The sequence below is a fragment of the Nocardiopsis halophila DSM 44494 genome (assembly GCF_000341245.1).
GTDB lineage: Bacteria > Actinomycetota > Actinomycetes > Streptosporangiales > Streptosporangiaceae > Nocardiopsis_A > Nocardiopsis_A halophila.
The window spans coordinates 1-56,320 of sequence record NZ_ANAD01000018.1 but is presented as its reverse complement, the minus strand read 5'-3'; the positions used below and the strand labels follow the sequence as shown (position 1 = coordinate 56,320).

51 protein-coding genes and 2 pseudogenes (1 of these 53 cut by a window edge) are annotated in these 56,320 nt (G+C 70.0%); 21 read left to right on the top strand and 32 right to left on the bottom strand.

All coding sequences use genetic code 11. The features are described 5' to 3' along the window. From D450_RS0102355 to D450_RS0102320, 8 genes are all read right to left on the bottom strand, one after another. Positions 1-25 carry the beginning of a phenylacetate--CoA ligase family protein gene (locus tag D450_RS0102355; protein ID WP_017537079.1) on the bottom strand. 1,499 nt of this gene lie to the left of the window's left edge, so 25 of the gene's 1,524 nt are visible here — the first part of the coding sequence; the start codon lies at positions 23-25; its stop codon lies off the left edge, out of view. Beyond that, entirely contained in the window at positions 22-201 is a 180-nt protein-coding gene (locus D450_RS0102350; RefSeq protein WP_017537078.1) for a hypothetical protein, read from the bottom strand. Before D450_RS0102350 ends, D450_RS0102355 begins: the two co-directional genes overlap by 4 nt. Positions 202-295: 94 nt before the next feature. Further along, complete coding sequence (locus tag D450_RS0102345; RefSeq protein ID WP_017537077.1) at positions 296-958, bottom strand: histidine phosphatase family protein; 663 nt, start codon at positions 956-958, stop codon at positions 296-298. Beyond that, the gene (locus tag D450_RS0102340) at positions 955-1,806 is read right to left on the bottom strand and encodes a hypothetical protein (RefSeq protein WP_017537076.1); all 852 of its coding nucleotides are present in this window, start codon (positions 1,804-1,806) and stop codon (positions 955-957) included. Before D450_RS0102340 ends, D450_RS0102345 begins: the two co-directional genes overlap by 4 nt. Beyond that, on the bottom strand, positions 1,803-2,555 hold the full coding sequence (locus tag D450_RS0102335) for a hypothetical protein (RefSeq protein ID WP_017537075.1): 753 nt from the start codon (positions 2,553-2,555) through the stop codon (positions 1,803-1,805). Before D450_RS0102335 ends, D450_RS0102340 begins: the two co-directional genes overlap by 4 nt. 208 nt (positions 2,556-2,763) lie before the next feature. Continuing rightward, entirely contained in the window at positions 2,764-3,132 is a 369-nt protein-coding gene (locus tag D450_RS0102330; protein WP_394296809.1) for a GntR family transcriptional regulator, read from the bottom strand. After that, positions 3,129-4,118, bottom strand: coding sequence for a hypothetical protein (locus tag D450_RS33865; RefSeq protein ID WP_026128339.1), 990 nt, complete (start codon positions 4,116-4,118; stop codon positions 3,129-3,131). Before D450_RS33865 ends, D450_RS0102330 begins: the two co-directional genes overlap by 4 nt. 347 nt (positions 4,119-4,465) lie before the next feature. Continuing rightward, on the bottom strand, positions 4,466-4,744 hold the full coding sequence (locus D450_RS0102320) for a type II toxin-antitoxin system prevent-host-death family antitoxin (RefSeq protein ID WP_161631136.1): 279 nt from the start codon (positions 4,742-4,744) through the stop codon (positions 4,466-4,468). Between the two features lie 105 nt (positions 4,745-4,849). Here D450_RS0102320 and D450_RS0102315 point away from each other — a divergent pair, with 105 nt between their 5' ends. Beyond that, on the top strand, positions 4,850-5,563 hold the full coding sequence (locus tag D450_RS0102315) for a TetR family transcriptional regulator (RefSeq protein WP_017537072.1): 714 nt from the start codon (positions 4,850-4,852) through the stop codon (positions 5,561-5,563). Positions 5,564-5,671: 108 nt separating this feature from the next. Here the strand turns inward: D450_RS0102315 and D450_RS29250 are convergent, their stop codons facing one another. The 4 genes and pseudogenes from D450_RS29250 to D450_RS35105 all read right to left on the bottom strand — a co-directional run. Next, positions 5,672-6,319, bottom strand: a complete 648-nt coding sequence (locus D450_RS29250; protein ID WP_017537071.1) for a TetR/AcrR family transcriptional regulator — start codon at positions 6,317-6,319, stop codon at positions 5,672-5,674. A gap of 188 nt (positions 6,320-6,507) precedes the next feature. Further along, positions 6,508-9,219, bottom strand: coding sequence for a PEP/pyruvate-binding domain-containing protein (locus D450_RS0102305; protein ID WP_152520785.1), 2,712 nt, complete (start codon positions 9,217-9,219; stop codon positions 6,508-6,510). Next, complete coding sequence (locus tag D450_RS35110; RefSeq protein WP_017537069.1) at positions 9,216-10,130, bottom strand: MFS transporter; 915 nt, start codon at positions 10,128-10,130, stop codon at positions 9,216-9,218. The genes D450_RS0102305 and D450_RS35110 overlap by 4 nt, the downstream gene beginning before the upstream one ends. 136 nt (positions 10,131-10,266) lie before the next feature. Further along, a pseudogene (locus tag D450_RS35105) lies at positions 10,267-10,686 on the bottom strand (MFS transporter); the annotation flags it as partial. 378 nt (positions 10,687-11,064) lie between these two features. Here D450_RS35105 and D450_RS0102295 point away from each other — a divergent pair. Further along, on the top strand, positions 11,065-12,063 hold the full coding sequence (locus tag D450_RS0102295; RefSeq protein ID WP_039820062.1) for an LCP family protein: 999 nt from the start codon (positions 11,065-11,067) through the stop codon (positions 12,061-12,063). A 329-nt stretch (positions 12,064-12,392) separates the two neighbouring features. Beyond that, positions 12,393-13,418: an NADP-dependent oxidoreductase gene (locus D450_RS0102290; protein ID WP_017537067.1), complete on the top strand. Its 1,026-nt coding sequence runs from the start codon at positions 12,393-12,395 to the stop codon at positions 13,416-13,418. Positions 13,419-14,114: 696 nt separating this feature from the next. Here the strand turns inward: D450_RS0102290 and D450_RS31685 are convergent. The 4 genes from D450_RS31685 to D450_RS0102265 form a co-directional block, all read right to left on the bottom strand. Further along, entirely contained in the window at positions 14,115-14,384 is a 270-nt protein-coding gene (locus tag D450_RS31685; protein ID WP_152520784.1) for a hypothetical protein, read from the bottom strand. A gap of 154 nt (positions 14,385-14,538) precedes the next feature. Further along, on the bottom strand, positions 14,539-15,444 hold the full coding sequence (locus D450_RS0102275) for a putative sugar O-methyltransferase (protein WP_017537064.1): 906 nt from the start codon (positions 15,442-15,444) through the stop codon (positions 14,539-14,541). A 166-nt stretch (positions 15,445-15,610) separates the two neighbouring features. Further along, the gene (locus D450_RS0102270) at positions 15,611-16,642 is read right to left on the bottom strand and encodes a methyltransferase (RefSeq protein ID WP_039820049.1); all 1,032 of its coding nucleotides are present in this window, start codon (positions 16,640-16,642) and stop codon (positions 15,611-15,613) included. A gap of 74 nt (positions 16,643-16,716) precedes the next feature. Next, positions 16,717-17,949: a class I SAM-dependent methyltransferase gene (locus D450_RS0102265; protein WP_017537062.1), complete on the bottom strand. Its 1,233-nt coding sequence runs from the start codon at positions 17,947-17,949 to the stop codon at positions 16,717-16,719. 195 nt (positions 17,950-18,144) lie between these two features. On the opposite strand from D450_RS0102265, the gene D450_RS0102260 reads away from it, so the two are divergent. From D450_RS0102260 to D450_RS0102225, 8 genes are all read left to right on the top strand, one after another. Then, a complete protein-coding gene (locus D450_RS0102260) occupies positions 18,145-18,588 on the top strand; it encodes a cupin domain-containing protein (RefSeq protein WP_039820061.1) in 444 nt (147 codons plus the stop codon). 46 nt (positions 18,589-18,634) lie between these two features. Continuing rightward, entirely contained in the window at positions 18,635-19,102 is a 468-nt protein-coding gene (locus D450_RS0102255) for an SRPBCC family protein (RefSeq protein ID WP_017537060.1), read from the top strand. 5 nt (positions 19,103-19,107) lie between these two features. Beyond that, positions 19,108-20,790: an acetyl-CoA carboxylase carboxyl transferase subunit gene (locus D450_RS0102250; protein ID WP_039820060.1), complete on the top strand. Its 1,683-nt coding sequence runs from the start codon at positions 19,108-19,110 to the stop codon at positions 20,788-20,790. After that, positions 20,787-21,296 (top strand): acetyl-CoA carboxylase biotin carboxyl carrier protein, encoded by a 510-nt coding sequence (locus D450_RS29235; protein ID WP_017537058.1) that lies wholly within the window; start codon positions 20,787-20,789, stop codon positions 21,294-21,296. Before D450_RS0102250 ends, D450_RS29235 begins: the two co-directional genes overlap by 4 nt. Positions 21,297-21,333: 37 nt before the next feature. Next, the gene (locus D450_RS0102240) at positions 21,334-22,689 is read left to right on the top strand and encodes an acetyl-CoA carboxylase biotin carboxylase subunit (RefSeq protein WP_017537057.1); all 1,356 of its coding nucleotides are present in this window, start codon (positions 21,334-21,336) and stop codon (positions 22,687-22,689) included. 253 nt (positions 22,690-22,942) lie between these two features. Further along, a complete protein-coding gene (locus D450_RS0102235; protein WP_026128335.1) occupies positions 22,943-23,266 on the top strand; it encodes a TcmI family type II polyketide cyclase in 324 nt (107 codons plus the stop codon). Next, positions 23,266-23,721 (top strand): anthrone oxygenase family protein, encoded by a 456-nt coding sequence (locus D450_RS31680; RefSeq protein ID WP_017537055.1) that lies wholly within the window; start codon positions 23,266-23,268, stop codon positions 23,719-23,721. The genes D450_RS0102235 and D450_RS31680 overlap by 1 nt, the downstream gene beginning before the upstream one ends. Positions 23,722-23,776: 55 nt before the next feature. Further along, positions 23,777-24,397: a dTDP-4-dehydrorhamnose 3,5-epimerase family protein gene (locus D450_RS0102225; protein ID WP_017537054.1), complete on the top strand. Its 621-nt coding sequence runs from the start codon at positions 23,777-23,779 to the stop codon at positions 24,395-24,397. 164 nt (positions 24,398-24,561) lie between these two features. On the opposite strand, the gene D450_RS0102220 is transcribed toward D450_RS0102225, so the two are convergent. From D450_RS0102220 to D450_RS29215, 8 genes are all read right to left on the bottom strand, one after another. Beyond that, complete coding sequence (locus D450_RS0102220) at positions 24,562-25,959, bottom strand: NDP-hexose 2,3-dehydratase family protein (protein WP_017537053.1); 1,398 nt, start codon at positions 25,957-25,959, stop codon at positions 24,562-24,564. Continuing rightward, positions 25,956-26,963 (bottom strand): NAD-dependent epimerase/dehydratase family protein, encoded by a 1,008-nt coding sequence (locus tag D450_RS0102215; RefSeq protein WP_017537052.1) that lies wholly within the window; start codon positions 26,961-26,963, stop codon positions 25,956-25,958. Before D450_RS0102215 ends, D450_RS0102220 begins: the two co-directional genes overlap by 4 nt. After that, on the bottom strand, positions 26,954-27,550 hold the full coding sequence (locus tag D450_RS0102210) for a dTDP-4-dehydrorhamnose 3,5-epimerase family protein (RefSeq protein WP_017537051.1): 597 nt from the start codon (positions 27,548-27,550) through the stop codon (positions 26,954-26,956). Before D450_RS0102210 ends, D450_RS0102215 begins: the two co-directional genes overlap by 10 nt. A gap of 7 nt (positions 27,551-27,557) precedes the next feature. After that, entirely contained in the window at positions 27,558-28,346 is a 789-nt protein-coding gene (locus D450_RS29225; protein WP_051063542.1) for a class I SAM-dependent methyltransferase, read from the bottom strand. 8 nt (positions 28,347-28,354) lie between these two features. After that, complete coding sequence (locus D450_RS0102200; RefSeq protein WP_017537049.1) at positions 28,355-29,476, bottom strand: DegT/DnrJ/EryC1/StrS family aminotransferase; 1,122 nt, start codon at positions 29,474-29,476, stop codon at positions 28,355-28,357. 48 nt (positions 29,477-29,524) lie between these two features. Beyond that, positions 29,525-30,754: a nucleotide disphospho-sugar-binding domain-containing protein gene (locus D450_RS0102195; RefSeq protein WP_017537048.1), complete on the bottom strand. Its 1,230-nt coding sequence runs from the start codon at positions 30,752-30,754 to the stop codon at positions 29,525-29,527. 18 nt (positions 30,755-30,772) lie between these two features. Further along, positions 30,773-32,056: an NAD(P)/FAD-dependent oxidoreductase gene (locus D450_RS29220; RefSeq protein WP_051063541.1), complete on the bottom strand. Its 1,284-nt coding sequence runs from the start codon at positions 32,054-32,056 to the stop codon at positions 30,773-30,775. A 102-nt stretch (positions 32,057-32,158) separates the two neighbouring features. After that, the gene (locus tag D450_RS29215) at positions 32,159-32,722 is read right to left on the bottom strand and encodes an ester cyclase (protein WP_017537047.1); all 564 of its coding nucleotides are present in this window, start codon (positions 32,720-32,722) and stop codon (positions 32,159-32,161) included. A gap of 189 nt (positions 32,723-32,911) precedes the next feature. Between D450_RS29215 and rfbB the strand changes: the two genes are divergently transcribed. Next, on the top strand, positions 32,912-33,883 hold the full coding sequence (gene rfbB / locus D450_RS0102180) for a dTDP-glucose 4,6-dehydratase (protein ID WP_039820047.1): 972 nt from the start codon (positions 32,912-32,914) through the stop codon (positions 33,881-33,883). A gap of 132 nt (positions 33,884-34,015) precedes the next feature. Here rfbB and D450_RS0102175 read toward each other — a convergent pair whose 3' ends face one another. Next, the gene (locus D450_RS0102175; RefSeq protein WP_161631135.1) at positions 34,016-34,828 is read right to left on the bottom strand and encodes an NAD(P)H-binding protein; all 813 of its coding nucleotides are present in this window, start codon (positions 34,826-34,828) and stop codon (positions 34,016-34,018) included. A gap of 122 nt (positions 34,829-34,950) precedes the next feature. After that, positions 34,951-38,187: a BTAD domain-containing putative transcriptional regulator gene (locus tag D450_RS0102170; protein WP_017537044.1), complete on the bottom strand. Its 3,237-nt coding sequence runs from the start codon at positions 38,185-38,187 to the stop codon at positions 34,951-34,953. Positions 38,188-38,521: 334 nt separating this feature from the next. On the opposite strand from D450_RS0102170, the gene rfbA reads away from it, so the two are divergent. From rfbA to D450_RS34395, 7 genes are all read left to right on the top strand, one after another. After that, the gene (gene rfbA, locus D450_RS0102165; RefSeq protein WP_017537043.1) at positions 38,522-39,424 is read left to right on the top strand and encodes a glucose-1-phosphate thymidylyltransferase RfbA; all 903 of its coding nucleotides are present in this window, start codon (positions 38,522-38,524) and stop codon (positions 39,422-39,424) included. A gap of 412 nt (positions 39,425-39,836) precedes the next feature. After that, a complete protein-coding gene (locus D450_RS32130) occupies positions 39,837-40,646 on the top strand; it encodes an AfsR/SARP family transcriptional regulator (protein ID WP_039820046.1) in 810 nt (269 codons plus the stop codon). 256 nt (positions 40,647-40,902) lie between these two features. Next, positions 40,903-42,180 carry a beta-ketoacyl-[acyl-carrier-protein] synthase family protein gene (locus D450_RS0102155; RefSeq protein WP_017537041.1) on the top strand — a complete coding sequence of 426 codons (1,278 nt, stop codon included), beginning with the start codon at positions 40,903-40,905 and terminating at the stop codon, positions 42,178-42,180. Beyond that, complete coding sequence (locus tag D450_RS0102150; protein ID WP_017537040.1) at positions 42,180-43,409, top strand: ketosynthase chain-length factor; 1,230 nt, start codon at positions 42,180-42,182, stop codon at positions 43,407-43,409. Before D450_RS0102155 ends, D450_RS0102150 begins: the two co-directional genes overlap by 1 nt. A gap of 20 nt (positions 43,410-43,429) precedes the next feature. Then, the gene (locus D450_RS0102145) at positions 43,430-43,696 is read left to right on the top strand and encodes an acyl carrier protein (RefSeq protein ID WP_017537039.1); all 267 of its coding nucleotides are present in this window, start codon (positions 43,430-43,432) and stop codon (positions 43,694-43,696) included. Positions 43,697-43,831: 135 nt separating this feature from the next. Then, complete coding sequence (locus D450_RS0102140) at positions 43,832-45,388, top strand: MFS transporter (protein ID WP_051063540.1); 1,557 nt, start codon at positions 43,832-43,834, stop codon at positions 45,386-45,388. A gap of 450 nt (positions 45,389-45,838) precedes the next feature. Next, a complete protein-coding gene (locus D450_RS34395; protein WP_017537036.1) occupies positions 45,839-46,291 on the top strand; it encodes an arylamine N-acetyltransferase in 453 nt (150 codons plus the stop codon). Between the two features lie 70 nt (positions 46,292-46,361). On the opposite strand, the gene dhaL is transcribed toward D450_RS34395, so the two are convergent. Both dhaL and dhaK read right to left on the bottom strand, forming a co-directional pair. Then, positions 46,362-46,985, bottom strand: a complete 624-nt coding sequence (gene dhaL, locus D450_RS0102125) for a dihydroxyacetone kinase subunit DhaL (RefSeq protein ID WP_017537035.1) — start codon at positions 46,983-46,985, stop codon at positions 46,362-46,364. Positions 46,986-47,019: 34 nt separating this feature from the next. Then, positions 47,020-48,018, bottom strand: a complete 999-nt coding sequence (gene dhaK, locus D450_RS0102120) for a dihydroxyacetone kinase subunit DhaK (RefSeq protein WP_017537034.1) — start codon at positions 48,016-48,018, stop codon at positions 47,020-47,022. Positions 48,019-48,099: 81 nt separating this feature from the next. On the opposite strand from dhaK, the gene dhaM reads away from it, so the two are divergent. Next, the gene (gene dhaM / locus D450_RS0102115) at positions 48,100-48,498 is read left to right on the top strand and encodes a dihydroxyacetone kinase phosphoryl donor subunit DhaM (protein WP_017537033.1); all 399 of its coding nucleotides are present in this window, start codon (positions 48,100-48,102) and stop codon (positions 48,496-48,498) included. Between the two features lie 133 nt (positions 48,499-48,631). Here dhaM and D450_RS0102110 read toward each other — a convergent pair whose 3' ends face one another. After that, positions 48,632-50,239: a BCCT family transporter gene (locus D450_RS0102110; protein WP_026128332.1), complete on the bottom strand. Its 1,608-nt coding sequence runs from the start codon at positions 50,237-50,239 to the stop codon at positions 48,632-48,634. A 685-nt stretch (positions 50,240-50,924) separates the two neighbouring features. Between D450_RS0102110 and hrpA the strand changes: the two genes are divergently transcribed. Further along, positions 50,925-54,893, top strand: coding sequence for an ATP-dependent RNA helicase HrpA (gene hrpA, locus D450_RS0102105; protein WP_017537031.1), 3,969 nt, complete (start codon positions 50,925-50,927; stop codon positions 54,891-54,893). Between the two features lie 72 nt (positions 54,894-54,965). Here the strand turns inward: hrpA and D450_RS0102100 are convergent, their stop codons facing one another. The 3 genes and pseudogenes from D450_RS0102100 to D450_RS35360 form a co-directional block, all read right to left on the bottom strand. Further along, positions 54,966-55,160, bottom strand: coding sequence for a DUF397 domain-containing protein (locus D450_RS0102100; RefSeq protein ID WP_017537030.1), 195 nt, complete (start codon positions 55,158-55,160; stop codon positions 54,966-54,968). Continuing rightward, positions 55,157-55,699: pseudogene (locus D450_RS35365) on the bottom strand (DUF5753 domain-containing protein); the annotation flags it as partial. The gene D450_RS0102100 and the pseudogene D450_RS35365, both read right to left, overlap by 4 nt. Before the next feature lie 39 nt (positions 55,700-55,738). Next, positions 55,739-56,008, bottom strand: a complete 270-nt coding sequence (locus tag D450_RS35360) for a helix-turn-helix domain-containing protein (protein WP_017537028.1) — start codon at positions 56,006-56,008, stop codon at positions 55,739-55,741. Positions 56,009-56,320: the final 312 nt, after the last annotated feature.

Genomic DNA, 56,320 nt, shown 5'->3' with positions numbered 1-56,320 from the left:
CCCCGCCCCGGCTCCGCTCCGTCACCGGCGCTGCAGCCCTTCCGCCAGGGCCTTGGCGGACGACTCCGCCGACACCTCGGCGACGACCTCAGCGGTCACCTGGGCGGCCAGGGCCCGGGTCTGGTCGCTGTCCAACTGGGCCTTGCTCTCGCCGATCGCCCGCTCAGCGACCGAGACCAGGTCGTTCATCTCGCTCAGCATGTCCGGCTCACCAGTCCTTTCCCTGTCTCGACGACTCCCGTGGGCGGGAGTCCCGTCGGTTCTTCATCCGCCCCTGCGCGGGGGCGTCGCGGGGTCACCTGGTGCGCAGTCCCGGCGGCAGGTGGTCCCACAGGTTGAGGTGGACGAGGTGCCAGCGGTCGCGCCGCCACTCAAGGCCGCACAGTCCGGTGTTGTAGATCCGGAAGCACACCGCGTCGGTCCCCGCCGCCAGACGCAGGAGCGTCTTGATCAGTCCGCCGTGGCTGACGGCCAGCACCGCGCCCCCGTCCTCGTCCCGCGCGCGCTCGGCCGATCGCGCCAGCCCGGTCAGGGCCGACCGGGCCTGCTCCTTGAACCCCTCATAGGCCTCCCTGCGCTCCTCCTCGCTCGCCGGGCCGCCGGGCGTCCGCACGCGGGCCAGCCCCGCGGGAACCGGCTCCGGCGCCGGGGGCAGGTGCGCGGCCACATGGAAGGCGGCCTCGCGCAGGTCCTCGCGCGTCTCCAGGCCGGCCCCCAGTAGCGCGGCCGGATAGGCGGCGGTCTGGCGCGCCCGCAGCAGCGGGCTGGTGTACACGGCGGCGATGCGCAGCCGACGCGTGCCGTCGACCCGGGGGCCCGCGGCGAGCCAGCGCCCCAGCAGCAGGGACTGGCGGTGGCCCAGGACCGTCAGGGCGCTGTCGTCGTCGCACCCGGGGGTGAGCTGCCAGAGCGACTGCCCGTGCCGGGCGATCAGGATCCGCGCACCGCCGCCGCTCATGTCCACGCCATGCCGAGCGCCCGGGCCGCCCTCCTGTACTTGGAGTCGGCGACGTAGTCGACGCCGAAGCGCTCTTGGAGCAGGTCGGACAGCACGCGGATCAGCCGGGGCACCCTGGGGTCGCGCGCCATGTCGGCGTCCAGGCGCGGATAGACCGGGAACTCCACCTCGGAGAAGGAGGCCTCGGTGGCCTCCGGGTCCGGGGCGCGCAGGTCCACCACGCGGGCGCGGTCCATCGTGCAGCGCAGGGCGTCGCGGCCGTCCACCCACACGAAGAAGGGGTGCCGGAACTGGCGCAGGCGGATCGCCGGGAACAGGTCGTCGCCGGTCAGTCCGGTGGCCTTGCGCAGGTGCACGCCCGGCTGGTCGATGTCCTCGCGCGCCAGAAGCCGCTGGACCACGGCCGCGGCCTCGGGCGAGTCCGGCTGCAGCTGGACCGTCCGCTTGTCCTGGCCTTCGAACGAGTAGCGGTGGTCGCGTCGGACACCGTGCTCGTCGGCCCCGAACTTGAAGGCGCAGAAGGCGTGCGTCTTGATGTTGCACGTGGTGCGCAGCACCATGTCGCCGCGGAGCAGCCGGTGGTCGGCGGTGTCGTAGTAGACGCCGGTGTTCATCCGGGGCTCGGTGCGCGCGTAGCTCTTCTCGGCGATCTCGGCCCCCTCGACCAGGGAGCCGATGGCGGCCTTGGTGTCGTCCAGCCAGGCGTAGTAGTCGGTGTCGGAGACCGACTCGGGGAAGTCGAGCTTGACGCCGAGCTGGTTGAACACGGCGAAGCCCCCCTCGCGGGAGTACACCGGTTCGCCGTCGGGGACGCGCAGCTCCGGGGCGCCGTCCCCGCGCGCGCTCACCGCTCCTCCTTCCGGGTCCGCATGATCGCCTCGCACAGGGCCTCCAGCTTCTCGTCCAGCACCTGCGGCGCGAACATCGCGTTGCCCGTCGGGTCGTAGGTCGCGGTGTTGCTGAAGACGCTCGCGAAGTTCTTCTGCCGGGGTCCGCGCAGCACCAGGGTGCAGGTCATCGCCTCGCGCGGCAGGACCACGCGGTGGATGCGGTGGTAGCTGAGGCGGTAGGCGCCGCCGGCCTCCTCCTCCGACGGCTCGGTCTCGCGCAGCGGGGTGCGCCCCAGTGCCCGGTAGAAGTTGCCGACCGTGGTGTCGCCGCGCTTCTCGGGGATGTACTGGTACTCGCCGTACTCGGTGCCCGAGGCGTCGCGCACGAAGTTCTGGGAGACGAGCCGGCCGGTCAGCACGGACGACCAGAAGCTGAACCGGTGGTCGTGGATCTGCTCGTCCAGGGCCTCGGTGGTGCTGTACGGCGGGCGCCACAGGTGCAGGGTCAGCCGGTAGGAGCGGCGGTCGCCGGTGTCGGCGAGGACGATCTTGTCGAAGTGGTTGGTGTGGTGGTAGGAGCGCCCGGCGATGCGGGCCAGGAGCGGAGGCGAGTCCTGGACCTCGCGCAGCAGGCGGAGCACGTTCCTGGGAGCGGCCAGGTGCCGGATCAGGTCGAGGTTGGACAGGCGCACCGGCCCGGAGTCCTGTACGGGGAGTGTGCCGATGGCCTGGAGCGCGCGCTCGTATACGGGGGTGTCCCGCGTCATCGGTTGTGTCGTCGGAGAAGCCATGCCCCCTCCAAGAGGATGGTGGCGTGGTCGTCCCCGGCCGGGGGGAAGGGGAGAGGCGGACGTCGGCCCGCCGCGGCTGCGGGCGCCCTCTCCCCGTTCCCTGTCGGCCTGGGAGCGAAGGGGACTTGACCCTAGGTCCGTCCGGGGCGCCGTTCTAGGGGCCACGGGATGTTCGGGAACAAGGTCACCCGAGGTGGGGACGCTGGTCGTCCCATCGGGCCAGGAGCAGGCCGATGAGGTCGTCGCGGCTCAGTCCGGCCGTGCGGGCGCGCCTCACGAGGTCGTCGGCGGCCGAGCTCAGCGGATCGGCGGGGGCGGGCGGGGTGACGAAGGTCCCCCGGGTGCCCCGCCCGTCCAGGACCCCTTCCCGTTCCAGCTCGCGGTAGGCGCGCGCCACCGTGTTGGCGGCCAGGCCCAGATCGGCGGCCAGGCGCCGGACCGGGGGGAGGCGGTGCCCGGGGGGCAGGGCGCCGGCGGCGATGAGCCCGCGGATCTGCTCGCGCACCTGCTCGTAGGGCGGGACGTGGGAGCGGGGATCGACGGTGATCATCATCGCGCGCCGCCGCCCGTGCCGCCCGTGCCGCCGGTGCCGCCGGTGCCGCCGCCCGTGCTTCCGCTCGTCCCCCCGTCCGCAGGGGACGGGGCGGGGCCGGCAGGGAAGCCCTGCGGCCACAGCCGGTCGCGGTACCGCCGCCCCGGGCCGGCCAGGTCGATCGCGACGGCGGCCGCGATGTAGGCGAGGGCGGCGGCGAAGGTCCCGCCCATCAGCAGCACGGCGGCGGGGTTCTGGATGACCATGGCCCCGCTGACCGTTTCGGTCGCCAACACGCCGACGATGGCCGCGGCGAGGGCGCACAGGGCGGTGGAGGCGGCCAGCAGGGCGCGCAGCCGGTAGGCGCGCACGGCGTCGTCGGCGGCGAGCTCGTAGGGGGCGGCGGCGGGGCGGGGCGCGGCGATGAACCGCCCGGCCAGCAGGGCGGTCCCGGCGGCGATGACGGGGCCCGCCGCGGCGAGGAGGACGAGCACGGGCCAGTCGGCTTCCGCTGTGTCGACGCGCCCGGTTCCGGCGAAGGCCAGGAGCACCCCGAGCGCCGCGACGGGGAGGAGCCCTGCGGCCGCTGCGCCCCAGCGCGCGGCCGGAGGGACGTAGTCGTCCACTGAGGGCAGGAACGGCCGGGCGACGCGGGGAGAGCCGTCCTGGCGGGAGGCCGTCGCGCGGACCACGGGGATGACGGCCCCCGCCGACCGCCCGAGCAGGTAGGCGGCGACGATGGTGGCCGCCCAGGCGTTCTCGTGGCGCAGCTCGGGCACCGCGAGTCCGGTGCCGAGGGCGGCCAGGATGAGCACGGCGCAGGTGGCCGCCGCGGCGGACTCGTCGCCGTACAGGCGCCGGGCGAGCCACGGTCCGGCGTAGGAGGGGGGCAGCCCGGCCCGCGCGACGAAGCGCCGCACCGGCTTGACGGCCGGGGGTTTCAGGCTGGACGAGACGGACTGCGACACGCTGAGGAAGACGACGGCGAGGGCGATCCAGGTGGCCATGGGAACTCCTTGTATTGCTCTTGTATCAACGTAGCAGTACAAGATGAGGCGTCTCTACCTGTGGTGCCTCGTCGGCGCCGCTCAGTGCTGCCGGTCGGTCTCCCTCCGGGCGCCCGCATCCACGACAAGGCCACCCGGACGCCCTTCGTCGATCGTCCGAACCGGGCAGCTGCTCCCGCACCGGAATCGGTGGAGACCATCCTGTCCATTGAGGCGTTTCACCCGATGGTTCGGCGCTCAGGGGGTGTCGCCGAGTGTTCCCGGGCCCCGAAAATGGATGCTTGCGTCGGTCCGGGCGATTTCCCACTGAGAACGAGCCGCAGGATCTGTGGAAGATAACGCGTACTTCAATAGGAACCGCCTGGCCTGTGCTCGTCCATGATGTCGGCCATGACCTGGGATATGGTGGATCCAGGGCCGTGGTCGTCGGCCAAGACCCGCATGGCGCGTTCGCCGAGCCGCTGGTCCTCCCGATCTTCGAGCTTCTCCCGCATGAACATGGGGACGAATGCGCCGACGGGTTCGCCGTCCCGGGTCACAACGGTGACCTGCTCATCGTTGACTGCGGCGCTGACGATCTCGGCGAGCCCGGCGCGGAATTCGCGGATGCTGATCCGATTGTCCATGCGGCGCATATAGGCGTGGCGGGTACACGCAGGCGGCCCGAAGCGCGAACCACCGGGTCCGGCAGGACCGCCGAGGCACCGGCGCCGTCCGGGCACAATGGGGGCATGTCCCGCACCGACCGGCCCGCCTCCGCGCGCGGGCGCTCCGCGCCGAGCTGGACCGAGACCGCGCTGCGCCGCCGCCCCGCCCAGCGCCGCAGCAGGGAGCGGGTCGAACGGCTGCTGTGCGCCTGCGCCGAGGTGCTGGAGGAGACCGGGCCGGCCGGGGTGACCACCACCGAGGTGGCGCGCCGCGCCGACATCCCCATCGGCACCGTCTACCAGTTCTTCACCGACAAGGACGGCCTCGTCCGCGCGCTGGCCGCGCGGAACATGGAGCTGTTCACCGAACGCCTCGCCGAGTGCCTGGACGCCGCGGGCCGCGCGGGCGCCGCCGACTGGGCCTCCGTGGCTCTGACCGCCGTCGACACCTACGTCGAGATGCGTCGCACGGTCCCCGGCTTCGGCGTCCTCGACGCCGACCCGGACCCCGGCTACGACCCCCGGGCGTGCCCCGCCCGCCCCACGACCGGGCGGACGGGTCCCGGCGCCCGCGACGACCGGGTCTCCGACACCCTGCTGGCGATGGGCCTGGCGGTCACCGGGACCGAGCCCGCCCCGCAGGTGGAGCGCCGCGTGCGGGTCGCGGTGGAGGCGGCCGACGCCGTCCTCTCCCTGGCCTTCCGCGCCGACCCGTCCGGTGACGAGACGATGATCGGCGAGTGCAGGGCCCTGCTGCGCTCCTACCTGGCCGAAGCCGACTCCGACGCGCCCGCTTGAGAGCACCGCACTCCGCCACCGGACGGAGCCTGTCACGGAGCCGGCCACAGGGCCGACCACAGGGCCCGCTACAGTGCCGGCCACAGGGGCGACCGGGGCCGGCCGGACTCACCCCCGCGACGGAGTGGTGAGCAGGGGCAGGACCACCTCGTCCACGACCTCTTCGACCACGTGGTCGGGGATCGGCGTCCCGTGGAACAGGAAGTGGTGCCGCATGACGGCCTGGCCCGCCTCAAGGCGCCGGGGGGTGAGGGCCTTGGAGGAGATCTCGCCCCGGTCCACCGCGCGCTCCGCGACCCGGCGGATCTGGGCCACCCCCGTTCCCCGCGACGCCGACCGGATCTGCCGGGCGGTCTCGTCGTCGAGCAGGACCTCGCCGAGCACCCCGCGCATCGCCTCCCCGGCGGGCCCTTCCAGCAGCCGCGCCGTGCTGCGGAAGAGCTCCAGCAGGTCGCCCCGGAGGCCCCCGGTGTCCGGCGGGTCCACGTACTGCGGCAGCACGTGGTACACCGCGTCCATCACCAGGCGGCCCCGGTTGGGCCAGCGCCGGTACAGCGAGGCCTTCCCGGTCCGGGCCCGCTCGGCGACGCGCTCCATGGTCAGCCGCGCGTAGCCGACCTCTTCCAGCTCGGCCAGGACCGCCTCGAAGATCGCCGCGTTGAGCGCCTCACCGCGTCGGCGCGGGCGCTTGCGCGGGTCCTCCCCGGACGCGCTCTGCGGCGTGTTCTCGGGTTCTTCGGCGCCTTGGGTGCCCACGGGATCGGGCCGCCTTTCGGGTCGCTGGCCGGTCCGCGGAGAGGGGAACGGCCGCCTTCGCGGATCAGGTTCAGGTGCAGTACGGCCGCTGCGGTACGGCCTCGGCGCGGGGCCCGGGGCGGCGCCGCCCGGCCGATCGGGCCGTGCCGGACCGGCCGCCGAAGCCGCCCCTGCCGCGCCGGTCGGTCTCATGCACCGCCGGCTCCTGGGGATTCTACGGACGGCTCCGGGGCGTCCGCGGTGACGCGGCCGGTGTCGCCGTCGACCCGCACCGGTGCCCCGTCGGTCAGCGCGCCGGTGCCGTCGCCGGTCCCCATGACGGCCGGGATGCCGTACTCGCGGGCCACGATCGCCGCGTGCGAGCCCGCCCCTCCGGAGTCCACCACCACGGCCGCCGCGCGCTGGAACAGCGGCGTCCAGGACGGGTTGGTGTAGGGGCACACCAGCACGTCCCCGGCCCGCATGCGCCCGAACTCCGAGGGCTCGCGGATGATGCGGGCGGTGCCGGAGGCGGTGCCCCCGCCGGCGGGGGCACCGGTCGTGAGCACTTGCGCGCCCGCGTCCCCGGCGCCCTCGCCCCGGCCCCGGGACGCGGTCCGGTCCGGCAGTTCGAGCATGGGGACTCGGGCCAGGGAGTCGCGCTTGGCGGCCCGTCGGCGGACGGTCGCGCGCAGCCGGGCGGCCTCTCCGGGCGGCAGGCCGGGGAGCGCGGTGATCCCGTCGAGCTCTTCCAACCGCAGGTGGAAGACCTCGTCCCGGGACTCCAGAACCCCTTCGTCCACGAGGCGCCGCCCCGTCTCCAGCAGCGCGCTCCGCAGGATCGGCAGCGCACGGGTGAAGTGGAAGTGGGTGTCCTCACGGAAGGCGACCCCGGCGCGGAAGCGCTCGACCAGCCGGGTCGCCAGGCGCCGGGCGCGGGGCCGGGAGCGCAGCAGGGGATGGTGTGTCACCCGCTTCAGGGACCGGCGCGCGCGCTCGGACTCTCCCTCGGCCCCGTCCTTGGCCCCGGCCTTGGAAGGGCGCTGCGGCGGCTCGGAAGCCAGGAGCTTCACCAGCCCGAGCACCGTCTCGGGTGCCTCCTTCCACGTCGGTGAGGAGGCGTAGACGGCGGAGGTGGTCTCCCTGTGCCCATAGGCGGCCATGAACGCGTCGAGCCGCTCGGCGAAGGGGGCCATGAGGGGGTCGCTCTCTACCGACTCGGCCAGCTCCAGTGGCGTGCGGGTGGCGAAGGCCTTGGCGAGACCGGGGTCGCCGCGCACCGTGGCGGCCAGGTCCTCCAAGGCGCGGTTGGCCTTCTCGGTGCAGGTGAGCGCCCCGAAGGCCAGGTCGCTCGCCGAGACCGGGCGGCCCAGCAGCGCCAGCATGACCTGCACGCGGATCAGGGCCAGGACCATGCTCGGCAGGTAGTCGGTGCGCAGGGCGGTCATGACGGGGATGAGCCCCAGCGCCTGCCTGGGCCGCTCGCGCAGCTCGGACCAGGGGGCGTCGGCGACCGGGCGGGCGGACAGCTCTTCGACGGCCTTCTCCCACCGGTCGAAGCGCGGGTCCTCGGTCCAGCGGTCGGCCGGGAACCGGCGCGCCTTGGCGGCCAGCCGGAAGGGCGCGGTGAGGGTGCGCGCCGTCGGCCGCGGTGTGGGCGGCAGGAACCGCACCACCACGCCGTCCTCTTCGGGCAGGATCTCGCGCAGGGCGGGCAGGCGGGCACCGGCGACCCCCTTCAGCATCCCCGCGACGAGGCCGTCCACGAGTTCGGCGGTCCAGGTCGTCACGTCGAGCGGGTAGGGCCGCGTCTGGAACATGTCCAGGAGGATGGGGCCCACGCGCCTCTGGACCGCGTTCAGCCGCACCGGCTCGGGCGGCACCGCGGTCATCGGCCGCGCCTGTAGGAGCAGCACCCGGCCCCCGGCCACGGCCCACTCGATGTCCATCGGGCGTCCCCAGTGCCCGGCGACCCTGCGGCACAGGCGGGCCAGTTCCTTAAGGGCCTCCGGGGCCATCCGCCCGGGGGCGCCGCCCTCCTCGTGCACGACGCCGCCGTCGTCGGCCGCGCGTACGACCACCTCCCCGCGGCCCTCCCGGTGCTCGACCACCGCGCCGCGCCCGTCGAGCACGTAGTGCTCGGGGGTGACCATCCCGGAGACGACCGACTCGCCCAGCCCCCGGCCCGCGTCCACCCAGACCCGGTCGCGGCGCCCGGTGACCGGGTCGGCGGTGAAGGCGACCCCGGCCCACTCGGCGGGCACCATCGCCTGCACCGCCACCGCTATGCGCACGTCGGGGGCGTCCATGCCGATGCGGCGCCGGTAGGCGATCGCGCGGTCGCTCCACAGCGACGCCCAGCAGCGGCGCACGGCGTCCAGCAGCGCCTCCTCGCCGACGACGTTGAGGTAGGTGTCCTGCTGCCCGGCGAACGCCGCCCCGGGAAGGTCCTCGGCGGTGGCGCTGGACCGCACGGCCACGGGGCCGCCGCCCATCCGCGCGTAGGCCGAGCCGATCGCGGCGCGCAGCTCCTCGGGCAGGGCGGCGTCCTCGAACGCGGCGCGCACGGCGGCCCCGTCCGGGTCCCCGGGGCCGTCCGCGCTCCCGTCCCCGTGTGCGGGCGCCTCCAGGTGCGCGCGGACCACCTCCTCCAGCCCGCCCTCGGCCACGGCGCGCGCGTAGGCCTGCGTGGTGACGGCGAACCCGTCGGGCACGGGCAGCCCCATCCGGACCAGCTCGCCCAGGTTGGCGGCCTTGCCGCCGGCCGTCTCCAGGTCCGTGCGCCTGAAGGCGGACAGCGGGGCGACCAAGGCGCTCCCGGGGCGTTCTGGGGCGCCGGAGGCACCGGGGGCACCGGGCGCGCCTGCGGTGCCGGCGGGCCCAGGGGCCACGGCGGTCGCGGGGGTGTGCGGTCGGGTCATGGCGTCTCCTCGGTCTCACTACCGGTATTCCCCCGAACGGGGGAGGGCGGCGGCGCGTGCGCCGTCTCCCGCAGGGGGAGCGCGGGCAGCGCGATGCACAGCAGCACGGCCGCCCCCATCAGCGGGGCGGCCCAGGCGAACAGCGGGGGCAGGGCGCGGCCGAACGCCTCGGCGACCGCGGCCTGGTCCGCGGCCGGGAGCGCCGCCACCGCCTCGGGCGACAGCGACGAGGCGCCGCCGACCCGCTCGGCGGTCGGCGCCGGCAGCAGCGCGGCGAAGCGCAGGTTGAGCAGGGCACCGGTGAGCGCGGCCCCGGCCGAGGCGCCCACCTGCCGCCAGAAGACCACGGCGGCGGTGGCCGCCCCCAGGTCCTCGCGGGGCGCGGCGTTCTGCGCCACCAGCGTGGTGACCTGCATGACCAGGCCCAGGGCCAGCCCGAGCAGCGCCAGCAGCCCGGCCACCTGCAGCGGGGTGCTGTGCGGCCCGAGCGCCCCCATGGCGGCCAGCACCGCGGCCGCGGCGGCCGTCCCGGCGACGGGGAAGGCCCGGTACCGCCCGGTGCGGGTGATCATCCGCCCCGAGACCACCGTGGTGGCCAGCATGCCGCCCATGAGCGCGATCATCACCGTGCCCGCCTGCGAGGCCGACGCCCCCAGCGCGACCTGCACATAGGCGGGGACGTAGTTGGCGATGCCGAACAGCGCGAAACCGACCAGGAAGGCGACCGCGACGGCCGGGGCCACCGAGCGGTCGCGCAGCAGCCGCGGCGGCAGGACCGGGTCGGCGGCGCGGCGTGCGGACACCGCCCAGGCGGCGGCGCCGCAGCCGAGCAGTGCGGCCGCGGCGGGAACCGCCCACGCCGGCCGGTCGGGCCAGCCGGGCGCCGAGCCCAGCAGTGCCAGCCCCACCACGGCGGCGGCCAGCGAGAGCGTCCCGGCGGCGTCGACCGGGCGCCGGACGCCGGGGCGGGGCAGGCGCAGCGTNNGCGAGCAGCCCCGCCACGCCCAGCGGCAGGTACAGGTGGAAGATCCAGCGCCACCCCAGCGCGTCGGTGACCGCCCCGCCCAGCAGCGGGCCGCCCACCGCGGCCAGGGCGAACACCGCCCCGAACAGCCCCAGGTAGCGGCCGCGCTCGCGCGGGCTGACCAGCTCGCCCAGGGCCGCCTGGACGCCGACCATCACCCCGCCCCCGCCGGCGCCCTGCACGATGCGGGCGGCGATCAGCGCCTCCATCGAGTCGGCCTGCCCGGCAGCCAGGGCGCCCGCGGTGAACAGCGCGATCGCCGCCTGGAGGGGGCGAGTGCGGCCGAACCGGTCGCCGAGCCTGCCGGCGAGCGGCATCACCGCCGTGGCCGCCACCAGGTAGGCGGTGAGCACGGCGGGCATCAGGGCGAAGCCCCCCAGGTCGCCCGCGACGGCAGGCAGTGCCGGCGCGATGGCGGTCTGGTCGACCGCGCCGAGCAGCATCCCCAGCGTCAGGCCGGGCAGGGCCCGGCGCACGTGCGGGGGCGCGGGGGTGCGGGTCCGGACCATCGGGCGGCCTCCTCGCCACGGGCGGGCGAACGTTTAATGAACGATGCGTTCTCAAAGTAACCTCCCCCGACAGGGAACGCAACGTTCTCAAAACGTGGCCGCCTGCGGTCGCGGCGTCGGCGCGGCGGGGGGAGGTGCGGCAAAAGCTCTGCTGTGCCGGGGATGTCGGCGCGGTTAAGGCGGGTGTGACCGCATATAGTTGCGATTCGCACCCGCGAGGACACAGAGCGTGGTGAGCCGGGAGGGGTGCTGGGACCGGTCCGGAGGGGAAGGCCGTTCTTGACGGAGAAGGGGACCGACCGGGGAACCGAGATGGCGAGACCGGGAACCAGGCGCCGACGCATGCTCGTCCCGGCGCTCCTGTGCTGCCTGGCGGTCGCCGTCACGCTGGCGATCGCCGTGGCCTGGAGGGCCGACGTCTACGACCGCAACATCGGGCGCATCCCCGACGCCGTGCCCGACGAGGGCGGGCGTCCGGTCGACGACCCGGGGGAGAACTGGCTTCTCATCGGGTCGGACATGCGCGGGGAGTCCACGGCCGACAAGTGGCGCGAGGGAGAGGCCGACGCCGATGTGATCATGCTGCTGCACGTGCCCGAAGGGGAGGCCCGCGCCTACGTGGTCGCGATCTCCCGGGACGCCTGGGTGGACATCCCCGGGCACGGCGAGGGCAAGATCGCCGACGCCTACTCCGAGGGCGGCCCCAAACTGCTCACGCAGACCGTCGAGGACCTGGGCGGCGTTCGCGTGGACCACTTCGCGGCGGTGGACTTCGCCGGATTCGAGGCGATGACCGACGCCCTGGGAGGTGTGGTGATCGACCTGCCCTACGAGGTGTACGACCCCACCAACGGCTGGTACTGGGAGGCCGGGGAGAACCACATGGACGGCGAGGAGGCGCTGCGCTTCGTCCGCGAGCGCAAGGGCCTCTCCGGCAGCGACCTGGACCGCATCGAGCGCCAGCAGGTGTTCCTGCGGGCCATGGCCGAGAAGGCGGTCAGCGAGGAGGTGCGCGGGGACCCGAGCCGCCTGGACGCCTTCCTGGTCGCCGCCAGCGAGTCGGTCGCGGTGGACGAGGACACCACCATGGGCATGATGCGCGGCCTGATGATGCGCCTGGTGGGCATCGGCCCCGAGGGCACCGTCTTCATGATGCTGCCCGCGTCCTCCACCGGCTGGGAGGGCGAGCAGAACGTGGTCTACCTGGACGAGGAGATCGTCTCGGGCGTCTTCCAGCGGGTCCGGGAGGGGGAGCTCATGCCCTACATCACCGAGAAGGGTCTGGAGAACGAGGCGGAGTCCATCGACTAGGGCGTGTTGCGTGGATCAGGGCCGTCGCGAGCGGCGTCCAGGTGCGGCCATCGCAAGGCCGAGGAGGGAATCGGCCCGGGTGCGCCGTCGACCGACGAGAACGCAGCGAGGCTCGTGCCCGGGCGTCGCGCAGCAGGTCATGATCCACCGGGCACGCCCTAGCCGCCAGGGGCCAGGCGGCGGCCCGCGGCCGCTGGTGCGGACCGCCGCCGGTGTGGTCCACCGGTCAGGGGTGCGACTCCTCCGTCACACCGAACCGCGTTCGGGAAGAGGACGGGGGCGGCGTCGGTTGCCCTGCCCGGGAGAACGCGACACAACTGAGGAGAAGCATGTCCGCCACCGAGCACGGCACAGCCACCACCCGCGAATGGCAGCTCGTCGCCCGTCCGCAGGGCTGGCCCAAGACCGACGACTTCCGGTTCGTCGAGCGCGACCTGCCCCCGCTGGGTCCTGGAGAGGTGCGGGTGCGCAACGCCTACCTGTCCGTCGACCCGTACATGCGCGGGCGCATGGACGACGCGCCCTCCTACGTGCCGCCGTTCGGGCTCTTCGAGCCGCTTGAGGGCGGCGCGGTCGGGCGCGTGGAGGCCTCGCGGTCCGACGGCCTCGCCGAGGGCGACCTGGTCCTGCACATGCAGGGCTGGCGCGACGTCGCGCAGGGCCCGGCCGCCGGGTTCCGCCGCCTGGACGCCGCCGCCGGGGTGCCCGACTCGGCCTACCTGCACGTGCTCGGCATGACCGGGCTGACCGCCTACGTGGGTCTGCTCGACATCGCGGGGATGGAGCCGGGCGACACCGTGTTCATCTCCGGGGCGGCCGGCGCCGTGGGCAGCGTCGCCGGGCAGATCGCGCGCCTGAAGGGCGCGGGCCGGGTCGTGGGGTCGGCGGGCAGCGACGCCAAGGTGTCGCTGCTGACGTCGAGGTACGGCTACGACGCCGCGTTCAACTACAAGAGCGGGGACGTGCGCACCCTGCTGCAGGACGCCGCTCCGGACGGGATCGACGTCTACTTCGACAACGTGGGTGGCGACCACCTGGAGGCGGCGCTGGCAGCGTTCAACCGCGGCGGCCGCGCCGCGGTGTGCGGGATGATCTCGGGCTACAACTCTGAGGAGCCCGCGGTGGCCCCGAACAACCTGTTCGAGCTCATCAAGAAGGGCCTCACGCTCAAGGGCTTCACGGTCGGGTTCCACATGGACCGGATGAAGGACTTCGTCACCGAGGCGGGGCAGTGGCTGCGCGAGGGCAGCCTGGTCTACGACGAGACGGTGGTCGACGGCGTGGACAACACGCTTCAGGCGTTCCTCGACATGATGCAGGGAGCCAACACCGGCAAGATGCTGGTCCGGGTCTAGATTTCGTGTTCGGGGAGTCGGCCCTGAAACGGCGATCGCGCAATGAGGTGACCGTGTCCGCTGGAATTGTGGAGGATCGACGGCCCGTCGGCGCGAACCCGCGTTGACCAGCACGGCTGATTCATTCTCGGTGTGGTCAAACGTTCTTGCTGGCCGGTGGAGTCCGATCAGGTCGAGCGGGCGCTTGAAGCACTCGTGGGACACCCAGCGCAACGCGTTGGGGACCGCGGTGCGGCCGAGTGCGCGCAGGAGGAGCGCGGCCAGGTTCGTCGGCGCGTGCCCGGTGCGCACCTTGCAGGCGTCCTCGCCGAAGGTGGCGTCTCTGATGTGGTGCAGTGCCTCGATCCCCCAGTGCCCGCGGACCAAGGAGGCGATCTCGGCGGCCTCGGCACGCTCGGCCGTAAGGCTGGTCACTACATAAGCGCAGGTCCATGAGCTCTTCTGCGTGCGCAGATCGGTGATGTGGCGGCGGATGCGCACCGCCTGGACCGCGTGCGGGAAGCAGAGCCCGCCTACGGTGAGTGCCTTGGCGGTCCGCGTTTCGCTCCGGCCGTGGGCGCGGTGCCGCGCACGGCTGATTCAAAGTCCCGGCTGGGGAGGGTGTTTGCAGGTCACAAGCTGATGACGGGAGACGGGAACCTCCGACATACGACAACAGAGCCCCGGTAGGGGAACAGGGACCCCCACACCTCTGATTCAGAGAGGACTCCGTTGCGCCCCCAGTCTGCCATGCACGCCCCGCTGATCGCCGACCTTCCCGCCCGGCTGGCCGCCATCGACGTAGTCCGCGGGGAATCGCTCGGCGATCAGGCGGGCGGTGGTGTGCCGGGTGTGCAGCGCGTCGGCCGTCACGACGGCCCCGGCGGTGTCCAGCGGGCCCAGCAAGTCCTTGACCGCGGCGATATTGCTGGTCTTGGCGGCCTGGGGCCGCTGGGCGACGATGCGGCCGCCGGGATCCATAGCCACGACCAGGTGCACGGCGGCCGTGTCGGGGCCTGCGTGCGGTACCGCGCAGGGTCTTGCCGTCCAGGTGCAGGACGTGCACGGTCTCGGGGCGGGCCAGGACGTGCTGCGGGGCGGCCTGGGCTCGCTGGCACCCTCAGGATGAAAATGGCTCAGTCTATGATCGCGCGTACACGGCCTGCCAGTGGTGGGTGAAGGGCCGTGCCCACGAATCGTCCAGACACCGCCACCGCCTGCCGGGGCGGTAAGCAGAGACGAACTTGGGAGCCTGTTCCTTGATCTGTCGGCTATCGTGAATGTCGATGACGTCGGTGAGCAGGCCGGATCGCAGTGCCATGTCCACGGCCTCCTCTCCCCAGGGGTGACCGTCGAGGCTCTTGTCCTTGAATTTTCCTACCGTGTTCTGTACATATAAACCGGCGCATCGCTCGTCGATGAGGGATAGGTAGGACTGAACCACGTCCCGGTCCATCTCGGCCATTGAGTCGATGTTTATGCAGATATCGAACTGTCCAGCTCCTTTGATTCTCTCGTCGATGTCGTCGACCTCTACGAAGGTGACGCGCTCCAGGTGGTGGGGCTCCAGGACGGTCGAAAGGTATCCTTTGGAGAGCCTCATCGTCTCGGGGAGGTCGATGACCCAGTATTCCGAGATGTCGAACAGGGAGAACATGGTGTGGCACGTTCGGCCGTATCCCGCACCGATTTCCATAACCCGCGCCCGGTCAAGTTCGAGCTGCTTGGAGATGAACGACACCTCGAGGATGGCGCGCAGATAATCGAGATCGACTTCCTCGTCATTGAAAGTGACAGAGAAGGGATCTCCGTGCTCACGCCCCTTAATGGCCCTTATCTTGTCCCAGTCGTCCTGTTCGAGGTCGGCGGCAAGATTGTATGTCAGGGCCTTGAGGTAGCGGACGCCGTTCGCCTGTGCGTCGTTTAGTGAAATTCTATAGTTTATGGAACTGGACTTGAATCCGGCCAAGTCTGTCAATGTCCTCCCTGGCATGTGTTCGGCTGCTATTTTTTGCCACTGGTCGTTGGCGCCGTAATTCCTGTTCATCTCCCTCTCCTTGGGTATCGGGTTCTCGGAAATCTGTCCCGCTCGGTCTCCTCGGCCTTCCGTAAGTGGGTCGGGTGCTGCCGCGCCCCCCGAACGGTCTGCAAGGTGCTGCCCGGGGGCGCGGCGGCGGTGCGGGCCTCGCCGTCGACTCCGGTGCTCGCCCGGGTCAGGCGTGTCGTGCGGTCAGCACGCGAAACGGGAGGCCCGGGACCACTGCCGGAATCTCGAGTTCCAGGCCCGCCGCGGACAGCATCCGCTTGTACGCGGACATGGGGTGGACCTCGCCCTGGGACGTCCAGACCAGCATCAGGACCGAGAACAGGTGCGGGGCCGGGTCTTGCCGGGGTGGCCTGCCGTCGTCGAGGGTGAACCCGACGATCCCGATACGGCCGCCCGGCTTGAGCACTCCGGCGGCCCTGCGGAGCAGTTCTGTGGCCCGCTCTTCGGAGAAGTGGTGCAGGACGTTAGTGATGGTGATCAGGTCGTAGGGGCCCCCGAGGGGAGCCTCGAACATGTCGCCCTCGATGTACTCCGTCCGGTCGTCCAGCCCGAACGCCTCGGCGTGTTCGGCCGTGACAGTGAGAACGTTTGGCCAGTCGAGTGCCCAGAGGCGGGCCCGGGGATGCCGTTCGGCGAAAGTGAAGCCGTAGATGCCGTGCCCGCACGCAACGTCCAGGACGTCGAGGTCGTCGCGCTCCTTCGCCCACGGTTCCAAGGTGTCTGTCACGACCTGTGCCGTCGGTTCCGCGATGGCCGCCGCGTAGGAGGCGAAATCCTCCCAATACCGGTATTCCGGCGACTCGGCGTCGGTGTCCAGCACGGAGCCGCCGTTCCTGACGGCCTCGGGAAGCCTCCTCAACGCCTCCCATTCCTCATCGCTGGAGATCACGTGGACCATGTCGCCGAAGTACCCGGGGCTCTCGCGGACGAGGAGTTCGTCGGCACCGGGGGAGAGGCCGAGTCGGCCGTCTTCGCTCTCCAGCAAACCCAGTGCGGCCAAGGCATCGAGGGTGATCCGCGTTGCCCGGGCGTCCAGACCGAGTCGCTCCGCGACTTCTTCGGGGCGGAGTGGCCGCTCGGCGAGCACGTCGAACACGCCGAGCTCGATCCCCGTCCTTAGCAGGCTGGTCGTCTTGTAGGCCGTCATCATCGCGTGCAGGTCCTGGCGGGTGAGAGAGGTTTCTCCAGGCGCTTTCACAATGGTGTCCTCTTTCGTTTCTGGAGTCCTGCGGCGTTTTTCGGTCGGTCAGGACAACGTTCCCCGTCTGGGGGTCAGACCACTTCGAGTCGGGGGTGCGGGAAGACGAGCCGACCCCCTCTGTTCGAGAAGTCGCGCTCGCGTTCGATGAACCCTTCGCGGTAGATCCACGGCAGTACGAGGAGCTGGTCGGGCCGGCGGGACTTGGCCTCTTCCTCGGAGACGATGGGGATATTGGTGCCCGGAGTGACACGGCCGGCCTTCTCCGCACTGACCTCCCCGATACACGGCAGTTCGTCCTCGCTCAGGCCGCAGTACTGCAAGATGACGTTGCCCTTGGTGGATGCCCCGTAGCCGAAGGTGGTCAGCCCCGAACGACGGGAGTCCTCCAGGAACCGAAGGAGTTCGTCGCGGAATTCCGGTACACGCTTGGCGAACGCCTCATAGGGGGCCATGGTCTCCAGTCCCATGCGCTTCTCTGAGGCACGGATGCGGTCGATGTCAGCGCTGTCCACCTTGTGTCGCTCGGGGTGCTTCGCGAGGATCGCGCAGAGGCTTCCGCCGTAGACGCTGTTGATCTCAGCGGCGATGACGGTGAGGCCGACCCGCTCGGCCATCCACTCGATCTGCTGGAGGGCGTAGAACTCCAAGTGCTCATGGCAGACGATGTCGTATCCGGTGGCGTCCAGCATGGAGGGCATGTAGCTCTGCTCCATCATCCAAACGCCGTCGTCGTCCAGGATGTCGCGTACGTCCTGCATGAACTCCAAGGGGCGCGGCAGGTCGTAGAACATCGAAATGGAGGTGACGGCCTTGGCCTTGCGGTCGCCGTAGCGGTCAGTGAAGGCGGCCTTAGTGAAGAAGTCCGGGATGAGTTCGGATCCCGCAGGGTAGTGCTCGCGAAACTTCGCCCCGCTGGGGTCGATCCCCACGCGGTCCACACCTTCGGAGGGGTAGGCCGCGAGCAGCGTCCCATCGTTGCTGCCGATGTCCACGACAAGGTCGCCTGGGTTCAGCGCGACCCGCTCCCGTAGGGCGGCGACCTTGCTCCCGAGATGGCCGACCATGAACGGCCGAATCCCCGAACGGTAACCGTAGTGGTCCCCGTACATGCTGCCGAAGTCCGCGGTGTGTCGCAGCTGTACCAGGCCGCAACCGCTTGGCGAGCACTTGACCAGCTCCAAGGGCGCCTCGGGCACCGGTGTCTCGGCGGAGGCCGGGAACACGCTCGTCATGGCCTGGGAACCGAGGTCAAGAATGGAGATCAGGGTGCGGTTGCCACAGATCCGGCACTCGTCGATCGTCATGGAGCCTCCAGGTCGTCGTCGCCCGCGGCGAGCGGGGCAAGCACCGTGCCCACCGAGCATCGCCCCGCTCCCTAAACGCCGGATCGACGTCGGCTCGAAGGACGGGGGCTCGAGCGACTGTTCAGAACGGCTCGAGGGCGCGGCGTCACGATCGCTGACGTTCGACGGATGTTAGGTGTTGACAGGGGGACGGCGATGGAAAGCCCTAAGCCGGAGCAGGTCGCGGACCCGATGGCGCTGAAGGTGGCGCAGAAGGAGGTGGCCGCCTCCCGGCGCCAGGGGGGACGGGTCAGGGCTCTGCTGACCCCGGCCTCTGTCGGGGCGACGTCCGGATTCCTCGGCACGGTCGACCTCGCTCCGGGCGAATCGGTCTCCGAGCACTACCACCCGTACTCGGACAAGTTCTTCTATGTGCTCGAGGGCACGGTCGACTTCCGCCTGAACGGTAAGACCGTCCGCGTGGAGGCCTCCGAATCGCTGATGGTCCGACGCGGCACCAGGCATCAACTGGACCACGCGGGCGGCGGGCAAGCCCGTCTCGTCTTCACCATCGCCCCCCTGGCCCCGCGTCCCGAATTGGGCCATGTCGACACCGCGCCCCCGCCCCACCCGGAGGCCGAGGTTCCCCGAGTCGGATGACCGGGGGCAGCGGCCACGCCGATGACACGAGAGAGGCCGGAACAACATGCCAGCGCAGACCGACAATCGCATCGTGATCGACGCTCCGCTCGATCTGGTGTGGGAGATGACCAACGACGTCGAGTCCTGGCCAGGACTGTTCACCGAGTACGCCGACGCGAAGGTGCTGGAACGCAGGGGCGACACGATGGTCATCCGGCTGACCCTGCACCCCGATCCCGATGGCACGGCGTGGAGCTGGGTGTCCGAGCGCACCCCCGACCGCGACAGCCTGACCGTACGGGCGCACCGGGTGGAGACCGGGCCGTTCGAGTTCATGAACTTGGTGTGGACCTACCGCGAGGTCGAGGGAGGCGTGGAGATGCGCTGGCGCCAGGAGTTCACCATGAAGCCCACTGCGCCCTTCGACGACGCCGCGATGACAGAGCGGCTCAACCGTGTGGGCCGTGAGCAGATGGCGGTGATCAAAAGCCGGATCGAGGAACGCGCCGCGTCCGTCGCGGACCGGGGGTGAGGAGCATGGGCCTGTCGGGGGAAACGCTTGAGAAGGAGTGGACGTGGTGTCGGCGCTGCACGGCGCTCATCTACACCAAGCGGTTCCACCGGTCCGCGTGCGTGTGCCCGGACTGTGGGTGGCACGGGCCGCTCAGCGCCCGGCAGCGGGTCCACCAGCTGTTCGACGAGGACGGATGGACGGTCCTCGAGGGGGTGCACACCACGTACGACCCCCTGGGTTTCGTTGACTCGCACCCCTATCCGCATCGACTGGCCGCCGCACGGGACCGAACCGGAATGGACGAGGCGGTGATGTGCGTCCGCGGCACCATCGAGGGCCGGGGAGCCGTGGCCGCTGTCATGGACTTCCGCTTCATGGGCGGCAGCCTGGGCAGCGCAGTCGGGGAGGCCATCGTCCGGGCCGCCGATACGGCGCTGGAGGACCGCGTTCCGCTGGTACTGGTTTCGGCCTCCGGTGGAGCCAGGATGCAGGAGGGCGTCGTGGCCCTGATGCAGATGGCCAAGACCGTCGAGGCCCTGACCCGGCTCGACGAGGCCGGCATCCTGACGGTCTCGCTGGTCAGCGACCCTACATACGGCGGTGTGGCCGCCTCCTTCGCCACCGCGTGCGATGTGATCCTCAGCGAGCCGGGCGCCCGACTGGGGTTCGCCGGCCCCCGGGTGATCGCCCAGACCATCAGGGAGGATCTACCCGAGGGCTTCCAGACCGCGGAGACGCTCTTCGAGAACGGCCTGATCGACGAAGTGGTCCCGCGTACCCTCCTGCGATCCATACTCGGACGGCTGCTCGCCGTGCAGCAGACGCCGACGGAGGATCCGCCCGAGACGCCCGACCCGCTGCTGCGCGACCCCGCGCTCCTGCCCGAGCGCGATCCGTGGCAGGCCGTTCAGCAGGCGCGTGACCTGCGTCGGCCCACCGCTCTGGAGTACATCTCCCTCATCCTGGAGGACTTTGTCGAACTGCACGGCGACAGGGTCCGGGCTGACTGCCCCGCGCTGGTCGGCGGAGTGGGACTGCTGTGCGGTCGGCCGGTCGTGGTGATCGGGACGGAGAAGGGCCACACCCCGCAGGCCATGGCGGGACGCAACTTCGGTATGGCATCGCCGCCCGGGTACCGCAAGGCGGGGCGGCTGATGCGGCTCGCCGACAAACTCGGGCTTCCGGTGGTCACCCTGATCGACACCCCCGGTGCACATCCGGGGGTGCAGGCCGAGCAGCAGGGACAGGCGCTGCGCATCGCGGAGAGCCTCCGGCAGATGGCCGAGCTACGGGTGCCCTCGGTCGCGGTGGTCATCGGGGAGGGCGGCAGCGGGGGCGCGTTGGCGCTCGGCTTCGCCGACCGCACCGTGATGTGCGCCAATGCGACCTACTCGGTGATCAGCCCCGAGGGGTGCGCGGCGATCCTGTGGAACGACCGGGACGAGGCTCCGACCGCCGCGGCCAAACTCGGCTTGGACTCACGGAGCCTGATGCGGCTCGGCGTCGTCGACGGCGTTCTGTCCGAGCCCGGAGAGGGCGCGCACGAGGACCCGGCCGCCATGGCCGGAGCGCTGCGCGGCGCCCTGATCCACACGCTCCGTGACCTCCTGGCGCTGCCCGAGGAGGAACTGCGGAGTCGACGGCATGACCGTATCCGTGCCTTCGGGGCGCCGGACGCGCGCCTTGCAGAGGAAGTGATCGGATGACTGAAGAGCGGACCGCTGCGGACACGTCGATCAGCGCGGTGTGCGACGGGATCGGTCGGCTGCTGGAGGTTTCACCGGCTTCGGTGCGCCGCGTCCGGCTGAACGCCAACGGGGTGGAGGCCGAGTTGGACTGGTCGGCCGACGCCGCGCCCGCGCCCGCGGCCGCCGGTGCGGCGGTGGCGACCGGGCCCGCGTCCGACGGCGGACCGGCACGTACGCCCGGAGGCGCCGGGCCAGCGGCCGAGGCGGAACCGGACCGACACCTCCTCCTCGCTCCGCTGGTCGGCACCTACTACCACGCGCCCGAGCCGGGAGCGGCGCCGTTCGTGGCGGAGGGCGACACGGTGCAGGCCGGGCAGCAGGTCGGGGTGATGGAAGTGATGAAGATGATGGTCCCGATCGAGGCCGACCAGGCGGGGACGGTCATCGGGCACCTCGTTCCCGACGGGGAGCCGGCGGAGTTCGGGCGGCCCCTGCTCGCTCTCGCCCCGCACGACGACCGCTGAACCACCGCCCGACGGTCCGTCCGAGGAGGGCAAGCACATGTTCGACACGGTACTGATCGCCAACCGCGGCGAGATCGCGCTCCGGGTGCAGCGCACCTGCCGAGCAATGGGCCTGCGCACTGCCGCGGTGTACACCACCGACGAGCGGGATGCGGCCGTCGTTCACGGAGCTGACAGGGCCGTGTGCATCGGCCCGCCGGGGACCCGCAGCTATCTGGACATCCCTGCGCTGATCGAGGCGGCAAAGGCAGCGGAGGCGGACGCGATCCACCCGGGGTACGGCCTTCTGTCGGAGGTCCCGGATTTCGCCGAGGTCTGCGCCGCGAACGGCATCACCTTCATCGGCCCCTCACCGGCGGTCATGGACAAGCTCGGCGACAAGGCGGCGACCCGCACCCTCTTCGGTGACCTGGGGGCGCCCCTGCTCCCGGGCAGCCCTCGGGCGCTCGAAAGCGCGTTCGAGGCCAAGGCGGTCGCGGACGCCATCGGGTATCCGGTGATGATCAAGGCTGCGGCCGGCGGCGGGGGACGCGGTATACAGATCGTCCGGACAGCGGACGATCTCGTCCAGGCCTTCCAGGAGACCCACAGCCGGGCGCGGACGCTGTTCAACGATGGCCGGGTCTACGTCGAACGGTACGTGGAGGGCGCACGGCACATCGAAGTGCAGGTGCTGTGCGACCGGCATGGAAACGGTGTTTCTCTGGGCGAGAGGGACTGCTCGGTGCAGCGCAGGCACCAGAAGCTCATCGAGGAGACGCCCGCCCCCGGCCTGGACCGCGCGACCGCCGAGGCCATGGGCGCCTCCGCCGTGGAACTGGCCCTGGCCGTCGGCTACGAGGGAGTGGGCACTTTCGAGTTCATCGTGGACTCCGCCAACGAGTTCCACTTCATCGAAGTCAACTGCCGTCTCCAAGTCGAGCATCCGGTCACCGAGATGACCACCGGCATCGACCTCGTGCGCGAGCAGGTGCTCGCGGCGGCCGGTGAGCCACTGTCGCTCAGCGGTGACCAGGCATCCGGCTCAGGGGTGTCCATCGAATGCCGAGTGAACGCCGAAGACCCCGAGCGCGGGTTCGTGCCGACCCCGGGCGAGCTGCGTGTCTTCCAACCACCGGGCGGGCCGTTCGTGCGGGTGGACTCGCACTGCTACACGGGCTACACGGTCCCCCCGTCCTACGACTCCCTGCTCGCCAAGACCGTCGTTTGGGGACCCGACCGCGAACAGGCCCTGCAGCGGCTGGACACCGCGCTGGCGGAATTCGCGGTAGAGGGACCCGGGGTGCGCACTACCGTTCCCCTGCTGCGGCGGGTGATCGCCGATCCACGCTTTCGGGCCGGCCGTCACACCACGTCGCTCATCGGTGACGTCATTGATGGCTTGGACCTATGAGCGGGCCCCGTTCTCTCCCCTCCCCTCCGCGGTCCCCAGGACCGACCGGAGGTCGCCCCCTAAGGAGGACGCCCGATGACATTGCCGGGGCCCTGCGGTGGCGAGACATGAGCGCCCCGGTCCGCCACCGCTGCGGGGACACCGCCGGGCGCAAGGCCGCCGATCCCTCTCGGCCGTATCCGGACGCTCCCCGCGTCCTCCCGGCCCTGTGGGCGGCCGTGAATGAACACCCGTGAAGAAAGGTGAGGACACCATGTCCACCAGGACGCTGATGGTGAGCAGGATGCGGGCCGAGAGTGCGGAGGAGGTCGCCCGGCTGTTCGCCGAGCACGACTCGACCGGGGTGGCCGCGCGCCTCGGGGTCACCAGCAGGACGCTGCTGCACTACGAGGGCTTGACCATGCATCTGATCCAGTCGGAGGCTGAGGTCCTCGACCGGTTCGGCGAACTGCGTGCCGACCCCTCGTTCCAGAAGCTCAACCAGGCGCTGTCCGCGCACATGCGGCCGCTTGTGGACGACTGGCACGGGGTCCGGGACTCCCGGGCTCACGAGTTCTACCACCGCAGCTGGGTCTGATGGAGACCGCGCTCACGGTCGTGGCCGCGTTCGCGAGCGCGGCCGCGGCGGGGGCCCTGCTGGTAGGGGTGTTCGTCATTCTGCCATTGCTGCTCTCGCTGTCAGTGAAGGACTATCCCGGCACCAACACCTTCGTGCTCGCCCGGATGGACAAGCTGATGCCGGCCGCCATCGCCGTGGCCGTGGCCGCCGGACTGGCACTGGCGGTGCTGCTCGACGACCCCGTGCAGCGAACGGCGTACGCGACGGGCGCGGTCGCGCTCGCCGCTGTGGCAGGGGTGTCGATCGCTGCTCTCGGACCGCTCAACAAAGCCGTTCGAGCCATCGATCCGGCTGCCCCGCGCCCGGACTGGCGCGGACTGCGCGTGCGCTGGCGCACCTGGCACCTGGTACGGGTCGGCCTGGGCCAGGCCGGCGCCCTGCTTTATGTCGTTGGACTGGTCATAGCCCTGTGAACATCCCACCGGGGCGCATGACCGGGCCCGTCTCGCAACCACCCAGGGAGAATAGATGGAAGCCCGTGAACTCGCCGTCAAAGGGGCCTACGCCTTTACTCCGCACGTCCACCCCGATGAACGGGGACTCTTCGTCTCGCCGTTCCAGGGACCGGCGTTCGCCGAGGCGGTCTCCCGTCCGGTGTTCCCCCTGGCCCAGTCCAACCACAGCGTCTCCCGCCGCGGTGTGGTCCGCGGCGTGCACTTCACTCGTACCCCGCCCGGCACCGCCAAGTACGTCTACTGTGCGCACGGCGAGGCCATGGACTTCGTCATCGACGTGCGCGTCGGATCGCCCACTTTCGGTGCCTGGGACATGGTGGTCCTGAACCCGACCACGTTCAACGCCATGTACTTCCCGGTCGGTGTGGGCCACGCCTTCGTCGCCCTGCGGGACGAGACGGTCATGGCCTACGTCATCTCCGAGAGCTACGTGGCGGAGAACGAGCTGGCGATCTCCTTCTTCGATCCCGAGCTCGGGCTGCCGCCGCTGCCGGACGGGATGGCCCCCGTGATGTCGTCACGCGACCGTGAGGCGGTCACCCTGGCCCAGGCCAAGAGGCTGGGAATGCTGCCCGACTACGAGAAGTGCAGCGCGATCGAGGCCGCCACCTACCAGGGCCTGGAACGGAGATGAGCCCATAGGCGCCCCTTCGGTGCCTTCTCGTGCGGTCCCGCAACGGGACCCTCCGCCTCCGGATCGGGCATGACGGGACGGGCCCCGGTCCCCCGTGTGGTCCGGGGCGCCGGGCACCGGAGAGGCGCCGTGCAACCGCTGAATGATGGACCCCTGCGGTCCGCTCAGTCGACGGTCTCGAGATCGATGGCACCGGCGGTGATGAGAGCCAGCAGACTGCGGGCCTGCACGTTCAGGTAGTGGCCGTGCGCAGCGAGGTCGGTCAGCTGCCCGGGCGTGGCCCAGGCGAACCCCTGGGGCGGCTCGTCCGGGACCGTCGCGGGATCACACTGGACGAACATGTAGCGGTTCCGCGCGTTCAGGAACCGCCCGCCCTCCTCCGAGTGCACCGCCTGGTAGACGATGCGCTCAGGGTCGGCCCCGAGCACCGTGTCCAGCAGGTGCGGCCGGTCCGCCGCGGACAGGTGGCCCCAGTTCACGGGTGCCGCCTGGACGGTGGGGCCCACCTCCACAGAGCCGGCGAACCCGGCCTCGGCACGGGCATGCGCGAGCAGATGCACCCGGCCGCCGATGCGGCGGACCAGGAACGCGACCACGCCGGTGCCGGAGGGCTCCAGCAGCGGCTGGCTCCATCCCGTGACCTCACGGCTGCCCGCCTCCACCTTGACACCGACAATGCGGAAGTAGCGCCCGTCCGGGCGGACCAGCTGGTCGGGGCGCCTGCACCAGCCCGTGGTCATCGTCAGCGGCAGGCGTCGGACGACGACATTCCTGCGTGTCCGCTCGGCGGTGTACCAGGACCGAAGGCCGGTATCGGTGAGCAGCGACTCCGCCGCGGACGTCCCTCTGGGGAGACAGGCGAGGACGGTCCGCGAACACATGTTCACAGTCTCGTCGGTGCGGAGCAGCTCGCCGAGCTGCCCCAGGGTGAACCAGCGGAAGTCCCCGGCGACCTCTACATGGTCAGTAGTCTCCACCACCATGTTCCGGTTGGCCTTGCGGTAGAACCACGAACCTTGCTCGGATTGCAGCGCGTCGGCGAGCACCCTGCCGCGCCGCGGCTCGATGAAGTGCTCCAGGTACCGGACCGCCGAACCCCGGTGCACTTGGTCGAAGTTGCTGCGCGTGGCCTGCACCGTGGGGGAGATCTGGAGCAGGCGCGGATTGCCGGGCTCCATTTTGGCCTGCATCAGGAAATGCAGGACCCCGTCGAACTCCTTGGCGAGGATCCCTAGGATGCCGATTTCGGGCTGGTGGAGGATGGGTTGGCGCCACCGCTCCACGGTGCCCTCGTCGGAGTGCACCTCAAGACCTCCGACAGAGAAGAACCTGCCTGTCCAGTGGACAAGGTTGCCGGTGTCCGGTGCGAACGACCAGTCGTCCAACTCGTGGAAGGGGACCCGGCGCACGCTCAAGGGGTGGGCCCGCTCGCGCTCGGACAGCCAGTCGGCGGTGGTCGCGGCGGTGCACAGTGAACGGCTCGGAGGCGTGGCCGCGGCCGAGCGGTCCAGCCGTTTCGCCAGGGACGCGCGATCGGCGCGGTGAAGAAGCGCGGAGTTCATTGATGCGTCCTTTCCGATGATTCGGCCTCGTGCGCCACCGTCCGGTCCAGTGCCTCCTCCAGCGTGACCTGGGCCCGCCAGCCCACGGCGTCGCTGAACGCCGACGGGTCGATGAGCAGGTCGCGGAAGTCGCCGGCATCGGCGTAGTCCGGCGCGGGCACCTGGACCACCGCCGCCTCCGGTCCCCCTGTGTAGGCGGCGACTCGGCGGGCTATGAGGCGGAACACCTCCCGCAGGGGTACGGCGTCACCCGAGCCCAGCACCCAGTGCCGACCGGCCAGCGTGTCCCCGTGTTCGATCGCCAAGGCGAAGGCTCTCGCGGCGTCCTCCACGTACAGCAGGTCTCGCAAGACGGTCCCGTTGTGCCAGAGCGTGAGTCGCTCGCCGGCGAGGGCACGGCGCACCATGCTGGACACGACCCCCTTGTCGACACCCGCGGAGTGTGCTGAGGAGCCGAAGACGGCGGGCAGACGCAGCGAGACACCGCGCACCGACCCGGCCCGATCCGCCTCCATCAGCAAGTGCTCGGCCGCAAGTTTCTGGCGGTCGTAGAGCCCCTCGGGACGGTCGGTCTCCGTGCCGGTAAGCGCTGCTCCGGTTACGGGGCCGGCCTGTGTGACCGCTCCGGCGAACACGAGGACCGGCGGTGGCCCTGAGGCCAGGGGACGGCGGCCTAGCGCGGTGACCGCGTCGTGCATCAGACCGAGGTTGACCCGCTCCGCGGTCCGGTCGGAACCGTCCACGCGCCAACTGGCCGACCCGCCGATGTGCGCGACGGTGTGGACGATGACGTCGGCGCCGTCGATGGCGCGGGCCACCGCTCCAGGTTCGGTCAGGTCGGCCACGGACAGCTCGATCTCGGCGCGTGCACCGGGGGGGACCTCGGCGGGGCGACGGGAGACCGCGCGTACGCGCAGGGGGCGGGCGGCGCACTCGGCGAGCACGGCCGATCCGATGAAACCCGTGGCCCCGAGTACGGCGACGAGAGGAGGCCTCAGTGCCATGCCTCCTCCTCGGCTTCGAGGCAGTCCCTGTACTCCGGCAGGAGCCCGCGGTCCCGCGCCTCGGCGAGACCGGGGGCGGCTGCGTCCCGTTCGGACAGCAGCACCTCGTCCGGGAACGGCAACCCCAGATCAGGGTCCCGAGGGGAGAGCGCCAGCTCGTTGGCGGCCCTGTACTCACGGGAGAGGACGTACACCATAACGGAGTCCTCCTCCTCGGCGTAGAAGGCGTGGCCGATGCCGGGAGGGATGTAGCGCCCGCGCGCCTGGTCCGGTCCGAGGAGCACCTCGGACCACCGGCCGAAGGTCGGGGAGCCCGTCCGCAGATCCACAAGGAAGTCGCGGACCCGTCCATGCACCGCGTAGAAGAACTTTGCGCCTCCAGGGGGCACCGCGGTGAAGTGCAGTCCGCGCAGGACACCGCGTGCCGACCGGTTGTGGCTGATCTGGGCGACGGGGAACAGGGGCCGCCCGAGTGCTGCGCGGAACGCCTCGCCCTGGAAGGGCGAACTGAACAGTCCCCGCCGGTCGGTATGGACGTCCACATCGAAGTCAAGGACACCGACGATCGATGTCTTCGAAGCACGCACGCGGCGTCTACCTCCGCTCTCTCTGGTCGCTCGCTCGACGGCCGCTGACCGTCGGGGAGCGCCGTGCACCGTCCTGGCGGACCCCGACGAAGAGTCCGGGGCCGGGGTAGGCTCCGCCGATGTAGGTCACCGGGCAGCCGGCCCGGGCGAACGCCGCTTCGTACTGGTCGCGGGTGAACAGCGCCATGTCGTGCTGGTAGGAGACGTGCTGGAGACCGTTGCCCCGGGTCCCGATCAGGCAGTGCACCTCCATCCGCGTCCGCCCGGCGTCGCGCACCGAATGCGAGAGCCGCGCCACCGTTGTGTCGCCGACTGTGACGGTGCTGGAGCCGATGTGGCCGTCGGTGAACTGCTCATCGAACCACCAGGGCTCGACGACCACGACCCCGCCGGGCGCGAGATGGCGCATGAGCGCGCTCAGCGTGGCGTCGAGCTCGGCCGAGTCGGCGACGTTGCCGACGACGTTGAACAGTGACACCACCGCGTCGAATCGGCGGCCGAGGTCGAAGTCGCGCATGTCCGCGTGGTGGACGCGGATGTCCGGCAGCTCGCGCCGACACACCTGGAGCATGCCCTCGGCCCGGTCCATGCCCTCGACCGTGTCGAAGTGCTCGGTGAGGCGTCTTAGGTGCCCTCCGGTTCCGCATCCGACGTCCAGGACGGCCGAGGCGTCCGGCCTCCGCTCGGTGATCAGGTCGGAGACGATGTCCGCCTCCGCCCGGTAGTCTTTGCCGCCGTCGCGGTAGAGCAGGTCGTACAGGTCCCCGTGGTCGTATATGCGCTCTCGGCTCTGCATGCCGCCCGTCACAGCTCCCTCAGGGTCGCGCGCACGGCCTCGATGACGCGGTCCTGCCGGTCGGTGGACAGCGAGGCGTACATCGGCAGCGAGAAGATCTCGTCGGCCAGCCGCTCGGTGACCGGTAGCGACCCCTTGGCGTAGCCCAGGTGGGAGAAGCCGGTCATGGTGTGCACGGGCCAGGGGTAGCTGATGTTGAGATCGACGCCCTTCTTCTCCAGCGCCTTGAGCAGGGCGTCGCGCTGGGGGTGACGGGCAACGTAGACGTAGTAGACGTGGTCGTTGCCGGGGGCGGTCGTCGGCAGGACCAGGCCTCCGTCCCCGGTGAGGTCCCCGAGGGCCTCTTCGTAGCGGCGGGCTACCGCCCGGCGCCGTTCCAGGTACGCGTCCAGCCGGGTGAGCTTGCGCCGCAAGATCTCCGCCTGGACCTCATCCAGCCGGGAGTTGTGTCCAGGGGAGCGAACGACGTAGTAGACCCGGTCCATCCCGTAGTAGCGCAGCTGCGCCATGTTCTGGTCGACGTCAGGGGCGTCGGTGATCACGGCGCCGCCGTCCCCGTATGCACCCAGCACCTTGGTCGGGTAGAAGGAGAACGCCGCGGCGGCGCCGAATGTCCCGACCGGCCGTCCGTAGTGGCGGGCGCCGTGGGCCTGGGCGCAGTCCTCCAGCACGGTCAGTCCGCGCTCCGCGGCGAGTCGGAGCAGTGGCTCCATCTCGACGGCCTGCCCGTAGAGGTGTACCGGCAGGATCGCCTTGGTGCGAGGAGTGAGCACGGCCTCGACCTGTGCGGTGTCCATCAGGAAGTCCTCGTCGCGGACGTCGACGAAGACCGGAGTGGCGCCGGTTCCCGCGATGGCGACGACGGTGGGTGCCGCGGTGTTGGACACGGTGACGACCTCGTCGCCCGGCCCCACGCCGAGCGCCTCCAAGCCGAGCTTGAGGGCGTTGGTCCCGTTGTCCACGCCCTTGCAGTGGGCGACGCCGTGGTAGTCGGCGAATTCCTGTTCGAAGGACCTCAGACTGTCCCCCAGCACGAGCCGACCGGACGCGAAGACGGTGCCGACCGCGTCGAGGATGTCCTCCTTCTCTTGCTCGTACTCAGGCAGGTAGTCCCATACACCGATACTCAAGTCAAGCCTCCCGAGAGTCGTTGTGGGCGGGGAACGGGCGTCCCGGCCTCATCCGAGCGCGATCTCCTCCAGCGGAGCCACGAGATCGGCGGGGGCGGGACGCTCCCGGATCTGGTCGGAGAGCTTCCTTGCCGCAGCCCGGTACGCCGGGTCCGACAGGACGCCGGACAGCGTCGTGCGGAGCTTCTCGGCCGGGTCGACGTGGACATCGACCTCGACCCCCGCACCGGCGGCGGCGAGCCGCTCGGCGTTCTGGAAGGGCGGATCGCCCATGGCGGCTGGCGGGCTGATGATCTGGGGGACGCCGAACGCCAGCGCGCTGCTGACGGTGCCCGAACCGCCGTGATTGATGATGGCGTCGCAGGTGGGCAGGATGAATTCCAGGGGAAGGTTCTCGACCACCCGCATTCCGGGCGGTGCCTCGCCCAGCGTGGCGGCGCTGCCCTTGGGAACTGTGGCGATGATCTCCAGGTCCTCGTCCGCCAGCGCGTCGCCGAACCACTGAACGGGGTCGACGCTGCCCATCATCCAGAAGTAGGCACCGCCGACGGTGAGCGCGATGCGGGGCCGGCCGGGTTCCTTGCGCACCATCCATTCCTGGAGGTCTCCGTTGCCGTTGTAAGGCAGGAACCGCATCGGCAGATAGGTGCGCGAGCTCGGCAGGTCGTACTGGAGCACCGAGGGGCACGGGTCGACGGTGGCCGCTCCGCCGGGATCGACCCGGTCCACACCGTACCGACCGTAGAGCTCGCGCAGAGCCTCCGCCTCCAGCTCCGGCCAGTCGGCGACACCGGCCGCGTAGTCCGGTCCCGACGACTGGTGCCGGACGCTCGGGATCCCCAGCACCTCCGCCGCGAGGTGGGCACCGTAGCACTGCCAGTCGAAGACGACGAGGTCCGGCGTCCAGTGCCGGCAGTACTCGAGGATGTCCGGCACCATGTCTTCGGCCGCGGCGCGGAACAGGGAGAACGCCACGCGATTGTGGTGCTGCTGATCGCCGGGGGCCGGGCGCGACGCCCGCTGCCCGTCTGATGCGGCGCCGCCATTGCCCTCGGCCCAGGAGGACTGGGAACGTTTGGCCTCACTGCGCAGTGCGGGATCGATGCGCATCTCAGAGCCGGCGACGACGGAGGCCAGACCCGACTCGCGCACGTGGGGGGCGAGGGCCGGCGAATGGGCGACGCGCACCTCGTGCCCTGCGTTGCGCAGCGCCCAGGCCAGCGGCACGAGGGGATAGAAGTGCGACGGCTGCAGGACCGCGCCGAACAGGATTCTCATGGCTGTCTGCCGCCCTTCTCAGTCGTCGGCCCGGAACAGGGGCCGGTAGACCGGTTCGAAGTCCTCGAAGAGCTTCCAGCGCTCCTCGGAACGCATCGCGTTGACGAGGACGTTGTCCTTGCTCCAGAAGTCGCCGTTGAGGGTGCGGGCGACCCAGCGCGGATGCATCCCCGCGGCGAACAGGTCCTGCATGTAGTTGGTGATGACGTAATCGTTGTCGTAGAAGGCCCGGATCAGGCGGTGGTAGGTCTCGAAGCCGGTCTTGTAGAAGTTGGCGAAGTACTCTTGCGCCTCCGCCTCCTCCTCCCGGCCGGAGATGATCTTCGAGGTTTGCTCTGCGGCGCGGATACCGCTGATGAGGGCGAGGAAGAGGCCCCCGGAGAAGATCGGGTCGGTGAAGCAGGCGGCGTCCCCGAGGAGGAAGAAGCCAGGACCGACGATCCGGTCGGCGTGATAGCTGTAGTCGGTCTCGCCGGTGAGCTCGCGGACGACTTCGGTTCCGGTGATCCGCTCGCGCACCCGCGGGATGCGGTTCACGTGCTCGTTGAAGAGGTCCTCGGGGGTGGGGGCGCTGCGCAGCGTTCGCTGGGGCGTGACGGCACCGACACTGATGACGTCCTTGCGGATCGGAATGGCCCAGACCCAGCCGTCTTTGTGGTTGCACAGCTGGATGTCGCCCTCAGTGCCCGGGTTGAACTTCTCGTCGAGGCCGCCGAAGTGCTTGAAGACGGCCGCCATTCTCAGTTCGTCCTTGCTCTTGCGCAGACCGAAGCGGCGCGCGAGCACTCCGGCCCTTCCGCTGGCGTCGGCGACGAAGGAGGCGGGGGCCTCATAGGTCGAACCGCCGACCTTGTACCGAACACCGGCCACTCGGTCACCGTTCATCAGTGGTGCGGAGACCTGCGCGTTCTCGACCACCTCGGCGCCGGCCTCGGCTGCGGCGTCGAGGAGGATCTTGTCGAAGTCGGCACGCTCCACGTGGAAGGTGGAATCCCGGAAGTCGTCGCCCATGTCGGCGAAGGCGATGCGCCGGTGGCTCCCGTCGTCGCCGGTCAGTTCGACTCCGGTCTTGACGGGGAATCCCTGGGCCGCCACCCGGTGCAGCAGGCCCATGTGCTCGAGCGTGTCGGCGACGCCGGTGAGCAGGGACTCGCCGATGTGGAAACGGGGGAACCGGGTCCGTTCCAGGAGCAGGACACTGTGGCCGCGGCGGCGCAGCGTGTGCGCGTAGGCGCTGCCCGCGGGGCCGCCGCCGATGACGATGGCATCGTAGGAGCTCTTGCGGTGTGGAGGCACGGTCATAGGGGTCCCCGCCTTTCGAGTGGTCGGACCGGCCGGGCCATTGTGCTGACCGGGTCTCGACTCCCGCTCGAGATCCGGTGAGCGGGAGGCCGGGGTCCGGCGTCATGACTCCGCGGCGGTGTTGAGCCCTTCGGGGATCGGGCCGCCGTTGCGCGCCTCGGCGCGTCGCGCCCGGCGCATGGCCAGCGCCATCGACGCCAGGTAGAACGGGCGCGGCGGGACCCAGCCGAGCTGCTGGGCCATGCCGAGGTCGTCGCGGTTGGCCCAGTGCTCGACCATGAGGCCGTCGGCCATCCTCCACCAGTGCGTCTGCGTGACGGCGCACCGCTTGCCGGTCGGAGGAAAGGCGGCGGCGACGCGTCCTTCCGCGTCGTAGTCGTGGAACACGCCGGTCTGACGGGCCCGCATGGTGGCATGCCCGACGACGAGTTCGCCCTCGACCACGACGTCATGCACGTCCCAGTCCAGGTCGGCGAACGCGCTGCGCAGCATGAGAGCGGTGGCGAGGAAGGCCTCGGGGCCCTCTGCCCGACAGGCCAGTGGTTCCGACCGTGCCTCGCGGTTCGTGGCGTGCGGGTGCACATGGTCGGTGAACGCGTCGAGTCCGCCGGCACGCATGGCGTCGAACTGGATCCGGCAGATTTCGCGTGGGTCGATGCTGGTCATCGCTGACCCTCTTTTCTCAGGGATGAGAGTGGAAGCGTGTCGAGTCGAGAGCCGCTCCGGCTCTGGCGGCACCTCTGCTGCGCCTCCACCAGCTTTCGAGTCCGCGTTGGGAGGCTGCCCGGGTCAGGGGGCCGATGGTCGACGTTCCATTCCCCCGCGGCCCCGCGTCCAGAACGTCTGGAGGCTTCGATGACCCTGGTGACCGGCGGAGCCGGTTTCATCGGTTCGCATTTCGTCCGTGCTCTTCTCAGTGGGGAGTATCCGGAGCTCGATGCCACGCGTGTGAGCGTCCTGGACTGCCTCGGATACGCGGGCAACCGCGTCAACCTCGCCTCCGTCGCGGATGATCCGCGGCTGGACTTCGTCGAGGGCGACATCCGGGACCCTGTTGCCGTGGACACGGCCATGCGCGGGCACCGCCTGGTGGTGCACTTCGCCGCCGAGACGCATGTGGACCGTTCCATTCCCGATTCCGGACCTTTCGTCCAAGCCAACGTCGTGGGGACGCAGAGTCTGCTGAGTGCCGCCCTGCGACACGGTGTGGAGCGGTTTGTGCAGGTATCCACGGATGAGGTATACGGCTCCACCTCGACCGGGTCCTTCGTGGAAGAGGACCCGCTCAGGCCGTCCTCGCCGTATGCGGCCTCCAAGGCCGCCGGCGACCTGATGGCCCAGTGCTACCACCGCACGCACGGCATGGACGTGGTCGTCACCCGCGGCTCCAACACCTACGGGCCGTTCCAGTACCCGGAGAAGATCATCCCGAGGTTCGTCACCCGGCTGCTGAACGGTGGCACCGTGCCCCTGTACGGAGACGGCGCCAACGTCCGCGACTGGCTGTACGTGGACGACCACTGCCGGGGGGTGGCCCTGGCGGCGGCACGCGGCCGCAGCGGAGGCGTCTACCACGTGGGCGGCGGCGTCGAACTGACCAACGCCGAGCTGACCAGCCGCCTGTTGGAGCTGTACGGCCTGGGATGGGACCGGGTCGAGTATGTGGACGACCGCAAGGGCCACGACCGGCGCTACTCCCTCGACACGACCGCGACCGCCTCTGAACTGGGGTATGCCCCCCGGCAGGGGATCGACGAGGGCCTGGAGGCCACGGCCCGCTGGTACGCGGACAACCGCGACTGGTGGGAGGCCATCGGCGGGGCCTGAGGGCGGCGCTGGGGCAGAGGAGACGCTCTGCCCCAGCGCCGTCGGAAACGACGGTCCCCGGGAGGACGGCCCCGGACGCCCACGGAGGGGCGGTCGCATGCGCCGCCGTCGTCTCCCTATCCGCGGGCGGGTTCAGGGCCCGGGCCGGAAGTCGTCCGCGTGCTCGGCCACCCATTGGGCGAAGGTCCGCCCCGGCCTGCCGGTGATCCGCTCGGCTGGATCGTCCACGACAGACGGTGCGTCCACGTGCTGGGCCAGGGTCGCGACCACCCAGTCGGCGATCTCGGCCGGTACACCATGGGACATCAGTAGTTCCTTGCCCTCCTCGGGGCTGATCTCCTGGAAGGGGATCTCCTTTCCGAGGACCTCGCCGATGACGGCGACCTGCTCCTGCTGAGTGAGGCTCTCGGGGCCGCTGATCGTGTATTCACGGCCGGTGTGCCCGTCCTCCAGCAGCACGGTGGCGACCACGTCGGCGACGTCGGCCTCGTGCACGGGGGCGATACGGGCCTTCGGGTAGACCCAGCGGACCGCCCCGAAATGCCGGATGGGGTAACTCCACCAGTCACGTGCGTTCATGGCGAACGGGCCCGGTTCTACGAAGGTCCAGTCGATCCCCGAGGCGCGTACCGCCTCCTTGACAGGGTTGCCCGCCGTGCCGTCGACGGGAGAGGTCAGTACGACCAGCCTGTCCAGTCCGCAGTCCGCCGCGGCCGAGACCACCGTATGCACGGTGGCGGCGTCGGAGAAGAGGTACATCCGGTCCACGCCGCTCAACGCATTGCGCAGTCGTTCAGGATCACGGAAATCCCCCTCGGCCCATTCCACGGACGCGGGCAGTCCGTCGGCGCGGTTCACATCACGCGTCAGCGCGACGATCTCGTGGTGGGTCTCGGCCAGCTGGGTCGCCAGGGCCCCGCCGACGGTACCGGTCGCGCCTGTCACGAGAATCCTCATCACGCACCTCACATTCCGCTCGGGTAAGCACACCCTCGCGGACGGTGCTGACCGGGTGCGCACGAATGACTGACCGCCACTGACCATGCTCAAACCGTGCGCTGACGGGGCTACCCGAAGTACGTCCTGCGGGATGCTCCGATCACCTCCAGCAACTCGGCACGGGACAGTGCGCTCCCTCGGGTGTACGCATCGTGATGGGCCTCATCGCCGAGTGCGGCGCGTGCCGCGTCCACCGTCCGAGTCGCGCCGGGGGTGGACGGCTCCCGGCGCCCCTGAAGGGATGCGCTGGCGCCCAGCAGCACGGTGGCCTGTTCGGCATCACCACAGAGCATGGCGGCCTCGGCGAGGACTTCGGCGGCGAGCGTGGTCTGGGGCGGGTACCACAGCGCCGGGTCACCGGCCAGGGCCTGCCCGAACCACCGGCGGGCCGACGCGGTGTGGCCCTCCGCGATCGCCAGGCGCCCCTGCTCGACCAGTACACGCTGGGCGATTACGGCCCGGTCTCCGGCCTTCGCGCTCCCGATCGCCTCCAGGGCGGCCTGGGTGAGCCGGCGCGCCTCATCGAGGTCGCCGCGCAGACGCGCGATCTCGCTGAGCCCGCACCTTGCGGAGAGCAGCACCCCGCGCGCCGCGCTGCGCCGGGCGAGTTCGGCGGCCTCCCCGAACTCCTCGTGCGCGCCGTCCGGATCGCCCCCGTTCAACATCCCCTCGGCACGCAACCGAACCAGATCGGCGCTGTCCTCAACGGCGCCCAGCAGGTTGGTGGCCGCCAGGGCCTCGTCGGTGAGGGCGAGGGTGCGGGGAAGATCGCCCTGCCAGGAGGTGATGGTCGCCAGTCCGGCGAGCGCCTGGACCGCGCCCCATTGGTCGCCTAGGGCCCGGAAGGCGGTCAGACCGGTGGCGAAGGCCTGCTCCGCGCGGTCCGGCTCACTGCGGAAGAACTGCAGATAGCCGGAGACGACGTGGGAGGCGGCGCGCACCCAGGGGTCGTCGGCGTCTCCGCAACGCTTCAGGAACGGCCGGATGCCGCTTTGTCCGCGGCCGGACCTGCCCACGGAGGTCGGCCATAGCATCGCCAGCAGCGGCCACCGAAGAGGGGGAGCGAGTTCGCCGGCCAGTGATTCGGCCCTGCGCCAGGTGGCCTCGTCCACGGTGTCGGGGTCGAGGGCGATGGCGTTGGTCAGGCAGAGCAGGTACTCCTCGACCAGGTCCGCGGGGATCGCGTCCCCGATGCGCTGGATCAGTGTGGACGCCAACGGGGCGCTCTCGCTGTGTCGGCCGCGCGGCCACCAGTAGGTCGACAGTGCGGCCATCAGTTCCAGCGCCGTCGCGGTGTCGTGCTCTACTGCCCAGCGAAGGGCTGCGTGCAGGTTGTCGTGTTCGGCGAGGAGCCGGTGCAGCCACTCCCGCTGAGCGGCGCACCGCAGCTGAGGCTCCGCCGTGCGGGCCCTACCCAGGAAGTGGATCGCGTGTGAGCGCTGAGTGCTGTCCCGCTCACCGGCCTCGGCGAGATGCTCGGCGGCGAACGCCTGGAGGGTGGACAGCATCCGGTAGCGCCGGGCCCCGTCGACCGCCTCAATGAAGGATTTCTCCACGAGACCGGCGATGACGTCGGTGGTGTCCTCGCCCAATCCGCAGACGACGCGGATGGCATCCAGGTCGGCGCCGCCGCGGAAGACGGTGAACCGCCGGGCCAGACGCTGCTCGCGGTCGTCCAGTAGGCTCCAACTCCACGCCACCACGGCCCGTAGGGTCTGGTGCTTGGGTGCCGCGGTACGGCTGCCTCGGGACAGCAGGGCAAAGCGGTCGTCGAGCCGGGCGGCGATCTCCTCGGGCGGCAGCGCGTTCAGGCGCGCGGCGGCCAGCTCGATGGCCAGGGGCAGGCCATCGAGGGCCCGGCAGACGAAGGCAATGGCGGCCACATTGGACTCGTCCACGGCGAAGTCAGGGCGGACCGCCGCCGCGCGCTCGGTCAGCAGCTGGACCGACGGGTAGTCCAGGGCCGCAACGGGGTCGGCGTCGGCCGGGGGCTGCGGGAGCGGCGCGACCGGCAGCAGGGCCTCTCCGGTGATTCCCAGCGTCTCCTGGCTCGTCGCCAGGATGCGCAGCCTCAGGCAGCCGCCGAGCAGCCGACCGACGAGGTCGGCCACTGCCGGAAGGACGTGCTCGCAGTTGTCCAGCACGAGCAGCAGGGCGCGTTCGTCCAGTGCCTCGATGATCCGGTCCACCGGTTCGCTGTGGATGTGGGCCGGGGAGCTCACCCACCCCGGCTCGCGCATTCCGAGGGCGTTGAGGACGGCCTGGGCCACTGAGGCGCCGGAGGCGGTGAGGGAAAGGTCCACGAAACACACGTCATCGGCACGGCGCGCCGTCTCGACCGCCAGCCTCGTCTTTCCGACACCTCCCGGCCCGGTGAGGGTGACCAGACGGGACCGCTTCAGTAGCGTGCTCACACCGTGCGTCCGCTCGGCGCTCCCGATGAAACTGGTGAGCTGGGCGGGCACATCGGCCGAGGCCGCGCGGACCGAAAGCGGCCGCTGTCCGGACTCGGGGGATGTCCTGGAAGGACCGTCCGCGACGGAACGGTCCCCGGTTCCTCCGGGGGAATCGCCGCGAAGAATGGCGGTGTGGATCCGGCCCAGTTCCGGTGAGGGCTCGGCTCCCAGCTCCTCGGCCAGCAGAGCCCTGCCCTCGGCGAACACGGAGAGTGCTTCAGCGTGGCGGTCGGCGGCCTGCAGCGCCCGCATCAGCAGGCCCCGTAGCCGTTCGCGCAGCGGATGGGCGCTGACCAGGCCGTAGAGCTCACCCACGAGCGCATCGCCGTCTCCCTGCGCCAGACCTGTCGCCATCCGGTTCTCCAACGCCGTCAGGCGGAGTTCGGCCAGCCGTTGTGCCGCGGAACGGGCGAATTCGGCCTCGCCCGCGTCTGCCAGGGCCGGGCCCCGCCAGAGTGCCAGGGCCTCGTCCAGCCGCGCAGCGGCTTCGTCGAGCCTCCCCGCCTCCAACGCGTCGCGCCCGCACGAGGAGAGGTGCTCGAACCTGAGCGCGTCCACGTCGAGTGGATCGACAGCGAGCCGGTATCCGGCCGACTGGAACTCCAGGACGTCGTGGCCGGCGCCGCGCAGTGTGCTGCGCAGCCGGGAGATCTGGGACTGTAGGGCGTTGGCGGCCCCAGCAGGAGGGCGGTCCCCGTAGACATCGTCGATGAGCCGCTCCCGGGTGACCAGGCGGCCGGCCTCCAGCGCCAGGACGATCAGCACCGTCTTCCTGCGGACACCGCCGGTGGCCAGGAGAGCACCGTCGTCGTCGCGCACCTCGGTCGCCCCGAGGATTCCGAAACGCATGCCACCAGTATTGCGGATCGGCGGGGGCCGGTGGGCGGGCAGGGGACTCGACGGCAGCTCGAGCCCCGGTGGAATATGGCCGGATCGACCCGGATGCGCCTGGCGGCGGCCCGGCACGCTTGTTAGCCTCGGGTGCGGACGATTAGGCGTCGATATTTGCTCTGTTTCCACTTTAATGTGCAGGGAAATTCTGACCTCAGAGCACTCTCCCCTGCAGCGTTTAGACTGATGGCTTCGGGGTGTACCCAGGGGTTGACGTGTATGGGGGATGGGCGCCGGTCGGACGGTCCTTCGCTGTTTCCGCATTCACTTGCACCGATGGCTGGAGAGGCCGATGCGCGGAATTATCCTCGCTGGCGGCACAGGCTCGCGATTGTGGCCGATAACCAAAGCGGGCTCAAAGCAGCTGATGCCGGTATTCGACAAGCCGATGATCTATTACCCTCTGTCGACTCTGATGATGGCCGGTATGGACGAGGTCTTGATCATCACGTCCCCAGGGGAGCAGGAGCGTTTCCGAGACCTGCTCGGTGACGGAGCCCACCTGGGGATCCGTCTGCAGTACGCCGTGCAGCGCGAGCCCCGGGGGATCGCCGATGCGTTCACCATCGGTGCCGACTTCATCTCTTCCGATCCCGTCTGCCTCATCCTGGGGGACAACATCCTGTTCGGTTCCGGGCTGGGGCAGCAGCTCCAGCGGTATCGCGGAGGAGGGGGAGAGGCGCACATATTCGGCTATCCGGTGGCAGATCCCGGTAGCTACGGCGTGGTCGAGCTCGATGCGAACCAGCGGGTGCTCTCCCTGGAGGAGAAGCCGAGCCGGCCCAAGTCGCGGTACGCGGTCCCCGGTCTCTACTTCTATGGCGCCGACGTGGTGGAAGTCGCGCGGCGACTCGCCCCGAGCGCGCGCGGTGAGCTGGAGATCACTGACATCAATAGGGCATACCTGCGGGAGGGGCGGCTCCGGGCAACGGTGCTGGAGCGCGGGAGCGCCTGGCTGGACACCGGAACCTTCTCCTCCCTGGTCCAGGCCACCGAATTCGTGCGCGTGATCGAGGAGCGCCAAGGCCTGAAGATCGGGTGCATCGAGGAGGTGGCATGGCGCCAAGGGCTCATCAGCGATTCCCAGCTGCGTGACCTGGCCAAGCCTTTGGCTAAAAGCGGTTACGGCGACTATCTGCTGCAACTGTTGGACGGGGGGCCGGTCACGGGGTTTCATGAAGGTTCCCTCATCTGAAGGCCGTGTGCGGCCAAAAGTGATGCCGTTTTGACCTTGACATGCATGTGTCCGATTTGTGATAATTAGCTGCGCTAGGAAACTGAGGCGGGATTACGAGTACTTTCGCCGCGGGGGTGCGACTCGGCAGATATTCCCCACATCTTGTCTTTTTCGATGTATGCACCTCAGGTGATCGACTCGGCCGTCTGTTCGGTATGCAGTCACGATAGCCGACTGGGCGATGCGTCCCGCGCCCGATTCTGCAGACGTACCAGTCGGGTATGAGCGCAATGGAGCGTGCGCAGCGCCCTCCCCTTCCCCGTGGGGGCCTCCTGAGCACCGCCGGTGCACTGGGGTGTCGAGGCTCTGGGCAGCGTCATCATGCGTCCAAGCGAGGAAGCGTATCTTCGCCAAATCCCCACTATCTTGGATGAAAATCTTGGTGTTGAACTGCCAAACTCTCGGAGCTCTGGAAATCGGTCACGGTGATAAGCGATATTCGCCGAGCGGACCGAAGGCGCGTCAGGTCCTTGCGCTGCTGCTCTTAAACGCCAATTCGGTCGTCGCGCATGATGCGATTGTCGACGAATTGTGGAGGGACTCTCCGCCTCGAAGTGTGTCGACGACACTTCAGACCTATATATACCAGCTGCGCAAGGCATTCCGTGGAGAGCTTTCGGAAAGCGGGCTGAGTCACGCCCTGGTCACCAGTGCGCCTGGTTACAAGCTGCGTATTCCCCAAGGTACCATCGATTCTGACAATTTCGAACTATTGGCCCGTGAGGGCCGGCAGTCCTTCGAATCCGGGCGTTACGATGAGGCGCACGGTAGGCTGGAGAAGGCGTTGGCCCTCTGGAAAGGAAATGTCCTTGAGAACGTCCGTCCCGGGCGCCGGATCCAGAGCTACGCGGTGCGGCTGGACGAGTTGCGCATCTTCACCATCCAGCTCAAGGTCTCCTGCGAGATGAGGATGGGGCGGAACCGCGAGACCGTCTCGGAACTGCGGACCCTGACCGAGTACCACCCCCTCAACGAGTGGTTTCACGGCCAGCTCATGAGCGCGCTGGCCGGGGCCGGCCGCCGTGGCGAAGCCCTCGACGTCTACCAGCGGCTGCGTTCGCGCCTGGACGATGAGCTCGGTCTCGAACCGTCGCTAGAGGTCAAGCGCTTCCAAGCGGAGATCCTCCGAGGCGAGCAGTGGCGGGAATTCGACCAGCCTCCCGTCCCTCCCTCGGCTTGATCCCGGCCGACCGCTGCCGGATTCCGTCGGGCGAGGAGGGTGACGAGCGGCCGGACGCCGGATCGCTGCCGCTGCCTGTGCGCCGGCCGCGGAGACCGCTTGGCCGGGCCGCAGTCGGTCGTGCCTGGGATTTCTCCCACGATCCAGCCACCTTCGATCGCCGCTGGAGCGATCCGTGGTCTCCTCATCCTGCTGCTCACCGGTGCCACGGGACCGGGCGGAACCTGGCGTCATTCATGGATGGACGGACTTTCGGATGGTAGAAGAACAAGAACGCAGGGTCGTCATTACGGGAATCGGCGTGGTGGCCCCGGGCGGGATCGGGGTCAAGGATTTCTGGGGGTTCATTAGCGCGGGGCGTACAGCGACACGGACTATCTCCATGTTCGACCCGTCCCCCTATCGTTCCCAAATCGCGGCTGAATGCGACTTCGACCCCTATCGTGAAGGGCTGACCAGGCGGGAGGTCGGCCGTATGGACCGGGTCGCCCAGTTCGCCGCGGTCAGCGCGGACCAGTGCCTGGCCGACAGCGGGCTCGACGCCCGGACTCTGCCCCGCGAGCGGACCGGTACCAGCGTGGGTACCGCCGTCGGGTGCACGATGAGCCTGGACCATGAGTATGCGGTGGTCAGCGATGAGGGACGGGAGTGGACGGTCGACCCGGCCTATGGGGTTCCGCACTTATTCGACTACATGGTGCCCAGCTCCATCGTGCGGGAGGTGGCCTGGCGGTCGGGTGCCGAGGGGCCGGCCGCGGTGATCTCCACCGGCTGTACGTCCGGGCTCGACGCGGTCGGCCACGGCGCCGCCGCCATCCGTGAAGGAGCCGCCGATGTGATGCTCGCCGGCGCGGCGGACGCGCCCATCTCCCCCATCACCGTGGCCTGCTTCGACGCGATCAAGGCCACCACCCCCGACAACGACGAGCCGGAATCGGCATCCCGGCCCTTCGACCTCCGCCGAAGCGGATTCGTGCTGGGAGAGGGGGGAGCGATGTTCGTGCTGGAGGAACTGGGGCATGCCCGGCGCCGCGGGGCGCGAATCTACGCCGAAGTGGCCGGATTCGCGACCCGTTCCAACGCATACCACATGACCGGCCTCCGGCCCGACGGGCGGGAGATGGCCGAAGCCGTCCGCACCGCCCTCGACCAGGCCCGGCTGAACACCGACCAGATCGACTACATCAACGCGCACGGATCGGGTACTAAGCAGAACGACCGGCACGAGACGGCCGCCGTTAAGCGCGTCTTCGGAGACCGCGCGTACACGACCCCGATGAGCTCCCTGAAATCGATGGTCGGTCACTCCCTCGGAGCGATTGGTTCCATCGAAATCGCCGCGTCGGTGCTGGCGATCCGCAACGACACCGTGCCGCCTACGGCCAACCTGCGCGAGGCCGATCCCGAGTGCGACCTCGACTACGTTCCGCTTACCGCCCGGGAGCAACGGACCGACACTGTACTGAGCGTCGGTAGCGGCTTCGGCGGGTTCCAGAGCGCGCTCGTGCTGAACGGGAAAGGCGGGGAGGGCTGATGGCGGCGGCCGTCACCGGACTGGGCATTGCCGCACCCACGGGATTGGGAATTGAAGACTGTTGGTCGGCCATGCTGGACGGACGCAGTGCGATCCGCACGGTGTCACGTTTCGAGGCCGAGCGGTATCCTGTGCGGCTGGCCGGCCAGGTCCCGGATTTCGTCCCCTCTGAGCACGTGCCCAAGCGGCTGCTCCCGCAGACGGACCGGGAGACCCGGTTGGCGCTCATGGCCGCCGAGTGGGCGCTCGAGGACGCCGGTGTCGACACCGGCCAGCGGGATGAGTACGACATGGGCGTGATCACCGCGAGTACCTCAGGCGGATTCGAATTTGGCCAGGGGGAACTGCAGAAGCTGTGGAGCAAGGGGCCCGGCTACGTGAGCGCCTACCAGTCGTTCGCCTGGTTCTACGCGGTCAATACCGGCCAGATCTCCATTCGGAACGGTATGCGCGGCCCCAGTGGTGTCCTGGTGTCCGAACAGGCCGGAGGGCTGGATGCGGTCGCGCAGGCTCGCGGGCAACTGCGGCGCGGCACCGGACTGCTGGTCACCGGCGGCCTGGACGCCTCGATCTGCCCTTGGGGGTGGGTTGCCCAGATGGCCAGGGGAGATATGAGCCGTGAGCGTCACCCGGAGCGCGCCTATCTGCCGTTCGACCGCGCGGCGAGCGGCTATGTGCCCGGCGAGGGCGGCGCCGTCCTCGTCCTCGAAGAATCCGAGGCGGTACGCGAACGAGGTCAGCACAGCTACGGGACCATCGCCGGATACGGCGCCACCTTCGATCCCGCACCAGGGTCGGGCAGGCAACCGGGGCTGCGCAGGGCCATCGAGGTGGCGCTCGCCGACGCCGGGATGGAGCCCGAAGAGGTAGGGGTGGTGTTCGCCGACGGCGCGGGGCTGCCCGAAGCCGATATGGCCGAGGCGCTCGCCATTAGCGCGGTTTTCGGTGCGCGCACCGACCCGGTCCCGGTAACGGTTCCCAAGACGATGACCGGACGCCTGTACTCGGGAGGGTCCGCCCTCGACCTGGCTATCGCGCTGCTCTGCCTGGACCGTGGAGTTATCCCTCCGACGGCGAATGTCACGGATCCCGTTCCAGGCCTCCGACTCGACCTGGTGCTGGGCGAGCCGCGCCCGGCCGAGCCCGCGTCCGCGCTAGTCCTGGCCCGCGGCCATGGGGGCTTCAACTCCGCGATGGTCCTGCGTGCTTCCGATACCGCCCCCCACTGACCATCCCCACCGAAGGAGGAATGACGATGCAACGGTTCAGCAACGACGATCTCGGCCGCATCCTGCGCGACTGCGCAGGTGAGGCGGACGCGCCCGCCTGGGACGAGGACGTCCTGGACACCGCCTTCACCGATCTGGGCTACGACTCGATCGCGATCCTGGAGACGACCTCCCGCATCCAGCAGGAGTTCGGCATCCGGGTCGAAGACGAGGCTGTGGCCGATCTGGACACCCCCCGAGCGTTTCTCGAGCACGTGAACGACGTTTCGGCGGCGCATTCCGAGTAGCACGCGTCCGGTCGGCGGACCCGTCCCCGTGCCCGAACGGGGACGGGGCCGCTGACCCAGCGGCCCCGGACCGGAGGTCCGGGGCGGTCAGCACACGGTGCGTGCGCGGTCAGCGGCGATGGACAGAGTGAGGGCATGGATACAACGGAATCTTCGAGTCCGCCGCCCACGCGGGCGGGGCGACGGGAGTGGGTCGGCCTCGCCGTGCTGATCCTCCCCGTGCTCCTGATCTCCATGAGCGTGACCGTGATGAACTTCGCGGTCCCGCATCTCGGAGCCGATCTCCAGCCCAGTGGCACGGAGCTGCTGTGGATCATCGACATCTACACCTTCCTGCTGGCCGGGATGCTCCTGACCATGGGGAGCCTCGGCGACCGCATCGGTCGGCGCCGGCTGCTGCTCATCGGCGCCGCCGCGTTCGGCCTCGCGTCGGTCGCCTCGGCGTTCGCGACCTCTCCCGCCATGCTCATCGCGGCCCGGGCGGTGCTGGGCGTCGCCGGAGCGACGCTGATGCCTGCGACCTTGGCGTTGATCCGTACCCTTTTCGACGACCCCGGCCAGCGGAAGATGGCCATCGGGCTGTGGACCGGCGGCTTCATCGGCGGGACGGCCCTCGGTCCGTTGAGCGGCGGCATCCTACTGGAGTTCTTCTGGTGGGGCTCGCTGTTCCTGGTCAACGTTCCCGTCATGGTCGTGCTCCTGATCGCCGCACCGCTGCTGCTGCCGGAGTCCAAGGGGGACGGCAAGGAACGGATCGACCTCCTGAGCGCGGTCCTGTCGGTGGCCGCGATCATCCCGGTCGTCTATGGGATCAAGCAGTTCTCCGAGAACGGTCTCACCTGGACGGTCATCGTGTCGGTGGTGTTCGGCCTGGTGGTCGGGGCGTGGCTAGTGGTCCGCCAGCTTCGGCTGGCGGATCCGCTGATCAACGTTCGGCTCTTCCGCAACCCCGCGTTCAGCGTCGGAGCGGTCACCGTGATGCTCGGGGTGTTCTCTCTGGTCGGATTCATGTACTTCGTCTCCCAGTACCTGCAGCTGGTCTTGGGACTGCGGCCCATCACGGCGGGGTTGTGGATGCTGCCGATGGTGGCCATGTCGGCCACAGGGGCTGCCCTGTCCGTGGCCGCGTCGATGCGCATCCACCCGGGCAAGGTCGTCGGTCTGGCGCTGGTGCTGGGGACCGGCGGCATGCTGACGCTGACCCAGGTCGGCCCGGAGACGAGCATCGCCCTGCTCTTGGCCGGAATGGGGATGGTGGGCGGCGGGATGGGGGCGATCGCCTCGATCTGCACGGATCTGATCGTGGCGATCGCCCCGAGACGGAGCGCTGGATCCGCGGCGTCCCTGTCCGAAGCGGCCGGCGAGCTCGGCGGAGCACTGGGCATCGCGATCCTCGGCAGCATCGGCATGGCGGTTTACCGGAGCGGGGTGAGCGCGGAAGCCCCCGAGGACGCGCCGACCGAGGTCGCGGAAGCGATCCAGGAGACTCTTCCCGGTGCGGTTGCGATTTCCGAGCAACTTCCACCAGAGGCCGGTGAACAGGTGCGGGAGGTCGCCTTCAGAGCCTTCACCGAGGGGATGCAAGCGGCCGCCCTAAGCGGAGCCTTCATTCTGGCTGTGACTGCCGTGTTGGTCTTTGGGGTCTTGAGTAGAATCCCGAAGGACGACCTCGTTGCGGAGCACAACCCGTAGATCGTTGACGAGGATAGGCGCGTTGGCACACGCTCGTTGGTAAGAAATGGCCGCATGGCCATGTGTCCGCCTATGCGCTGTGTCCTTCGTCGAACTGGTGCGGCGCACTGGCGGTAAGCAGGCGTCGGCCGAGTGTTCCTGCGCCGGATGACCTCTGGGCGCTCAGAACGGGATAAGGGCGGCCCCCGCCTGAGGAGCGTGTCCGGTGGCCCGCCCCTTCCGGGTGGGGCACCGCTCGCCGCTCCGGGTCTTCCCCGCCTAGGACCCGCGGAGGTCCGCCGTCGTCGCGTCGGGCATTCGTGTGAAGGCGTGCCGCTCCTCCTCCGCGAAGCCGCGCAGCGCGCGGTCGGCCGGGGCGTTCCCTCCGTTCAGGGCCTCGCGCAGGGAGCGCCCTTTCTCAGTGAGCCGGACGCTCACGAAGCGCGCGTCGCTCGGGGCGAGTGCCGCTCAATGAGCCCCGAGGTCTCCAGACGCCTGTGGGCGAACCGCCTGCTCGCCATGGTCCTGGGGCGCATCGGCGTCCGGGCGACCGGGCACCTCGGGCGCATCCGGGTGGGAGGGCGCTTCACCCCGGCCACGCACATGCTCCTCGACCTCGACGTCGTAGGGGAACGGCTGGTCGCCGACGTCGGCTTCGGCGGAGGAGGGGTGATCGAACCCAAGCCGCGCGCTGCCGGGAGCGAGGCCAAGCAGGGGGAGTGGACCCACCGGCTCGAGCCCGGCGACGCGCGTGCTGTCGGGGACGTGGCGGTGCGCCTAGGGCGTGTTGCGTGGATCAGGGCCGTCGCGAGCGGCGTCCAGGTGCGGCCATCGCAAGGCCGAGGAGAGAGTCGGCCCGGGTGCGCCGTCGAGCGACGAGAACGCAGCGAGGGTCGTGCCCGGGCGTCGCGCAGCAGGTCATGATCCACCGGGCACGCCCTAGCCCAGGGTCCGCTCTAGACCCGCGCCGGCGCACCGCCTGTGGCGCCGTACCTCAGGCCCGGCAGGCGTCGGCCAGGGCCCGCATGAGCAAGGCGGAGCTGGCCGCCCCCGGGTCCTCATGGCCGATGCTGCGCTCCCCGAGGTAGGAGGCCCGGCCCTTGCGGGCCTGGAGCGGGACCGTCGCCCGCGCCCCCTGCTCGGCGGCCCCGGCCGCCGCCTCCGCCGCCTCGCTCAGCGGCGCCCCCTGGCCGGCCGCCTTCTCCAGCGCCTCGACCGCGGGGGAGAGCGCGTCCACCAGGGTCTTGTCGCCCGGCTTGGCCGCACCCATCTTCTGCACCGCCTCCAGGCCCGCCCGCAGGGCGGCGGCGAGGTCGGCGAGCCCGGCCTCACCGCCCTCCAGGCGCTTGCCCGCGGTGCGCAGCAGCGTCCCGTACAGCGGCCCCGACGCCCCGCCGACCCGCGAGATCATCGTCATCCCGGTCTTGACCAGCACCGGGCCCGGGCCGTCGGCCTCCAGGTCGGCCACGGCCCGGCGGGCCGCGGTCAGCCCCCGGTCCATGTTGGTGCCGTGGTCGCCGTCGCCGATGGCGGCGTCGAGCCTGCTCAACTCCTCGGCCCCGGCCGAGACGGCGTCGGCCGCCGCCTCCACCCATGCCTTGGCCAGTGCGGTGTCCATGGCGTGCACGCTCCTCGCTCCTCCTCGTCCCCGCTCACACGCCCCAGCGCAGGGCGGGGGTGTTCACCGCCGCGTCCCACAGCGGCAGGAAGCCCTCCTCGACCCGGCACACCGTGATCGAGCAGCCCTCCATGTCGAGACTGGTGACGTAGTCGCCGACGAGGTTGCGGGCGATGGTGACCCCCTTGTCGGCGAACACCCGGGCCAGCTCCCCGTAGACCAGGTACAGCTCGCTGAGGGGGGTGCCGCCCATGCCGTTGACCATCACGATGGTCTCGTCGCCCGACTCCAGGGGCCGGTCCCGCAGGACCGCCTCGACCATCTCCCCGACGATCTCGCGCGCGCTGCGCAGCTTCTCCCTGCGCCGCCCGGGCTCGCCGTGGATGCCCACACCGACCTCGATCTCCCCTTCCGGGAGGTCGAACCCGGGGCGCCCGGCAGTGGGGACCGTGCAGGCCGTCAGCGCCACGGCGAAGGAGCGCGACGCCGCGTTCACACGGCGGCCGATCTCGGCGACCTCCTCGATCCCGTCCCCGCGCGCCGCGGCCGCACCGGCGATCTTCTCCACGAACACCGTGGCCCCCGTGCCGCGCCGCCCCGCGGTGAACGTGGAGTCCTCCACCGCCACGTCGTCGTTGACCAGGACCTGCTCCACCCGCAGCCCCTCGTCGTCGGCCAGCTCGGCGGCCATCTGGGCGTTCATCACGTCACCGGTGTAGTTCTTGACGACCAGCACCGTGCCCCGGCCGGAGTCGGCGGCCTTGACCCCGGCCAGGAAGCCGTCGGGCACCGGGGAGGTGAAGACCTCGCCCGGGCAGGCCGCGTCCAGCATCCCCTCCCCGACGAAGCCGCTGTGCAGGGGCTCGTGGCCGGAGCCGCCGCCGGAGACCAGTCCGACCTTCCCCTCCACGGGGCCCGAGGCCCGCGCGACCACACCGTTCTCGGGGTCGACGCTCAGCTCGGGGTGGGCCGCGGCCAGGCCGGCCAGTGCGTCGGACAGGTAGCTTTCCGGGGTGTTCAGGAACTTCTTCACGGTGCGGCTCCCTTGTGTTCGCCGAGGGGTGGCGGTGTCGATCCTGAAGCGCGGACGCTCGGTCCAGTACCCTAATCCTCCATGGGCGCAAAGGTCGGCATCGTCCTCGTGTCGCACAGCGGGAGACTGGCCGAGGGAGTGAAGGAACTGCTGGAGCAGCTCGGGGCGCGGCCGGAATCGGTCGCCGCCGCGGGAGGCGACCCCGACGGGGGTATCGGCACCTCCTATGAACGGATCATGGAGGCCGTCTCCGAGGTCGACCAGGGGGCGGGCGTGGTGGTCCTGCCCGACATCGGCAGCGCGGTGATGACCGCCCGCCTGGTGCTGGAGGACGAGCCGCGCGACGACGCCGCCGTCGTCGACGCCCCGTTCGTCGAGGGGGCCGTGGCCGCCGGGGTGCTCGCCTCCACGGGGGCGGGCCTGGACGCGGTCGCCTCGGCCGCGCGCGAGGCCTACACCGCGCGCAAGATCCAGGACTAGCAAGCCCGAGCGAAACCCGCATTGTTGATCTCGGGGAAGTCGGCCTTGTACCAACCGGTACAAGGCCGACTTCCCCGAGATCGACGAGATCGGTCGGAGCCGGGCCCGCAGCGCGTCCACGGCTCGGCCGTCCCTACTGTTTCCGGTTCCGCCGCCGGATGCGGCGCCCGCGCGCCGCGATGTCGGCGGTGCGCTGGGCGACCTGCCCCGCGCCGGCGGAGGTGTCGGAGTGCATCGCGCGCCACAGGGCGATCATCATCAAAAAGCCGATCAGGAAGAACGGCAGTCCGACCACGGTGATGACCTGTTGCAGCGCGTCGAGTCCGCCCTTGCCCGTGGCGGCCAGGAGCGTCGCGGCCACCACGCCCTCGGTCACGCCCCAGAACACCCGCTGCCGGGTGGGCGACTGGTCCGCCCGCCCGGTGCACAGCATGTCCACCACCAGGGACGCCGAGTCCGAGGAGGTGGTGAAGAAGATGACCACGACCAGGATCGCCAGGCCCGAGACGAGTTCGGTGGCCGGGAAGTGCTGCAGGAAGGCGAACAGCGCCCCGGGGATGTCGCCCTGGTCGACGACCTCGTTCACCAGTCCGCCGCCCTGGTTCATCTGGATGTCGATGGCCGAGAGGCCGAACACCGAGAACCAGATGATGCTGAACGCGGTGGGCAGCCCCAGCACGCCGATGATGAACTCGCGGACGCTGCGGCCCTTGGAGATCCGGGCGATGAAGATGCCGACGAACGGCGACCAGGTGATGGTCCAGGCCCAGTAGAAGGTGGTCCAGCTCTTCTGCCACCCGGTGTTGTTGAACGTGTCGTTCCAGAACGACAGCGGCACCAGCCAGCTCAGGTAGGTGCCGGTCGTCTCGATGATTCCGCGGGAGAGGAAGATCGTCGAGCCGAAGAGGAAGACGAACAGCAGCAGCCCGATCGCCATCGCGATGTTGAGCGTGGACAGCCGCTTGACGCCCTTGTCCAGGCCCATGGCCACGGACGTGACGGCGATGGCGGTGACGACCGTGATGAGGATGATCTGGGCCGGGCGCCCCTCGGGGACGCCGAACAGCGTGTTCAGGCCGCTGTTGATCTGCATGGTGCCCAGGCCGATGGAGACGGCGACGCCGAAGAGCGTGCCCAGCACGGCGACGACGTCGATGATGCGGCCGATCGGCCCGTAGATCCGGTCGCCGAGGAAGGGCTGGAAGATCGAGCTGACCCGGAAGGGCAGGCCGCGCCGGTAGACGAAGTAGGCGAAGGCCAGCGCCGGCAGGGTGAAGATCGTCCAGGTGTGCAGGCCGAAGTGGTACAGGGTGAAGCCCATGGCCTCCTGGGCGGCCTGGACGGACTCGGGGGGCACGTCCCCGCGCGGCGGGTTGGCGAAGTGGCTGATCGGCTCGGCCACGCCCCAGAACATCAGGATGGTGCCGATCCCCGCCGCGAAGAGCATCGCGAACCAGGTCCAGTTGCTGTACTCCGGTTGGGAGTCGGGGCCGCCCAGCTTCAGGCGCCCGTAGCGGCTGACCGCGACGACGATGAGGAACACGAGGAAGGCGGTGACGCCGAAGATGTAGAGCCACCCGAGGTGGGTGAGGACCCAGTCGGACGCGGCGCCGAACAGGGCGTCCACCGTCCCGGTGAAGGCGATCGTGCCGATCACGAAAACGGCGGCGAGCGCCGCCGAGCTCCAGAAGATGACCGGGTCGGTCCGCAGACCCAACCGTTCGCTCAACCTGTCCAGCATGCATCGCCCCTAAAAAAGCCTGCACCCGTATTCCGCCCCTGTGGGCCCTGACTGCCGAACGCCCCTTGCGGGGCGCCGCGGCGATACCGTACGGGCGGTTCGGGGACTGTACACGCCGCCGGGGTTGCGCGCGAATTCGGACATGCCGGGGTGGCCGGTTCTATCCCGAGTTTTAGCCGGCGCCTATCCGGGAACGTCAGGCGTCCCATGATCCGGGGAAAAGCGCATTCGCGCTTCCCCGGTACCGTAAAGAGCCGGTAGAGGGAAGTCCCGGAGGAGGAGTTGAAGCGGTACGCCGCGCGCACTGCGCGGAGGACGCGCTGGGAGCGCGATCGCGCCCTCGAAGGCACTCCCTCACCCCCTTAGCGCTCCTCCCGTTGATCTCGGGGAAGTCGGCCTTATGAGTGCCCTGGTGAGGCCGACTTCCCCGAGATCAACAACAGGAGCGGGCCTGGGGCGTCGGAGGGGAATGCCCGGGACCGCATCGGTGTTCCCTCTTGCGGCCGTGCTCGACGCGGCCCGACCGGACACGGCCCCATCGGCCGCTCGTCAGCTCGTCCGTACCGCCCGGCCCGCGCCCGCAGGGCACGGGCCCCCTGAGCGGCCCTGAGCGGCCCGTCCGGCTCGGCCGAACGCCCCCGGCCGCGAAAAGTCTTTGCCGCAGCCTTCTATCCTTGAGTCCGATATGTTGACCTCGCCCTCGGACACGCCGACGTCCACGGACCCGGAGCGCACCTCCCTCCGCGGCCGGCTCACCGGCCTCACCTTCGCCGACCGCCACCGGCTGCGCCGCCGCATCGACGGCCTGCAGAAGATCCGCGACCGCCGCAAGCGCGAGACCGTGGCCGGCAAGATCGCCGACGACATCGACCTGGCCGAACTGCGCGTCGAGCAGCGCCGCTCCGCCCTGCCCGAGCCGAGCTACCCCGAAGAGCTGCCGGTCAGCCGCAAGAAGGACGACATCGCCGAGGCGATCCGGGACAACCAGGTGGTGATCGTCGCCGGCGAGACCGGCTCGGGCAAGACCACCCAGCTGCCCAAGATCTGCATGGAGCTGGGCCGCGGCGTGCACGGCACCATCGGCCACACCCAGCCGCGCCGGATCGCCGCGCGCACCGTGGCCGAGCGGATCGCCGAGGAGGTCGGCACCGACATCGGCAAGGCGGTCGGCTACAAGGTCCGCTTCACCGACCACTCCTCCGACGACACCCTCGTCAAGGTGATGACCGACGGCATCCTGCTGGCCGAGATCCAGCAGGACCGCATGCTGCGCGCCTACGACACGATCATCATCGACGAGGCGCACGAGCGCAGCCTCAACATCGACTTCCTGCTGGGCTACCTCAAACGCCTGCTGCCCAAGCGCCCGGAGCTGAAGGTGGTCATCACCTCGGCCACCATCGACCCGGAGCGGTTCTCCCGGCACTTCGGCGACGCCCCCATCGTGGAGGTGTCCGGGCGCACCTACCCCGTGGAGGTGCGCTACCGGCCCGTCGAGGACGAGGACGCACCGGGCGAGAGCGACGAGCGCGACCAGGTCCAGGCCATCTGCGACGCCGTGGACGAACTGCGCCGCGAGGGGCCGGGCGACATCCTCGTCTTCCTCTCAGGCGAGCGGGAGATCCGGGACACGGCCGACGCCCTGGAGAAGCAGAGGCTCCCTGAGACCGAGATCCTCCCGCTGTTCGCGCGCTTGTCGGCGGCCGAGCAGCACCGGGTCTTCCAGGGCCACCGAGGGCGGCGCATCGTCCTGGCGACCAACGTGGCCGAGACGTCGCTGACGGTCCCGGGCATCCGCTACGTCATCGACCCGGGAACCGCCCGCATCTCCCGGTACAGCCACCGCACCAAGGTGCAGCGGCTGCCCATCGAGCCCGTCTCCCAGGCCTCGGCCAACCAGCGCAAGGGCCGCTGCGGCCGTGTCGCCGAGGGCGTCTGCATCCGGCTCTACTCCGAAGAGGACTTCCTGTCCCGCCCGGAGTTCACCGACCCGGAGATCCTGCGTACCAACCTGGCCTCGGTCATCCTCCAGATGGAGGCGCTGGGGCTGGGCGACATCGCGGCGTTCCCCTTCGTCGAGGGGCCCGACCACCGCCAGGTCAAGGACGGCGTGCACCTGCTCCAGGAGCTCGGGGCGCTCGACCCCGCGGCCGAGGACCAGCGCAGGCGCCTGACCGAGCTGGGGCGCAGGCTCTCGCAGCTGCCGGTCGACCCGCGCCTGGGGCGCATGGTGCTGGAGGCCGAGCGGCGCGGGTGCGTGCGCGAGGTGATGATCATCGCCGCCGCGCTGTCCATCCAGGACCCGCGCGAGCGGCCCGTCGAGCACCAGCAGGCGGCCCAGGAGAAGCACGCGCGCTTCAGCGACAAGGAATCGGACTTCCTCGCCTTCCTGAACCTGTGGAAGTACCTGCGCGAGCAGCAGCGCGCGCTGTCGGGCAACCAGTTCCGCAAACTGTGCCGCAGCGAGTTCCTGAACTACCTGCGCGTGCGCGAGTGGCAGGACATCTACAGCCAGCTCAAGCAGGTCGTCAAGGGAATGGGGGTCACGCTCAACTCGGCCGACCCCGACCCGCAGCAGGTGCACGTCGCCCTGCTGTCCGGGCTGCTGTCCCACGTCGGTCTCAGGGACCCGGAGAAGAAGGAGTACCTGGGCGGACGCGGAGCGCGCTTCGGGATCTTCCCCGGCTCCTCGCTGTTCAAGAAGCAGCCGCGGTACGTCATGGCGGCCGAGCTGGTGGAGACCTCGCGCCTGTGGGGTCGCATGTGCGCGCGCATCGAGCCCGAGTGGGCCGAGGAGCTGGCCGGGCACATCGTCAAGCGCACCTACAGCGAGCCGCACTGGGAGAAGAAGCGCGGCGCCGTCATGGCCTACGAGCGGGTGACCCTGTACGGGGTGCCGCTCGTCGCCGAGCGCAAGACCGGGTACGCCAAGGTCGACCCGGAGGTGTCGCGGGAGCTGTTCATCCGCCATGCACTGGTGGAGGGCGACTGGGACACCAACCACAAGTTCTTCCACTCCAACCGGAAGCTCCTCGAAGAGGTCGAGGACCTGGAGCACCGCGCGCGCCGGCGCGACATCCTCGTCGACGATGAGGCGCTGTTCGCCTTCTACGACGAGCGCGTGGGCGCGGAGGCGGTGTCGGCGGCCCACTTCGACACCTGGTGGAAGAAGGCCCGCCGCACGGACCCGAACCTGCTCGACTTCGAGAAGTCGATGCTCATCAACGACGGCGCGGACGAGGTCAGCGAGGAGGACTACCCCGACACCTGGACGCACGGGTCGTTCGCGTTCCCGCTGAGCTACCAGTTCGAGCCGGGGAGCGACGCCGACGGCGTCACGGTGCACATCCCGCTGGAGGTGCTGAACCAGGTCGGGGACGAGGGCTTCGACCGCCAGATCCCGGGGCTGCGCCGGGACCTGGTGACGGCGCTGATCCGGTCGCTGCCCAAGCCCCTGCGGCGCAACTTCGTCCCGGTGCCCGACCACGCCGAGCAGGTGATGGGGCGGCTGCCCAGGAGCGACGAGACGCCGCTGGTGGAGCTGCTGGCGCACGAGCTGGGGCGGATGAGCGGGGAGCGCATCTCCCCGGAGGACTTCGACCTGGAGAAGGTGCCGGACCACCTGCGCATCACGTACCGCGCGGTGGACAAGTCCGGGCGCAAGCTGGCCGAGGGCAAGGACCTGTCGGCGCTGCGGGGCAAGCTGAAGCCCAAGCTGCAGAAGGCGATCTCGGCGGAGGCCAAGGGGATCGAGCGATCGGGGCTCAAGGAGTGGGACTTCGGGCCGCTCCAGCAGGTCTTCGAACGCAAGTCGGCCGGGCCGGTGGTCAAGGGCTACCCGGCACTGGTGGACGAGGGCGAGACCGCCGGCGTGAAGATCTTCGACACCCGGGCCGAGCAGCGGGCCGCCATGTGGAAGGGACTTCGGAGGCTGGTCCTCCTCAACGTGCCCTCCCCGGCGGCGGTGATCCGGCGGGGGCTGGACAACCAGCAGAAGCTGGCGCTGGGGCACAACCCGCACGGGGGCGTCGACAAGCTGCTGGACGACTGCATGCAGGCGTCGGTGGACGCGCTGATGGCCCAGTGGGGGGCGAGGCACACGCCAGCCGGGGAGCGCTGGATCGGCGTGTGGGACCCGGACGCGTTCAAGGACCTGCGCGAGTTCGTGCGGGCCGAGCTGGGGGACGTGCTGGACGAGGTCGTTCGGGGCACGGCCCAGGTGCTGGCGGCGTCGCACCGGCTGCAGAAGAAGATGAAGGGCTCGACCAGCATGGCCGTGCTGCCGTCGCTGAACGACGCGCAGGGGCAGCTGGCAGGGCTGATCAAGCCGGGCTTCGTGACCGAGGCGGGGCGCGCGCGCCTGCCGCAGCTGGTGAAGTACCTCAAGGGGATCGAGTACCGGCTGGAGAAGCTGCCGGAGAACCCGAGGCGCGACCAGGTGAACATGGCCAAGGCCGAGCAGATGCGCCAGGCCGTGGAGAAGGGCGTCGCGGTCCTTCCCGAGGGGCGAGAAGAGGACCCGGACGTGCGCGAGCTGCGGTGGATGCTGGAGGAGTTCCGGGTGAGCCTGTTCGCACAGCAGCTGGGGACGGCCTACCCGGTCTCGGAGAAGCGCATCCAGAAGGCCGTAGAGGCGGTCAAGAGCGCGGAGTGAGCGCCCAGGCGTAGGACACCGGTGGAGGACACCGAGATACGGCCCCCGGCGATGCCGGGGGCCGCGGTCGTGTCAGAGCCGGTCGTGCTTGACCTCGTTGAGGAAGGCACGCCACTCGGCTGCGGTGAAGAGCAGGTGTCCCCGGTCGGGATGCTGAGAGTCGCGGACGGCGGCGACTCCTGGGAGGTCGGCGACTTCGACGCAGTTGTCGCGGTCGGAGTAGCTGGACTTCCGGAACGCGGACGTGAAGTCTGAGGGCTTGTTCATCGATGGTCCTTGAGCATGTCTTTCAGGAGCTGAAGTGACGCGTCAGGATAGCGCGCCGATGTCCTGACATGGTCGAACAGGCGCCGGTACCTGTCCACGTCCTCCGAGTCTTCCAGGTACAGGCCGTCAGTGTCCGTCTCCGTGTAGACGATGGGGTTCACGCCTTCGACAAAGTCGAGGAGGACGAAGCTCCCCTTAAGGCCAGCATGCATGCCGCTGCTGAACGGTAGAACCTGAATCGTCACGGCGTTGTCGTCCTCGGCGAGGTCGATCAGATGCTGAACCTGCTCGCGGAAGACGGTCGCCTCGCTCTCGAAGCGCCGAAGCGCACCTTCGTCGATCACCGCCCAGTATTCAGGCGCATCGGCCCTGTGCAGGATCGCCTGTCGTTGTTTTCGGGTCTCGATGACTCGGTCGATGTCGAGTGGATTCCTGCGCAGCGTCGCCCTCTGAAGTAGCTCGACGTAGCCCGGGGTCTGAAGAAGTCCGGGGATCATCGCGAGTTCGTAGGTGTGGATGCTGCGAGCCTCGGACTCGAAAGCGGGGTACTCGCTGACGAAGACGTCGGAGTACTTGGACTACCAGCCGCGCTCGCGGGCCTGACGGGTCAGCGACAGGAGGGCTTCTCGCTTGGACCCGTCAGTGACCCCGTAGAGGTCGAGCAAACCCTTGATCTCCATGACCGTAGGTCGGAGACGGACGCCTGTCTCGATATTGCTGATCTTGCCGACCGACCACTCAGTCGCTTCGGCCACGTCATCGATCGTCATGCCGGCCTCGACCCGAGCCTTCTTGATCTCGGCGGACAGTCGCCGTCGCCGGATCGATTGCCGCTTCTGATCGGCCATGGCCCCTCCTGCGCTCGGATCGCTACCAGGGACCTTACGAGCACGGCGTGAGCTTCGCGAACCGGTCATACGTGAACACCTACATCCTGAAGATCGTGGGATGAAGCTACAAACAGTGATGGAGCTTTATATGAAAGCTTGAAAGTCTGAATATTCAGAGTCAAGATGAGGTCCTGGCCTCCGCCGGACCACCTCCGGCCCGATCAGAGGAAACCCTCATGCCCACACGTCTCTTCTCATCGCTGTTCGCGCTGGTCGCGCTGGTGTGCACCGCACCCGTGCGGGCCCTGCGCCCCTCGCGGCCCTGCCAGG

Coding starts and splice junctions, on each gene's coding strand:
- D450_RS0102350 (WP_017537078.1), bottom strand. CDS start 201: ATGCTGAGCGAGATGAACGACCTGGTCTCGGTCGCTGAGCGGGCGATC.
- D450_RS0102345 (WP_017537077.1), bottom strand. CDS start 958: ATGAGCGGCGGCGGTGCGCGGATCCTGATCGCCCGGCACGGGCAGTCG.
- D450_RS0102335 (WP_017537075.1), bottom strand. CDS start 2,555: ATGACGCGGGACACCCCCGTATACGAGCGCGCGCTCCAGGCCATCGGC.
- D450_RS0102330 (WP_394296809.1), bottom strand. CDS start 3,132: ATGATGATCACCGTCGATCCCCGCTCCCACGTCCCGCCCTACGAGCAG.
- D450_RS33865 (WP_026128339.1), bottom strand. CDS start 4,118: ATGGCCACCTGGATCGCCCTCGCCGTCGTCTTCCTCAGCGTGTCGCAG.
- D450_RS0102320 (WP_161631136.1), bottom strand. CDS start 4,744: ATGGACAATCGGATCAGCATCCGCGAATTCCGCGCCGGGCTCGCCGAG.
- D450_RS0102315 (WP_017537072.1), top strand. CDS start 4,850: ATGTCCCGCACCGACCGGCCCGCCTCCGCGCGCGGGCGCTCCGCGCCG.
- D450_RS0102305 (WP_152520785.1), bottom strand. CDS start 9,219: ATGACCCGACCGCACACCCCCGCGACCGCCGTGGCCCCTGGGCCCGCC.
- D450_RS0102295 (WP_039820062.1), top strand. CDS start 11,065: ATGGCGAGACCGGGAACCAGGCGCCGACGCATGCTCGTCCCGGCGCTC.
- D450_RS0102290 (WP_017537067.1), top strand. CDS start 12,393: ATGTCCGCCACCGAGCACGGCACAGCCACCACCCGCGAATGGCAGCTC.
- D450_RS0102275 (WP_017537064.1), bottom strand. CDS start 15,444: ATGAACAGGAATTACGGCGCCAACGACCAGTGGCAAAAAATAGCAGCC.
- D450_RS0102265 (WP_017537062.1), bottom strand. CDS start 17,949: ATGACGATCGACGAGTGCCGGATCTGTGGCAACCGCACCCTGATCTCC.
- D450_RS0102260 (WP_039820061.1), top strand. CDS start 18,145: ATGGAAAGCCCTAAGCCGGAGCAGGTCGCGGACCCGATGGCGCTGAAG.
- D450_RS0102255 (WP_017537060.1), top strand. CDS start 18,635: ATGCCAGCGCAGACCGACAATCGCATCGTGATCGACGCTCCGCTCGAT.
- D450_RS0102250 (WP_039820060.1), top strand. CDS start 19,108: ATGGGCCTGTCGGGGGAAACGCTTGAGAAGGAGTGGACGTGGTGTCGG.
- D450_RS29235 (WP_017537058.1), top strand. CDS start 20,787: ATGACTGAAGAGCGGACCGCTGCGGACACGTCGATCAGCGCGGTGTGC.
- D450_RS0102240 (WP_017537057.1), top strand. CDS start 21,334: ATGTTCGACACGGTACTGATCGCCAACCGCGGCGAGATCGCGCTCCGG.
- D450_RS0102235 (WP_026128335.1), top strand. CDS start 22,943: ATGTCCACCAGGACGCTGATGGTGAGCAGGATGCGGGCCGAGAGTGCG.
- D450_RS31680 (WP_017537055.1), top strand. CDS start 23,266: ATGGAGACCGCGCTCACGGTCGTGGCCGCGTTCGCGAGCGCGGCCGCG.
- D450_RS0102225 (WP_017537054.1), top strand. CDS start 23,777: ATGGAAGCCCGTGAACTCGCCGTCAAAGGGGCCTACGCCTTTACTCCG.
- D450_RS0102220 (WP_017537053.1), bottom strand. CDS start 25,959: ATGAACTCCGCGCTTCTTCACCGCGCCGATCGCGCGTCCCTGGCGAAA.
- D450_RS0102215 (WP_017537052.1), bottom strand. CDS start 26,963: ATGGCACTGAGGCCTCCTCTCGTCGCCGTACTCGGGGCCACGGGTTTC.
- D450_RS29225 (WP_051063542.1), bottom strand. CDS start 28,346: ATGCAGAGCCGAGAGCGCATATACGACCACGGGGACCTGTACGACCTG.
- D450_RS0102195 (WP_017537048.1), bottom strand. CDS start 30,754: ATGAGAATCCTGTTCGGCGCGGTCCTGCAGCCGTCGCACTTCTATCCC.
- D450_RS29220 (WP_051063541.1), bottom strand. CDS start 32,056: ATGACCGTGCCTCCACACCGCAAGAGCTCCTACGATGCCATCGTCATC.
- D450_RS29215 (WP_017537047.1), bottom strand. CDS start 32,722: ATGACCAGCATCGACCCACGCGAAATCTGCCGGATCCAGTTCGACGCC.
- rfbB (WP_039820047.1), top strand. CDS start 32,912: ATGACCCTGGTGACCGGCGGAGCCGGTTTCATCGGTTCGCATTTCGTC.
- D450_RS0102170 (WP_017537044.1), bottom strand. CDS start 38,187: ATGCGTTTCGGAATCCTCGGGGCGACCGAGGTGCGCGACGACGACGGT.
- rfbA (WP_017537043.1), top strand. CDS start 38,522: ATGCGCGGAATTATCCTCGCTGGCGGCACAGGCTCGCGATTGTGGCCG.
- D450_RS32130 (WP_039820046.1), top strand. CDS start 39,837: ATGAAAATCTTGGTGTTGAACTGCCAAACTCTCGGAGCTCTGGAAATC.
- D450_RS0102155 (WP_017537041.1), top strand. CDS start 40,903: ATGGTAGAAGAACAAGAACGCAGGGTCGTCATTACGGGAATCGGCGTG.
- D450_RS0102150 (WP_017537040.1), top strand. CDS start 42,180: ATGGCGGCGGCCGTCACCGGACTGGGCATTGCCGCACCCACGGGATTG.
- D450_RS0102145 (WP_017537039.1), top strand. CDS start 43,430: ATGACGATGCAACGGTTCAGCAACGACGATCTCGGCCGCATCCTGCGC.
- D450_RS0102140 (WP_051063540.1), top strand. CDS start 43,832: ATGGATACAACGGAATCTTCGAGTCCGCCGCCCACGCGGGCGGGGCGA.
- D450_RS34395 (WP_017537036.1), top strand. CDS start 45,839: ATGAGCCCCGAGGTCTCCAGACGCCTGTGGGCGAACCGCCTGCTCGCC.
- dhaL (WP_017537035.1), bottom strand. CDS start 46,985: ATGGACACCGCACTGGCCAAGGCATGGGTGGAGGCGGCGGCCGACGCC.
- dhaM (WP_017537033.1), top strand. CDS start 48,100: ATGGGCGCAAAGGTCGGCATCGTCCTCGTGTCGCACAGCGGGAGACTG.
- D450_RS0102110 (WP_026128332.1), bottom strand. CDS start 50,239: ATGCTGGACAGGTTGAGCGAACGGTTGGGTCTGCGGACCGACCCGGTC.
- hrpA (WP_017537031.1), top strand. CDS start 50,925: ATGTTGACCTCGCCCTCGGACACGCCGACGTCCACGGACCCGGAGCGC.
- D450_RS0102100 (WP_017537030.1), bottom strand. CDS start 55,160: ATGAACAAGCCCTCAGACTTCACGTCCGCGTTCCGGAAGTCCAGCTAC.
- D450_RS35360 (WP_017537028.1), bottom strand. CDS start 56,008: ATGGCCGATCAGAAGCGGCAATCGATCCGGCGACGGCGACTGTCCGCC.